The organism is Bradyrhizobium sp. AT1 (assembly GCF_001590795.1).
Lineage (GTDB): Bacteria > Pseudomonadota > Alphaproteobacteria > Rhizobiales > Xanthobacteraceae > Bradyrhizobium.
The window spans coordinates 5,337,647-5,381,653 of sequence record NZ_JXDL01000001.1 but is presented as its reverse complement, the minus strand read 5'-3'; the positions used below and the strand labels follow the sequence as shown (position 1 = coordinate 5,381,653).

At 65.0% G+C, this 44,007-nt stretch carries 38 protein-coding genes; 15 read left to right on the top strand and 23 right to left on the bottom strand.

Annotated elements, in window-relative coordinates:
• Window positions 1–31: 31 nt before the first annotated feature.
• Window positions 32–721 carry a DUF1345 domain-containing protein gene (locus SE92_RS24955; protein ID WP_063199280.1) on the top strand — a complete coding sequence of 230 codons (690 nt, stop codon included), beginning with the start codon at window positions 32–34 and terminating at the stop codon, window positions 719–721.
• 32 nt (window positions 722–753) lie between these two features.
• On the opposite strand, the gene SE92_RS24950 is transcribed toward SE92_RS24955, so the two are convergent.
• A complete protein-coding gene (locus SE92_RS24950) occupies window positions 754–2,589 on the bottom strand; it encodes a caspase family protein (RefSeq protein WP_063199277.1) in 1,836 nt (611 codons plus the stop codon).
• Window positions 2,590–2,772: 183 nt separating this feature from the next.
• Window positions 2,773–3,201, bottom strand: coding sequence for a GFA family protein (locus tag SE92_RS24945; RefSeq protein WP_063203745.1), 429 nt, complete (start codon window positions 3,199–3,201; stop codon window positions 2,773–2,775).
• A 95-nt stretch (window positions 3,202–3,296) separates the two neighbouring features.
• On the opposite strand from SE92_RS24945, the gene SE92_RS24940 reads away from it, so the two are divergent.
• The 3 genes from SE92_RS24940 to SE92_RS24930 all read left to right on the top strand — a co-directional run bounded on the left by SE92_RS24940 (window position 3,297) and on the right by SE92_RS24930 (window position 6,407).
• Window positions 3,297–3,671 carry a nuclear transport factor 2 family protein gene (locus tag SE92_RS24940; RefSeq protein ID WP_063199273.1) on the top strand — a complete coding sequence of 125 codons (375 nt, stop codon included), beginning with the start codon at window positions 3,297–3,299 and terminating at the stop codon, window positions 3,669–3,671.
• Between the two features lie 224 nt (window positions 3,672–3,895).
• Window positions 3,896–4,753 carry a class A beta-lactamase gene (gene bla / locus SE92_RS24935; protein WP_063199270.1) on the top strand — a complete coding sequence of 286 codons (858 nt, stop codon included), beginning with the start codon at window positions 3,896–3,898 and terminating at the stop codon, window positions 4,751–4,753.
• A 46-nt stretch (window positions 4,754–4,799) separates the two neighbouring features.
• Window positions 4,800–6,407, top strand: a complete 1,608-nt coding sequence (locus SE92_RS24930) for a Na+/H+ antiporter (protein WP_063199267.1) — start codon at window positions 4,800–4,802, stop codon at window positions 6,405–6,407.
• Between the two features lie 9 nt (window positions 6,408–6,416).
• Here the strand turns inward: SE92_RS24930 and SE92_RS24925 are convergent, their stop codons facing one another.
• The 4 genes from SE92_RS24925 to SE92_RS24910 form a co-directional block, all read right to left on the bottom strand.
• Window positions 6,417–7,205 (bottom strand): N-acetylmuramoyl-L-alanine amidase, encoded by a 789-nt coding sequence (locus SE92_RS24925; RefSeq protein ID WP_063199265.1) that lies wholly within the window; start codon window positions 7,203–7,205, stop codon window positions 6,417–6,419.
• Window positions 7,202–8,098 (bottom strand): TauD/TfdA dioxygenase family protein, encoded by an 897-nt coding sequence (locus tag SE92_RS24920; protein ID WP_063199262.1) that lies wholly within the window; start codon window positions 8,096–8,098, stop codon window positions 7,202–7,204. Before SE92_RS24920 ends, SE92_RS24925 begins: the two co-directional genes overlap by 4 nt.
• Before the next feature lie 153 nt (window positions 8,099–8,251).
• Window positions 8,252–9,535 (bottom strand): flavodoxin-dependent (E)-4-hydroxy-3-methylbut-2-enyl-diphosphate synthase, encoded by a 1,284-nt coding sequence (gene ispG / locus SE92_RS24915; protein ID WP_063199259.1) that lies wholly within the window; start codon window positions 9,533–9,535, stop codon window positions 8,252–8,254.
• 12 nt (window positions 9,536–9,547) lie between these two features.
• Entirely contained in the window at window positions 9,548–10,432 is an 885-nt protein-coding gene (locus SE92_RS24910) for a DMT family transporter (protein WP_245324826.1), read from the bottom strand.
• On the opposite strand from SE92_RS24910, the gene SE92_RS37210 reads away from it, so the two are divergent.
• Entirely contained in the window at window positions 10,314–10,553 is a 240-nt protein-coding gene (locus SE92_RS37210; RefSeq protein WP_245324852.1) for a hypothetical protein, read from the top strand. The genes SE92_RS24910 and SE92_RS37210 overlap by 119 nt on opposite strands.
• Here SE92_RS37210 and SE92_RS24905 read toward each other — a convergent pair.
• Window positions 10,538–11,032: a Fur family transcriptional regulator gene (locus tag SE92_RS24905; protein ID WP_063199255.1), complete on the bottom strand. Its 495-nt coding sequence runs from the start codon at window positions 11,030–11,032 to the stop codon at window positions 10,538–10,540. The genes SE92_RS37210 and SE92_RS24905 overlap by 16 nt on opposite strands.
• A gap of 157 nt (window positions 11,033–11,189) precedes the next feature.
• Between SE92_RS24905 and SE92_RS24900 the strand changes: the two genes are divergently transcribed.
• From SE92_RS24900 to SE92_RS24890, 3 genes are read left to right on the top strand one after another with little or no spacing between them, the layout of a single operon-like run.
• Window positions 11,190–11,672 carry a MarR family winged helix-turn-helix transcriptional regulator gene (locus tag SE92_RS24900; protein ID WP_063203744.1) on the top strand — a complete coding sequence of 161 codons (483 nt, stop codon included), beginning with the start codon at window positions 11,190–11,192 and terminating at the stop codon, window positions 11,670–11,672.
• A complete protein-coding gene (locus SE92_RS24895; protein WP_063199253.1) occupies window positions 11,665–12,828 on the top strand; it encodes an HlyD family secretion protein in 1,164 nt (387 codons plus the stop codon). Before SE92_RS24900 ends, SE92_RS24895 begins: the two co-directional genes overlap by 8 nt.
• Window positions 12,829–12,844: 16 nt before the next feature.
• A complete protein-coding gene (locus tag SE92_RS24890) occupies window positions 12,845–14,401 on the top strand; it encodes an MDR family MFS transporter (RefSeq protein WP_063199250.1) in 1,557 nt (518 codons plus the stop codon).
• Window positions 14,402–14,570: 169 nt separating this feature from the next.
• On the opposite strand, the gene SE92_RS24885 is transcribed toward SE92_RS24890, so the two are convergent.
• The 6 genes from SE92_RS24885 to pcaF form a co-directional block, all read right to left on the bottom strand.
• A complete protein-coding gene (locus SE92_RS24885) occupies window positions 14,571–15,635 on the bottom strand; it encodes a phosphotransferase (protein ID WP_063199247.1) in 1,065 nt (354 codons plus the stop codon).
• A 77-nt stretch (window positions 15,636–15,712) separates the two neighbouring features.
• On the bottom strand, window positions 15,713–17,401 hold the full coding sequence (locus SE92_RS24880) for a methyl-accepting chemotaxis protein (protein ID WP_063199245.1): 1,689 nt from the start codon (window positions 17,399–17,401) through the stop codon (window positions 15,713–15,715).
• 234 nt (window positions 17,402–17,635) lie between these two features.
• Entirely contained in the window at window positions 17,636–18,238 is a 603-nt protein-coding gene (pcaG, locus tag SE92_RS24875; protein ID WP_157095660.1) for a protocatechuate 3,4-dioxygenase subunit alpha, read from the bottom strand.
• Entirely contained in the window at window positions 18,239–18,940 is a 702-nt protein-coding gene (pcaH, locus tag SE92_RS24870) for a protocatechuate 3,4-dioxygenase subunit beta (RefSeq protein ID WP_063199241.1), read from the bottom strand.
• A gap of 106 nt (window positions 18,941–19,046) precedes the next feature.
• Window positions 19,047–19,940 carry a dioxygenase family protein gene (locus tag SE92_RS24865; RefSeq protein WP_063199238.1) on the bottom strand — a complete coding sequence of 298 codons (894 nt, stop codon included), beginning with the start codon at window positions 19,938–19,940 and terminating at the stop codon, window positions 19,047–19,049.
• 68 nt (window positions 19,941–20,008) lie between these two features.
• Complete coding sequence (pcaF, locus tag SE92_RS24860) at window positions 20,009–21,217, bottom strand: 3-oxoadipyl-CoA thiolase (RefSeq protein WP_063199236.1); 1,209 nt, start codon at window positions 21,215–21,217, stop codon at window positions 20,009–20,011.
• 216 nt (window positions 21,218–21,433) lie between these two features.
• On the opposite strand from pcaF, the gene mutS reads away from it, so the two are divergent.
• The gene (gene mutS, locus SE92_RS24855; protein WP_063199232.1) at window positions 21,434–24,172 is read left to right on the top strand and encodes a DNA mismatch repair protein MutS; all 2,739 of its coding nucleotides are present in this window, start codon (window positions 21,434–21,436) and stop codon (window positions 24,170–24,172) included.
• A 127-nt stretch (window positions 24,173–24,299) separates the two neighbouring features.
• Here mutS and SE92_RS24850 read toward each other — a convergent pair whose 3' ends face one another.
• The 6 genes from SE92_RS24850 to SE92_RS24825 form a co-directional block, all read right to left on the bottom strand.
• The gene (locus SE92_RS24850; protein WP_157095659.1) at window positions 24,300–25,976 is read right to left on the bottom strand and encodes a methyl-accepting chemotaxis protein; all 1,677 of its coding nucleotides are present in this window, start codon (window positions 25,974–25,976) and stop codon (window positions 24,300–24,302) included.
• 397 nt (window positions 25,977–26,373) lie between these two features.
• On the bottom strand, window positions 26,374–27,183 hold the full coding sequence (locus tag SE92_RS24845) for a hypothetical protein (RefSeq protein ID WP_063199227.1): 810 nt from the start codon (window positions 27,181–27,183) through the stop codon (window positions 26,374–26,376).
• Window positions 27,184–27,359: 176 nt separating this feature from the next.
• Window positions 27,360–27,869: an OsmC family protein gene (locus tag SE92_RS24840; RefSeq protein ID WP_063199224.1), complete on the bottom strand. Its 510-nt coding sequence runs from the start codon at window positions 27,867–27,869 to the stop codon at window positions 27,360–27,362.
• 54 nt (window positions 27,870–27,923) lie between these two features.
• On the bottom strand, window positions 27,924–28,709 hold the full coding sequence (locus SE92_RS24835; RefSeq protein ID WP_063199223.1) for an ABC transporter ATP-binding protein: 786 nt from the start codon (window positions 28,707–28,709) through the stop codon (window positions 27,924–27,926).
• Between the two features lie 5 nt (window positions 28,710–28,714).
• The gene (locus SE92_RS24830; protein WP_063199220.1) at window positions 28,715–29,560 is read right to left on the bottom strand and encodes an ABC transporter permease; all 846 of its coding nucleotides are present in this window, start codon (window positions 29,558–29,560) and stop codon (window positions 28,715–28,717) included.
• 185 nt (window positions 29,561–29,745) lie between these two features.
• On the bottom strand, window positions 29,746–30,717 hold the full coding sequence (locus tag SE92_RS24825) for an aliphatic sulfonate ABC transporter substrate-binding protein (protein WP_063199217.1): 972 nt from the start codon (window positions 30,715–30,717) through the stop codon (window positions 29,746–29,748).
• A gap of 188 nt (window positions 30,718–30,905) precedes the next feature.
• Here SE92_RS24825 and SE92_RS24820 point away from each other — a divergent pair, with 188 nt between their 5' ends.
• Window positions 30,906–33,698 carry a [protein-PII] uridylyltransferase gene (locus SE92_RS24820; RefSeq protein WP_063199215.1) on the top strand — a complete coding sequence of 931 codons (2,793 nt, stop codon included), beginning with the start codon at window positions 30,906–30,908 and terminating at the stop codon, window positions 33,696–33,698.
• Window positions 33,699–33,745: 47 nt separating this feature from the next.
• Here SE92_RS24820 and SE92_RS24815 read toward each other — a convergent pair whose 3' ends face one another.
• Window positions 33,746–34,276, bottom strand: a complete 531-nt coding sequence (locus SE92_RS24815) for a methylated-DNA--[protein]-cysteine S-methyltransferase (RefSeq protein ID WP_063199212.1) — start codon at window positions 34,274–34,276, stop codon at window positions 33,746–33,748.
• Window positions 34,277–34,316: 40 nt separating this feature from the next.
• Here SE92_RS24815 and SE92_RS24810 point away from each other — a divergent pair, with 40 nt between their 5' ends.
• The 3 genes from SE92_RS24810 to SE92_RS24800 all read left to right on the top strand — a co-directional run bounded on the left by SE92_RS24810 (window position 34,317) and on the right by SE92_RS24800 (window position 37,565).
• The gene (locus SE92_RS24810; protein ID WP_063199210.1) at window positions 34,317–34,742 is read left to right on the top strand and encodes a DUF1304 domain-containing protein; all 426 of its coding nucleotides are present in this window, start codon (window positions 34,317–34,319) and stop codon (window positions 34,740–34,742) included.
• Window positions 34,743–34,875: 133 nt separating this feature from the next.
• Window positions 34,876–36,099: an ABC transporter substrate-binding protein gene (locus tag SE92_RS24805; protein ID WP_063199207.1), complete on the top strand. Its 1,224-nt coding sequence runs from the start codon at window positions 34,876–34,878 to the stop codon at window positions 36,097–36,099.
• Window positions 36,100–36,344: 245 nt separating this feature from the next.
• Window positions 36,345–37,565, top strand: coding sequence for an ABC transporter substrate-binding protein (locus tag SE92_RS24800; protein WP_063199205.1), 1,221 nt, complete (start codon window positions 36,345–36,347; stop codon window positions 37,563–37,565).
• Window positions 37,566–37,692: 127 nt separating this feature from the next.
• Here the strand turns inward: SE92_RS24800 and SE92_RS24795 are convergent, their stop codons facing one another.
• The gene (locus tag SE92_RS24795) at window positions 37,693–38,118 is read right to left on the bottom strand and encodes a DUF1330 domain-containing protein (protein ID WP_063199202.1); all 426 of its coding nucleotides are present in this window, start codon (window positions 38,116–38,118) and stop codon (window positions 37,693–37,695) included.
• Between the two features lie 167 nt (window positions 38,119–38,285).
• Here SE92_RS24795 and SE92_RS24790 point away from each other — a divergent pair, with 167 nt between their 5' ends.
• On the top strand, window positions 38,286–40,493 hold the full coding sequence (locus SE92_RS24790; protein WP_063199199.1) for a transglycosylase domain-containing protein: 2,208 nt from the start codon (window positions 38,286–38,288) through the stop codon (window positions 40,491–40,493).
• A 277-nt stretch (window positions 40,494–40,770) separates the two neighbouring features.
• Entirely contained in the window at window positions 40,771–41,424 is a 654-nt protein-coding gene (locus SE92_RS24785) for a hypothetical protein (RefSeq protein WP_157095657.1), read from the top strand.
• A gap of 161 nt (window positions 41,425–41,585) precedes the next feature.
• Here the strand turns inward: SE92_RS24785 and SE92_RS24780 are convergent, their stop codons facing one another.
• Window positions 41,586–42,425 (bottom strand): M48 family metallopeptidase, encoded by an 840-nt coding sequence (locus tag SE92_RS24780; RefSeq protein ID WP_063199194.1) that lies wholly within the window; start codon window positions 42,423–42,425, stop codon window positions 41,586–41,588.
• A 217-nt stretch (window positions 42,426–42,642) separates the two neighbouring features.
• Window positions 42,643–43,971, bottom strand: coding sequence for a polyhydroxyalkanoate depolymerase (locus SE92_RS24775; RefSeq protein ID WP_063203743.1), 1,329 nt, complete (start codon window positions 43,969–43,971; stop codon window positions 42,643–42,645).
• Window positions 43,972–44,007 lie beyond the last annotated feature (36 nt).

The following is a 44,007-nucleotide window of genomic DNA, read 5'->3' as shown; positions in this document are numbered from 1 at the left end:
TCGCTGCAACAGGGAGAGAGCCATCACCGTCATGACCAATGGCAAAGAAGACCCCGCCCTCGCTCGCTTCCGCAAAATGTCGCGGCCGGTGCGGCTGATCTATGCGCGGCCGCGGACTTTCATCGCGCCCGCGACCGGCATCCTGGTCAGCCTGCTGCTGCCGGGCTCGTTCAGGCTGGTGACGCGTCTGCTGTTCGGCTGGGATGCGCTGATCGCGGTCTATCTCGTGCTGGTCTATGCGATGATGCTGTGCAACGACCACCAGCACATCCGCCGCGCCGCTGCGATGCAGGACGACGGCCGCTTCCTGATCCTGCTGGTGACGGCCACAGGGGCATTCGCCAGCATCGCCGCGATCGTTTCCGAGCTGGGCACGCCGCATCGCGGCGTGTGGGAGCTCACGATCGCGATCACCACGATCGCGCTGTCATGGGCCGCGGTCCACACGACATTCGCTCTGCATTACGCCCATGATTACTACCGCGGCGCCAAGCCGGGCGGCCTGCAATTCCCGAGCGGCGACAAGGAAGACCACGCCGACTATTGGGACTTCGTCTATTTCTCGTTCGTGATCGGCATGACCGCGCAGGTCTCCGACGTCGGCATCACCGACAAGACGATCCGCCGCACCGCGACGGCGCATGGGATCGTGTCGTTCATCTACAACACGGCTTTGCTGGCTTTGACCGTCAACATCGCAGCGAGCGCGATTTCGAATTGACTCGTCCGGCGTTCGCCGGACGAGTTCGATCGTCAGCGACAAACCTCGGCATTGGCGTCGTTGCCGGGGCCGCCACCGCCGCGATATTCGAGATGGCAGCCGCGATTGACGGGACGGCAACCGGTGCTGTTGCAGAACATCTGTCCGCCGCCCGCAGCACGGCTGGCGCCGGCCGCAGCGGCAATGCCGGCCGCTGCACCATAACCACCTGCCGCTCCAGCGGCGGCACCGCCGGCCTGACGACGCTGCCGTGCCGGACGCTCATCGCCGTCGTCGCGCTTGGCCGTCGCGGGCTTGGCCGGCTTGGCGGCGCGCTGCTTCTCGCACTCATTGTCGTCGTTGACCGCATAGCCCTCGCGGCAGACGATTTTGGTGCATTTGTCGCCGTCGGCCTTGAAGCCATGCTCGCAAACCAGCGGACAGACCCTTGCCGGCTTCGCCTTGACCGCATCCAGCGCGTCGGAGCTCGCCATCTTCACGTCGAGCTTGGTGCCCGCATAGCGGTTGAACTGCGACAGCGAGCGCTGCGAGGACGTATTCCAGTTGCCGTCGGCTGCGCCCGAGAAGCAGCCGACCCGGCCAAGCTCGGTCTGCACGGAGCGGCTGAGATCGGCCGGCGCGGTCGCCGGCGTCAGCGACGCAACGTTGGTGCCGGCGGGGCTCGCTGTGCTGGCCGGCGCCGCGCTCGGGGCCGCAGCGGCGAGATTGACGCGCTGCTGCTCGGCCGCAGCCGCCTGCTGCTGCGCCTGCTCCTTCGTCTTCTGCGCAGCGAGCTGCGCCTGCTCGGCCGCTTTCGCATCGGCCGCGGCTTTGGCCTGCGCATCCTTCTGCGCGCCGAGCGCGGCGAGACGGTCACGCTCGGCCTCGGCCTGCTTCGCCTTTTCGATTGCCGCCGCGTGAGCCTGCTCGGCCTTCAACTTGTCGATCTGCAGCTTGGCGAGATTGGCGTAGAAGCCGTCAGGGTGCTGGGCGAGGAAAGCTTCCCACGCCGGCTTGTTGCCGACCTGGAGCGCGAGCTCGTAGTCGCGGCGCATGTCGGCCTGCGGATTCACCGCGGGCGCGGTGGGCGCGGTGGGCGCAGCAGCCGCCACCTTGACTGGAACCAGTGGCACGTCCTCACCACCGAGCGAGCCGTAAACGAACGGCTCCTGCTTGTTGCCGGTCGATTTGAGCACCTCGTCGCGCACGAAACCGAAGGCGCGGCGGACATCGAGGCCCGGCGTCGTCAGATATTTCGACAGCGCGACCGTAAAGGGACTGTTGGCGCCGTCGCCGTCCTGCGCCGTGAAGCCGGCCTTCGCCGAATAGGCGATCAGCGTGTTGGGGCTGGTCGGCTCGACCTGGGCCAGGCCACGGCCAATGCCGCGCGAGGCCACCGTGCGCTTCATGGTCTTGCCGAACGGATTGTCACGGCAGGCATCCAGGATCACCAGACGAAGCTGCTTGGCCGGCTCGACCGCGACCAGGACGCGGTCGAGGGACAGCGCCTCGTCATAAACGTCGGTATCGCGCTCGAGCTTGGCGTCGACAGGGATCAGGTAATTCGAGCCCTCGACCTCGATGCCGTGACCGGCATAGTAGACCACGGCGATGTCGGCACTGCGGGTCGCGTCGGCGAATTCGCGCAGCACGCGCCGCGTGTCCTGAGCCGACAAATCGTGTCGGTAATCGACGATGTCGAAACCGGCCTCTTTCAGCGTCTTGGCCATCACCGCACCGTCGTTGACGGGGTTGGTGAGCGACGGCGCGTGCCGATAGGCCGAGTTGGCAAGCACCAGCGCGACGCGGTTGCCCGCGAACGCGGGCTCCATGCCGAACAGCAGCGCTGCAGCGAGGAGAAGCGGGCAGAGTCTGAGCAGATTGCGCATGACACAACTTCCGGAGTTCGGGGCGTTTCGTGCCCCTTTGGAACCGCTTTAGCAGGATCTCGCGGCGGCGCTTGTGATGGAGGTCACGAAGACCGCGCCGGCGACAGCCCGAGAGCCCCCCTTTGTTTGTCGCACCAGCCCGCTCGCGGTTCGCGGCCGAGCCGGCGTGCGGACCAAGTTGCTTTAGCCATCACCGATATGCCCCCGATATTGCGGCAGATTGTCCGTAATTTCGTGCCAGGGCGCCTTCGAGGCGACGAAAATGTGGGCGCTTGGCCGGATCGAGGGGGCATCGACCAGGGTTCCCATGGCGACATGGACCCATTGTCCGTCACGCACCCGGGAATAAAGCAGCGAGCCGCATCGCCCACAATGGGCGTCATGGGCGGTGTCGTCGCCGAAAATGAGCCGCTGGTCGTCACCCCGGACGATACGAAGCTTGTCCTGCGCGATGCCGGCGAACGGCTTGAAGGCGGAGCCGGTGGTGCGACGGCAGTTCGAGCAATGGCAGTTCATCGCATAGGAGAACGCGTCGACCACCTCGAAGCGCACGGTGCGGCAATAGCATTCGCCGATCAGGATACGAACGTTCGAATTTTCTGATCCGGTCATTCCAACACCCTCGCGCGATTGGCGCGAGACACCCATAGCGCATTTCGATGTGTACGACTAAGTTCCGCCCAAGCCATCATGCAAAAGGATGACCCATGAACCAGAACCGTTCGAGCGTCGAAGCCGTCGTACAATCCTATTTCGACGGGCTTTACGAGGGCGACGCCGAGAAGCTCGGCACCATCTTCCATCCCTCCGCGGATTTGCGCTGGGTCGAGAAGGGTGAGCTCCAGGTGTTGACCGTGCCGGACTGGCTCGACCGCGTCCGCAAGCGTCCCTCCGGCAAGGCTGAAGGCAAGCCGCGCGAGGACTTCATCGTCACCATCGACCGCTCGGACGACAAGACCGCCTTCATCAAGGTCCGGTGCCAATTGCCGCCGCGCTATTTCACGGATTATCTGGTGGCGATGAAGCTCGCCGACGGCTGGCAGATCGTGTCGAAATCGTATCGGTACGATCTGAGGGAGTGAGGGGAGCCACGACCTTCCCCTGCCCGACTCGAAAAGCGCTCTCTTCCATTCTTCCCTCAGTGAGAGCCAAATTCTCGCCACACGTCATTGCGAGGAGCTCTTGCGACGAAGCGATCCAGACTGCTTCTGCGGATGGATTTCTGGATTGCTTCGCTTCGCTCGCAATGACGCGGCTGATAGCGCGTTCATTTCAACCTCACCGCCACTCCCCCCGAGACCCTCTCATGCATCTGGACCGCCGCTCTGTCCTTGCCTCGCTCGCCTGGTTGGCCGCGTCTCCCGCATTCGCCGCCGAGGCACCTCCTGAGCTCGAATCCTACGAGCGCGAGAGCGGCGGGCGGATCGGGGTCTATGCGGAGAACCTTGCCAACGGCAAGAAGCTCGCCTGGCGCGCCGACGAGCGCTTCGTGATGTGCTCGACATTCAAGGCCTCGCTCGCAGCCTGCGTGCTGGCACGGGTCGATCATGGCGAGGAGCAGCTCGCGGCCATGATCCCTTACGGCAAGGCCGACCTGCTCGACTACGCGCCGGTCGCCAAGCAAAATCTTGCGGCCGGCGCGATGTCGGTCGCCGACATGTGCAAGGCAATCGTCGAGCTCAGCGACAACACCTGCGCCAATCTGTTGCTGGCGCGGATCGGCGGTCCGGCGGTCCTCACCGCGTTCTGGCGCTCGCTCGGCGACACCACTTCGCGGCTCGATCACAACGAGCCCGAGCTCAACCGTTCGCCGCCCGGCAATCCCCAAGACACCACGACACCGGCGGCGATGGCGGGCAATTTGCGGCGGCTCGTCGTGGGCGAAGCCCTGTCGCCGGCCTCGCGGACCCTGCTCACCGAGTGGATGGTGAACTGCAAAACCGGCGCGAACCGGCTGCGCGGTGGCCTGCCCACCAGCTGGACCATCGGCGACAAGACCGGCAACAACGGCAAGGATGCCTCCGGCGATATCGCGGTCGCCTGGCCCAAACCCGAGACGCCGATCCTGATCACGGCCTATACCCAGGGCGGCACGCCGAATGCGGCGCAGATCGAAGCCGCCTTTGCGCGGATCGGGCGCATGGTGGCCGAGCGGCTGGCGTAAGCCGCGCATTGACCCAGCCGTCGCTTCCGGGTCAAGACAGACCATCATGGAAGCGAAGTTTCAGACCTTTCTCATCCTGCTCGCCGTGCTGGCGGGCACCGCATTGGCCGCGCGCCGCTTCAACATCGCCCCCGCCATTCTGCTGATGCTGGCCGGCGTCGGCCTCGCCTTCGTCCCGGGCATGCCGCCGGTTGAATTGCCGCCGGAACTGGTGCTGCTGATGGTGCTGCCGCCGCTGATCTACTCGGCCAGCGTCGCCATGAGCTGGCGCGAGTTCAGGAACAATTTGCGCCCGATCGTGCTGCTCGCGGTCGGCGCTGTGATCTTCACCGCGGCGATGGTGGCGGCCGCTACGCATTACCTGATCGGCCTGCCCTGGACCATCGGCTTCCTGCTCGGGGCCATCGTCGCGCCGCCCGACGTGGTGGCGCCGCTCGCGATCGCGCGCCGGCTCAATTTGCCGCGGCGGCTCGTGGTCATCCTGGAGGGCGAAGGGCTCGCCAACGACGCCACCGCGCTGATCCTCTACCGCTTCGCGCTGGCCGCGATCATGGTCGGGCATTTCTCGCTGCCGCTCGCGGCCGGCGAATTCCTGCTCATCGTCGCCGGCGAGATCGCCTTCGGCATTTGGGTCGGCTGGCTCTCTTTGCGCTTCCGCAAATGGTCCGGGGATCCGCAGGTCGAGCTGACGCTGTCGCTGATCACGCCTTACGTGTCCTACTGGCTGCCCGAGCATGTCGGCGGCTCCGGCGTGATCGCGACCGTGGCCTGCGGCCTTTATGTGAGCTGGAACGGCCCGCTGCTGATCTCCTCGGCAACGCGGCTGCAAGGCATCTTCTTCTGGGATCTCGTGATTTACCTGATCGAGGGCGTGCTGTTCCTGCTCACCGGCTTCCAGATGCGCGCGCTCTACGAGAAATCGAAAGCTTTCCCGCTCGATGACATCCTGATCGCGACCGCTTTGGTCCTGATGATCGTCGTGATCGCGCGGTTTGCCTGGCTCTATCCTGCGACCTATCTGCCGCGGATGCTCAGCAAATCGCTGCGCCAGCGCGATCCGTCGCCACCCTGGCAATGGCCGTTCGTGCTCGCCTTCACCGGCGTGCGCGGCGCGGTGTCGCTGGCGGCCGCGCTGGCGCTGCCGTTCACGTTGCCGGGCGGCGAAGCGTTCCCATATCGCGACCTGGTCCTGTTCGTGGCCTTCGGCGTCATCTTCGTCACGCTGATCGGCGTCGGGCTCACGCTGCCGCCGGTGGTGCGCTGGCTCGGTGTCGCGCAGGCCGGTCGCGACGAGCACGTCGCCGAGCACGAGGCCGAGATCTCCGCGCGCCGCCAGGCGCTCGACGCGGCGCTGAAATCGCTCGACGCGCTGACCGAGGAAAAGGAGGTGTCCGACGAGGTGATGCGGCTGCTGCGTGCCCGCCACGAGATCCGCGTCAACCAGTTGCCGGATTCGCTCGATCCCACCCACCACGACGTCTCCGCCGCCGGCACCGCGCTGACCCGCGACCTGATCGCGGCCGAGCGCAAATTCATTCACAACCTCCTGCGCGACGGCCAGATCACCGACGAGACACGGCGGCGGATCGAACGCGACCTGGATCTGGAGGAGGCCAGCCTGGCGAACCGGGAGTATCGGGGCGTGCCGCTTTAGCGCCGTGAGCTACCGCCTCTCGCAAAACTCCCTCATCGCAGCCGCAACGGCGCCCGCGACCACCTCATGTCGCTCCGGCGAGTTCATCGCCATTTCCTCGTCGCGGTTGATGATGGAGCCGGCTTCGAGCAGCACGGCGGCACTGCTCGTCCGCGACAGCACGACGAGACCGTCATAGCGGTAGACGCCGACATCCTTGTCGAGCAACTGGCGCCGGTAACGGCCCATCACCGGCAGGGAATATTGGCTGGCATAGTGCAGGCCCTGCTCCTTCAACTGCCGACCGATCATCCGAGCCAGCATCAGGCTCGTGGCGAAGTGCGGATTCTGCTGCGACACGAACAGCGAGTGGCCCGAAAACCGATCGCTGAAATAGCTCTTCGCGCCATCGAATTCCCAGGTCTCGAGCAGTGTGTCCGGGACCGAATCATGATGGATCGACAGGAAGAGATCGGCCCGGCCGTCATTCGCGGCACTGACGCGCTTGAACAGGCTCGGCCGCGCCTTGCCGTCGGTGACGAGCAGACGGGTTGCGGCGAAGCCTTCGGACTTGAGCTTCGCCGTGACGAGCTTTGCGAGAACGAGATTGAAGCCGAACTCCGGATCGTTGCGCGCGCTGAGGGCGCCGTAGGAATCCGGGGTGTGCCCGACGTCGACGACGATCCGGAATCTCTTGGGCTCGCACGCCGTCGGCCCGGGCTGTCCTTTCGCCTTCGCAGGCTTACCCTGAACGGGGGCGCCCGCTGCAAGCAAGAGCGCGATGAGCCCGATCGCAATGGCGCGCCACGGCGTCCTCACACCGGCCGCTCCCCCTTCACCGTCACCCGCGTGCCCGAGCGCGTATGCGGCCAGTAGTCCCACATTGCGCGGTGCTGGGTGCAGCGGTTGTCCCAGAAGGCGATGGCGTTCTCGGTCCAGCGGAAGCGGCACTGGAACAGCGGGTTTTCGGCGTGCTGGTAGAGGTAAGCGAGCATCGCATCGCTCTCGTCGCGGGGGATACCGTTGATGTGGCGGGTGAAGCCGCGGTTGACATAGAGCGCCTTCTTGGCCGTGACCGGATGCGTGCGCACCACGGGATGATCGGCGTGCGGATAGCTTGGCCGGTCGGCGACGCCGTAATTGGCATAGAGGCCGCGATAGATCGGCTCGCCGTCATGCAGCGCGGTCAGGCCGTCGAGATAGGTCTTCATGCGATCCGACAGCGCCTCATAGGCCGCATACATGTTTGCGAACAGCGTGTCGCCGCCGCGCGGCGGGCACTGCTTGATGTAGAGGATCGAGCCCATCGGCGGCTCGAGATCGCAGGACACGTCCGAGTGCCAGCCCTCGCCGTTGGCGCGCGGCGAGTTCTTGTCGGCATAGATCTTCATCAGGGCTGGGTCTTCGTGCTCATGCGGCGCTGCCGGATGAAAATGCAATTCACCAAACTTGCGGCCGAAGGCGAGATGCTGCTGCGGTGTGATGTGCTGGTCGCGGAAGAAGATGACGAGGTTTTCGGCGAGCGCGCGGTGGATCTCGTCCATCTGCCGGTTGGAGCGCGCATCGCCATCCACGAGCGAGCCGATGTCGATGCCGGAGACTTCCGCGCCGATGATGGGGGTGAGCTTTTCGACCGCGATGGTCTCGTAGGGCGCGCCGTCCTCGGCCGTGTGGCGATAGCGCGGGCCCTGCTTGCCGGCGAGTGAGCTCATGGCGTGTCTCCCGATCGTTGTTGATTGGAGACATCGTAGCAATGTAGGGCGGGTTAGCGAAGCGTAACCCGCCACTTCGCGCCCGCAAAAAATAAGGCGGATTACGCTTGCGCTAATCCGCCCTACGAATTCAACGATGTGATGGCCGCAAGCTTACTCCGCCGCGGTCACCGGCACCTTGGCGCCCTGGCCGTAGCGCTGGTCGATATAGTCGATCACCAGCGCCTTGAAGTCGGCGGAGATCGTGGGGCCGCGCAGCGTGCGGAACTTCTTGCCGTCGACGAAGACAGGCGCGGCCGGGGCTTCGCCGGTGCCGGGCAAGGAGATGCCGATATTGGCGTGCTTGGATTCGCCGGGGCCGTTGACGATGCAGCCCATCACCGCGACGTTGAGCTCCTCGACCCCCGGATATTTCGTCTTCCACGCCGGCATCTCGTCTCGGATGAAATCCTGGATCGAGCGGGCCAATTCCTGGAATGTGGTCGAGGTGGTGCGGCCGCAGCCGGGGCATGCCGCAACCAGCGGCACGAAGGTGCGGAAGCCCATGGTCTGCAAGAGCTCCTGGCCGACCTGAACTTCACGGGTGCGGTCGCCGCCGGGCTCCGGCGTCAGCGAGATGCGGATGGTGTCGCCGATGCCCTGCTGCAAGAGGATGCCGAGCGCCGCCGAGGAGGCCACGATGCCCTTCGAGCCCATGCCGGCTTCGGTGAGGCCGAGATGGATCGCGTAATCGGAACGGCTGGCGAGGTCCTGATAGACCGCGATGAGATCCTGCACCGCCGAGACCTTTGCGGACAGAATGATGCGGTTCTTAGGCATGCCGAGTTCTTCGGCGCGTGCGGCCGAGAGCAGCGCGGACTGCACCATGGCCTCGCGCGTCACCGCACGCACGTCGCGCGGATTGGCGGAGGCGGCGTTCTCGTCCATCAGCTTGGTCAGGAGCTCCTGGTCGAGCGAGCCCCAATTGGCGCCGATGCGGACCGGCTTGCCGTTCTTGTTCGCGATCTCGATGATGTCGGCGAACTGGGTGTCGCGCTTGTCCTTGAAGCCGACATTGCCCGGATTGATGCGGTACTTGGCGAGCGCCTCGGCGCAGGCCGGATAGGCCGCGAGCAGCTTGTGGCCGATATAGTGGAAGTCGCCGATCAGCGGCGTGTTGATACCGCGCTTGGCGAGGCCGTCGCGAATGTGCGGAACGGCGGCAGCGGCTTCCTCGCGGTCCACGGTGATGCGGACCATTTCGGAGCCGGCGCGCGCAAGCGCTGCGACCTGGGCGATGGTACCGTCGATGTCGGCGGTGTCGGTGTTGGTCATCGACTGCACGACGATCGGCGCACCGCCGCCGACGGCGACGTCGCCGACCTTGACCTGGGTGGTACGATGGCGCGGTGCGGGTCCCGCGAGATCGGAATCGATTGATGTTTCGGGCTTGTTCATGGGGTCCAAATATCAGGTTTTGGTGACGTTCAGCAATGCATCAGCTGGCGCCGCAGCCATTTGGCTCGGACGGTTAACCAGAAAAAGCCCAGCAATTACAAGGACAGCGGCCGCCCCGAATGCCAGACTTAGGGTGTCGTGCATGATGAAATAGCTACCCACCACGCCAAACAAAGGGGTGATGAAGGTAAAAGCCGACAATTTGCTGGCCGAATAGGTCTTCACCAGAGCGAACCAAAGCGTGAACGTGGTTCCAACCACCCAGATCGCCTGGAACGCCATCAGGCCGAGCGACAGCGGCGCCGGCGTGTGGGTGATGGTCTCGCCGAACAGCCAGGCCGCCAGCCCCAGGATCGGGATCGAGGTGGCGACCTGGTAGCCCAGCGCCTTCTCGGGCGCGGCGAACCGCAACCGCGTGCCCTTGGCAACCAGCGTCGTCGCCGCCCACAGCGCGGCGCCGCAGACGATCATGAGGTCGCCGAGCAGCACATGTGAATCCACATTGGGCTGCGGCACGCCGATGGCGAGCGCGACGCCGGCAAAACTGATGGCAAGGCCCAGCCATTGCGAGGCGCCGAGCCGCTCGCCGAGCACCTGGTAGGAGCCGAGCGCCACGAAGAACGGCGCGGTGTAGAGGAACACCACCGCGCGCGAGGCCGAGGTGAGGCGCAGGCCCTGGAAGATCAGCACGAATTCGATACCGAACATCATCCCGGCCACCAGGCCGGGCTTCCATGTCCCGTCGCGCTCGAAGAATTTCACGCCGCGAAAGGTGCCGATGATGAACAGCACCGGCAGCGCGCCCATCGAGCGGATCATCGCCTGGAGCATCGGCGGAATGTCCGGCAGCACCAGCTTCACCGCGATCTGGTTGAACCCCCAAGTCAGGCACAGCATGAGCATCAGGGCAATGGCGCCGGCACTGAGGGGACGCGCGACGGATGGGTTGGCTTGTGATGAGGACATGTCTTCCCGAAAAACCGGCTTTGCGCCGTTGTTGTTTTATGCAGCTTTCTGACAATGGGTGCAGACGCCCGTGATCTCCACCACGGACAATTTGGGCGCAAAGCCCGAGCTGCGTGCCGCGGCATTGAGATCCCCGGCGAACGATGCCGACGGGATCTCGCCGACCAGGCCGCAGCGCTCGCAAATCAGGAACGCCACCGCCGAGGTCGCGTCATGGTCGTGGGCGGCGCAGGCCAGATAGGCGTTGCGGCTTTCGATGCGGTGCACGAGGCCGTTGGCCATCAGGAAATCGAGCGCGCGATAGACCGTGATCGGCGCCGGCCGCGACATGGATTTGGCGAGCTCGTCGATCACCTCATAGGCGCCGAGCGGGCGGTGGCTGGAGAGCAGCGCTCCCAGCACTTGGCGGCGAATGGGCGTGAATTTCTGCGCGCGCTGCTCGCAGACCTCCTCGGCATGCGCCAGGGCATCCGCGGTGCAGCGGCCGTGATCATGGTCGGGTGCGGGAAAGGCCGATTTCGCAGGGGTCATGCCGCCGAGCTTCTAGCATTTCGGCAGGGGAACCCAAAGCACGACCGACAGTGCGGCTGCCAGCCATGCTCTTCCGGCGGGACAGCTTCCCAGTAACTCGCCATGAAATAATCATAAGCTTGCTTATTATATGCCAAGCTTATTGGAGACCAAGCTCATGACCCGCGGGTCGGTCGATCAAAACTTCCTGTTTACGCTGGGCGAGCTCTATCGCCTGCTCCGCGTCTATGCCGACAAGGAGGCATCGCGCTTCGGCATCACCCGCGCCCAATGGGCGGTGCTGGCGAAGGTCGAGCGCAGCGAGGGCATGAAGCAGTCGGAACTCGCCGAACTGCTCGAGATGCAGCCGATCACGCTGACCCGGCTGATCGACAAGCTCTGCGACAGCGACTGGATCGAGCGCCGCAGCGATGCTTCGGACCGCCGCGTCAAGCGGCTTTATCTCAAGAAGGCCGGCCGGCAATTGCTGGGCCGGATGAGCGGGCTGAAGTCCGAGCTGACGGCCAACGCGCTCGAGGGCATCACGCCGGCCGACGCCCATCGCCTGCTGACCCAGCTCGAAACCATCAAGGAAAACGTGCGCACCGCGATCCAGACCAGCGGCGCGGAACAAGCGCGCAAGGAGCAGCGCTATGGCTGATCAAGTTCTCAAGTTCCAGCCCGAGCAGAAGACCGACAGCGGTAAGCCCACCAAGAAAGCAGGCACCAATCCGCGCCGCCGCCTCGTGGCGGGCCTGCGGCGTTACCGCCGCTTCCTCCTCCTGGTCGTGCTGCCCGTGATCGCCGTCGTCGGCGGCCTCACCTTCTATGTCAATGGCGGCCGTTATGTCGGCACCGACGATGCCTATGTCGGCGCGCAGAAGGTGCTGGTGACGCCCGACATCTCCGGCAAGATCCTGAAGGTGGTGGTGAAGGAAGGCCAGTCGGTCAAGCGGGGCGACGAGCTGTTCGAGATCGACCCCGTTCCGTTCCGCCTCGCGGTGGACGAAGCCAAGGCGCAGCTCGCGCAGGCGCGCACGACCTATGACAACCTCGTCGCCAACATCAAGATCTATGGCGACATGCTCGATCTGGCGCAGCAGGGCATCGATCTGAAAAAGCGCGACGTCGAGCGCAAGCAGGCCTTGGTGAAGAACAATTTTGGCTCGCAGCTCGATCTCGACAACGCCTCGAATGCACTGGTGACCGCCGGCGCGCAGGCGCAATACATCAAGCAGCAGCTCTCCAACGCCACGACGCAGTTGCTCGGCAACCCCGCGCTGCCGCTGGAGCAATTTCCGCCTTACGCACAGGCCAAAGCCAAGCTGGACGATGCCCAGCGCAACCTCGACCACGCCGTGGTGCGCGCGCCGATGGATGGCGTGGCGACGCAGGTCGAACAGATCCAGCTCGGTCGTTTCGTCACCGCGGGCACGCCGGTGTTCTCCATCATCGACGTCGCCCACCCCTGGGTCGACGCCAACCCGAAGGAGAGCGACCTCACCTATGTGACCGAAGGACAGGCCGTCACGCTCGAGGTCGACGCGTTCCCGAACCACGTCTTCAAGGGCAAGATCGGCTCGCTCTCGCCCGGCACCGGCGCGCAATTCGCGATCCTGCCGCCGCAGAACGCCACCGGCAATTTCGTCAAGGTGGTGCAGCGCGTGCCGATTCGCATCTATTTCGACGAGACCGACAAATACGTGCGGAAGCTGAAGGCCGGCATGAGCGTCTATGCCACCATCGACACCGGTCATCAGCGCTCGCTTGCCGGCCTGCTCGGCCTGTCGGCGACAGCGAACCAAGACAAAGACTAGGTCGAGGACTGATCCGATGTCCGGTCCCAATGCCAGCCTGATGGTCCCCGGCCTGCGCCGGAACATGGTGACGATCTGCGCCATGACCGCGACCATCATGCAGGCGCTGGACACCACCATTGCCAACGTTGCCCTGCCCTACATGCAAGGCACGCTGTCGGCCTCGCAGGACCAGATCAACTGGGTGCTGACCTCCTACATCGTCGCCGCGGCGATCATGACGGCCCCGGTCGGCTGGATCGCCAACCGCTTCGGCCGGAAGCGCATCTTCATCATCTGCTCGGCCGGCTTCACCATGGCGTCGGTGCTCTGCGGCCTCGCGCAGGACATCAACCAGATGGTGCTGTTCCGCCTGCTGCAGGGCGTGTTCGGCGCCGCCCTGGTGCCGCTGTCGCAATCGGTCATGCTGGACTATTACACGCTGCAGGAACGCGCCAAGGCGATGTCGATCTGGGGCATGGGCGTGATGATGGGCCCGATCATGGGCCCCTCGCTCGGCGCCTGGCTGACCGAGACCTATTCCTGGCACTGGGTGTTCTTCGTCAATTTGCCGTTCGGCGCCATCACCGTGCTCGGGCTGATCGTGTTCATGGACGAGACCGACAAGAACCTCAGCCTCAAATTCGACTTCTTCGGCTTCGCCGCGCTCGCGGTTGCGATCGGCTCGCTGCAGCTCGCGCTCGATCGCGGCGAGCAATTGGGCTGGCTGGAATCCAATGAGATCCTCGCAGAGTTCATCGTCTCGGCGGTCGCCTTCTACTTCTTCCTCGCGCACTCCTTCACGACCTCGACCCCGTTCATCCGCTTCGCGCTGTTTAAGGATCGCAACTTCGTCACCGGCTGCATGTTCATGGTCGTGATGGGGCTCGTGCTGTTCTCGACCATGGCGCTGGCCTCACCCTACATGCAGAACGTGATCGGCTATCCCATCATCACCGCCGGCCTGCTGCTGGCCAGCCGCGGCTTCGGCACCTTCTTCGCCATGATGCTGGTCGGCCGCATGATGCGCTACATCGAGGCCCGCACGCTGATCATCGCGGGCCTGACCCTGACCGCGGGCTCACTGTTCCAGATGACCGGCTGGACCGATTTGACCCAGGTGCCGGAGATCGTCACCGTCAGCGTCATCCAGGGTTTCGGCTTCGGCCTCGTCTTCGTTCCGCTCTCGACCGTGGCGTTCCTGACGCTGTCGAACGAGCTGCGCACCGACGGCACCGCGATGCTGACCCTGATGCGGAACGTCGCGAGCTCGGTCGGCATCTCCGTCGTGATCGCGCAGCTGACGCAGGGAACGCGGCGGACCTATGCGATCCTGTCCGAGAACATCAACCCGTTCAACCATGCACTGCAGATGCCCGACGTCAGGGGCCTGATCAACCTGTCCACCGACGCCGGCCGCGCCATGGCCGACAGAATGGTGAGCGTGCAGGCGCAGATCATCGCGTTCGCGCACGACTATCAGCTGGTGATGATCTTCATCCTTTGCACGATCCCACTCGCCTTCCTGATCGGCTCGACCAAGGCCACGCTGCGCAAGCAGGCGGCCGGGCCGGAACATGCGGTGATGGAGTAGGCGCAGTTTCACGCGATCTCGTGTCCCGGGCGCGGTGCAGCGCGGAGCGATGCGCCGCAGAACCGGGACCCATTCTGCTGTCGGATCTGGGCCCCGGCTCAGCAGCGCATCACACCGGACGATGCTTCGCATCGCCGGGAGTGCTGCGCTGCGTCCGGGGCACGAGAGATCACCCCAGCAATTCCTCGCAGCCCAGATCATCCACGGCCGCAAATATCCGCTCCAGATTATTCCACCAGATCACCGGCGGGAAGTTGATGCTCCATTGCCAGACCGGCCTCGTGATCTGCCACAGCACCGCCCAGCGATAGTCGCGGTCGAGCGCGCCGCGCGTGTAGCCGGTGATGCCGCTCTCGATCAGCGTGTCATGGTAGAGATTGACCAGCGGGCGTTCGAGCGATTGCCGGCGCTCCGGATACCAATGCATCGCCATCATGTAGGCGAGGTCGTGGGTTGGAACGTTGATGCTCCACAGGTCGAAATCGAAGATGCGCGCGGTATCGGCGACGCCCGCACGCGGCAGCAGGAAATTCCAGACATGGGCATCGCCGTGGGTGATGCTGAGGTGACGGCGTGACTGGTAACGCTGGGACAGCCGGTCCGACTGATCGATCAGGCGACGATAGAGGGTCCGTCGCTCCTCGCTGAGGCGGTCACCGAGAAAATCGGCGAAGCGGTCGTAATGCCCCGCGAACGTCTCCATCCGCTCCGCGCTGTCCTCGGGGCTCGCGAAGGTGCCGACGGTTTCGCCGAGGCTCGGATGGTCCCACCACGCCGCATGCCAACGCGCGAGCGTCGCCACGATCGCAATCGCCTGATCGCGCGATGGCGGCAGCGGCCAAGCCGTCGCGATCTCGTGACTGTCGGTGAGATCTTCGAGCAGCAGGTGCCAGACGAGGCTGTCCTCGTCGAAATGTCCGTCGAAGCAGCGGGGCACGAGTCCGGGCGCCATGGTCGGCGCCAGTTGCGTATAGTATTCCACCTCGCGCCGGCCGCCGTTCGCAAGCTTCTCGGCGAATGCGGCATTCGCGGTCTTCAGGATCAGCGATTGCGGGGCGCCGGTGGCTTCGCCGACATAGCGCAGGCCGAGCCGGATGATATGCGACACGACGGTGTCGCGCTGGTGCAGCACCTTCACCTCGCGCACCGCGCCGGCGTCCAGCACGCCGCCCCGGCGCAACGCGGCCGTCAGTCGGGCGGGCTCAACAACCGCCGGCAATTGTGGAGACGTCATGAACCACGATGCCCCTGTCCCGCGCCATACTGCACGATCACACTCCCGGGCACCAGCGGCCGGAACGCCGCCGGGGCTCAGGCCGCCGCGGTCGAGTCGCGCACGGTCCGCACGACCACCGACCGCAGCTGTTCGAGATTGGCCGCCATGCCGGTGATCGCCTGTCTGACCTCCGTGGCGCGCTCGTTCACCGACGCGGCATCACGGCTGACATTGCCGATCTTGGCCGAGACCTCCTTCGCCGCGGACGCCGATTCGGAAATCGACCGCGTGATCTCCCGCGTCGCGGCGTCCTGCTCTTCCATCGCGGCGGCAACCGAGGTCGCGACGCCGTCGATCTCGACGATGTGCCCTCCCATCGTCTCGACGGCATCGACCGCGGCCTGGGTCGAGGCCTGGATCTCGGTAATCAGCCGCGTGATCTCCTCGGTGGATTTGGCGGTCTGGTCCGACAGCGATTTCACCTCGGCCGCGACCACGGCGAAGCCGCGACCGGCCTCGCCGGCGCGCGCCGCCTCGATCGTGGCGTTGAGCGCCAGGAGGTTGGTCTGGCCGGCGATGCCGCCGATGAGGTCGGAGACCTCGGCGATCTTCTTCACCGATCCCGCCAGCGCCTGAATGGTCGAACGCGCCTGCTCGCGGCCGGCGACGGCGGATTTGGTGACCGTGCTGGTCCGCGCGACCTGGCTCGCGATCTCGCGGATCGAAGCGCTCAGCTGTTCGGCCGCGGCCGAGACGGTCTGCGAGCTGCCGAGCGCCTGGGTGGAGGCCGCCGCAACCGCCTGCGACTGCGCCGAGAGCGAACTTGCGATGTCCGACAGGCTGGCGGCGGCACGTTCAACGCCATGACTCGCCGCGGTCGCGGTGTCGACCGAGCGGCCGGTCTCGCGCTCGACAGTCTCGGCCATCTGGTTCAGGGCGCCGCGCTTGGCCAGCGCCGCCTCCTGCTCCTGCCGCAATTGCTCCTCGCGCAGCCGGGAATTCTCGACCGCCGCCTGCTTGAACACCTGGAGCGCGCCCGCCATCGAGCCGACCTCGTCATGGCGGTGCGCGAAAGGAATCTCGGCGGCGAGATCGCCGGTCGCGAGCTTCTGCATCGTGCCCGTCATGCGGACGATCGGGCGCACCACGCCGAGAGCGACGCCGAGCAGGCCCGCCGCGATGAAGGCGAGGACAGCCGCGGACACGCCGAGGAGGATATAGAGCATCGCGCTGTCGCGGTCCGCGGCCAGCGTTTCCATGGCGGCATTCTGCTTGTTGGCGCTCTCGACGATGCTGTCGATCACGGCGCGATGCGCGGTGTAGGCGTCCTTGAGCTGCGCATAGGCGCGCTCGGACCCAGCCGCGTCCTTGGCCTTGAGGGCCGGCAGGAGCTGGTCGGACGCCTTCCAGAATTTCTGCACCTCGGCGTCGGATTTCGACACCAGCGCGGTCTTCAGGTCGGCCGAGAGGCTGGAGGTGACCCAGAACGCCTTGCGCTCGTCGTAGTCCTTGCGGAGCTGGACCAGGCGTTCGCCGTGGGCCGCCAGTTGATCCGGCTCGCGCATGGCGAGGGTCGCCTCGAGATAGGCCTCGATGACGTATTCCGGCGGCGGCAGGATGTCCGCAATCAGGTCGTTGCCGAGCTTGATGTCCGAGTAGAGCGGACCGCCGACCTTGAGCTCTTTCAGGGCGTACAGGCTGGTCGAGACCACGGCGGCAAAGCCGATGGCGATAACGATCCCGAACGCAATGATCGCGGAGGACAACGACAAACGAATTTTCATGAAACAATCCAGGGCGCGCGCCGAAACCGCGTGGAGCCTAGATCAATGTGGTAAATACGGGATTGCCTCGCGGAAAAGTTGCAAAAAGAACGGCTCCGCAAAATTACGGAGATTGCAGGTTCGCGAATCGGTTTTAGGTCAGAGAAACTGACGCACAATGAGCCGGCGACGCGGGCGCGATTGCGCGGGATGAGAACTGGCGCCGGCGAGCTTGCCTCACCGGCACCCATCGCCTCAGACGTCGAAGAACACCGTCTCGTTGTCGCCCTGGAGGTGCAGGTCGAGCCGATAGACCGGCTTGCCGGCCTCCCGCACGGCGGTGATCGTGGCGCGCCGATCCGTGGGCACCAGCGCCAGCACGGGATCGGCGGCGTTGCCGGCCTCATCGCTGAAATAGATGCGGGTGTAGAGATGCCGCAGCATGCCGCGGCCGAACACCGCAAGCAGGATGTGCGGCGCCTGCGGCTTGCCGTCGGGATCGGGCACCGCGCCCGGCTTGATGGTGTCGAAGGCGTAATTGCCGTCCTTGTCGGTGCCGCAACGGGCAAAGCCGCGGAAGCTCGCATTCGGCAGCGCGCGCTTGTCCTGCGGGTCGGCAAAGCGGCCTTGCGCGTCCGCCTGCCAGATCTCCAGCATGCAATCGGGAACGGCAACGCCGTCACCGTCGAACACGCGGCCTTCGATACGGATGCGGTCGCCCGTGACATCGGGCGTGAGCGTCGAGCTGGTGAACGCGTCGTTCCAGTCGTACTCGCCGGTCGGCGTCAGGCCGTATTTGAAGAACGGGCCGACGGTCTGCGATGGCGTGATCCCATTGGGTTTCACAGAATCCTGCACTTAACTGTTCTCCATGGGGGTGGCGTTCTTGCCGCGCAGCACGATGTCGAACCGGTAGCACAGCGCCCATTCGGGCTGGGTATTCTCGAGGTCGAACGACGACACCATCCGGGCCCGCGCCTTCTCGTCCGGCACCGAGTTGAAGATCGGATCGAACGGGAACAGCGGATCGTTCGGGAAATACATCTGCGTCACGAGGCGCGTGACGAAGGAATGGCCGAACACCGACAGATGGATATGAGCGGGACGCCAGGCGTTGTGATGATTGCCCCAGGGATAGGCGCCCGGCTTGATGCTGACGAAGCGGTAGTAGCCGCTCGCATCGCTCACGGTGCGGCCGGCGCCCGTGAAATTCGGATCCAGCGGCGCGGGATGCTGGTCGCGGACGTGGACGTAGCGGCCGCAGGAATTGGCTTGCCAGATCTCGACCAATGAGTTCGGCACGCCCCTGCCGTCCTCGTCGCGCACATGGCCGTGCACGATGATGCGCTCGCCGAGCGGCTCGCCGCTATGCTGGCGGGTGAGGTCGTTGTCGCCGTCGCGCACGGTCTCGTGGCCGTAGACCGGGCCGGTCAACTCCGACAACGTATGCCGCATCGGGATCAGCGGCTTGTTCGGCGCGCGCTTGATCGAGCTTTTGTACTCGGGCGACAGCGGCAGCGGATGCGCCTTGTTGCTGTCGGTGGGATAGATGAACGTCATGGGCGAACTCCTCCCCGGCCATTGTGGTCCGGCCGGTCAACGCTTCCGCCAATCATTATAGGATATAACTAATTTGGGGAAGCGGGTTTGGCGGGCGTGCCGCGCGCTATTTGATCGGCGGGCGCGGCAGCACGGCCTCTCCGGCTTCGAGCCGGTAGGTGTGGTCGAGGGAATACCAGGGCGCGGTGACATCGCGCGCGGTCGGATGCGGCGTGTCGTGGCGCTGGAACTTGCCGATCAGCGCCTGCGTCACCCCGAACTGCACGTCGCTGTCGATATGCGGGTCGGAGGGATCGTAGACCTGCGAGATCAGCACCTTGAATCCGGGCTTGAAGATCAGGGCGTGCAGATGCGCCGGGCGGTAGGGATGCCGGCCCTGCGCCTCCAAGAGACGGCCGACCACGCCGTTGGTCGGAATGGGATAGCCGACCATCATCACCGAGCGGAAGGAAAAGCGCCCGTCCTGGTCGGTCGTGAACTTGCCACGCAAATTCATGTCGGCCTGGTCAGGGTCCTGATTCTCGTAGAGGCCGACCGGCGAGGCGTGCCAGACATCGACCTCCGCGCCGGCAACCGGACGGCCATCCTTGTCGACGACACGGGCGCTCACGAACAGCGGCGCGCCCGGCGTCTCGGATCGGACGATCGACCCGCCGTTCTCGACCCGCGGCGAGTTCAGCCGCCAGAACGGTCCGAGCAGCGACTGATCGGTTTCCGTGTTGCCCTGATCGCCATTGTTGAGCAGGCACACCAGCGGCGAGACACCGAGCGAGCCCGCCATCAGCACCACTTCATTGTGAGTGTCGGTGGTCAGCTTGCCGAGCTCGGCAATGATCGCCGTGGCGTCGCGAAACTCTTTCTCGGTCAGGCGGACATCGCGCACGAAGCCATGCAGGTGCTTGACCAGGGACACCATGATCTGGCGCAGCCGCGGGTCGGACGTCCGCTCCATCACCGCCAGGGCAGCCGCCGTGACGTCCTGCTCGCGCTCGATGATCATGGCACGCCTCCCAACCGCCCAGACTCTCCCCCTCTCCCCGCAAGCGGGGAGAGGGGGAGGACCGACTCTTAATTCAGCTTCTCGATCGCAACGGCGACACCCTGGCCGACGCCGACGCACATGGTGGCGAGCGCGAGCTTGCCGCCGCGCTTTTCCATGCCATGCACGGCGGTGAGCGCGAGACGTGCGCCGCTCATGCCGAGGGGGTGGCCGAGCGCGATGGCGCCGCCATGCGGATTGACGAAGTCGGCATCATCGGCCACGCCGAGCTGGCGCATGCAGGCGATGCCCTGCGAAGCGAAGGCCTCGTTGAGCTCGATCAGGTCGAAATCGCTGATCTTCTTGCCGAGGCGTTCCATCAGCTTGCGGGTCGCCGGCACAGGTCCGATGCCCATGATGCGCGGCGGCACGCCGGCCGAGGCGAGGCCGAGAATACGCGCGCGCGGCGTCAGACCATGCTTCTTCACCGCGGCCTCTGAGGCCAGGATCATCGCGGCCGCGCCGTCATTGACGCCGGAGGCATTGCCGGCGGTGACCGTGCCGGGATTGCGCACGATCGGCTTCAGCTTGGCGAGGCCCTCCAGCGTGGTCTCGGGCCGCGGATGCTCGTCCTTGTCGACGGTGATGGGACCGGCCTTGCCGCCGGGAATGGTGATCGGGATGATTTCTTCGGCGAAATAGCCGGCGGCGATCGCCTTGCCGGCGCGCTGCTGCGAGCGGATGGCGAAGGCGTCCTGGTCGGCGCGCGAGACCTGGAATTCCTCGGCGACGTTCTCGCCGGTCTCCGGCATGGCATCGACACCATATTGCGCCTTCAGCAGCGGATTGATGAAGCGCCAGCCGATCGTGGTGTCGAAAATCTCGGCCGAGCGCGAGAAGGCTTCCTGCGCCTTGCCCATCACGAAGGGCGCGCGCGTCATCGACTCGACGCCGCCGGCAATGGCGAGCTCGATCTCGCCGGAACGAATGGCGCGCCCCGCAGCGCCGACCGCATCGAGGCCGGAGGCGCAGAGGCGGTTCAGGGTCTGGCCGGGAACCGAATCCGGCAGACCCGCAAGCAACAGCGCCATGCGCGCGACGTTGCGGTTGTCCTCGCCGGCCTGGTTGGCGCAGCCGAAGAAGACTTCGTCGACCTGTGCCCAGTCGAGATTGGGATGCTTGGCCATCAGCGCCTTGATCGGGGCTGCGGCCAGATCGTCGGCACGCACCTTGGCGAGTGAGCCGCCGAAGCGGCCGATCGGGGTCCGCACGGCATCGCAGATAAAGACGTCACGCATCGCTGTTCTCCCTGAATGCCGCGGTTCGGCCCAAATTCTTCAATGTCGGCGGAGTTTTAGGAGGGCGCCCGCGGCAGGTCAATTGACGGTTTCGCGCGCGATTTGCAGGGGCCTGCCCTCCGCAGCGCATGCCGCACTGCGGACAACGTGGAAAACCCGTTCCTCCCAGCCAAAGCGATAGGAGCCGGAGACGAAATTTTGTAGGTTGCGCCGCCCATGACAATGCAACAGCCGATACAAGCACCGCCCCCCGACGACGTCCCCGCGCAGCCGTCGGAAGCCGCGGCGCGCGTGACGCCGATGATGGAACAGTATCTGGAGATCAAGGCAGCGCATCAGGGCCTCTTGCTGTTCTACCGGATGGGCGATTTCTACGAATTGTTCTTCGAGGATGCCGAGATCGCCTCCAGGACGCTCGGCATCGTCTTGACCAAGCGCGGCAAGCATCAGGGCGCCGACATCCCGATGTGCGGCGTGCCGGTCGAGCGTTCCGAGGACTATCTGCATCGTCTGATCTCCGCCGGCCACCGCGTCGCAGTGTGCGAGCAGACCGAAGATCCTGCGGCTGCGAAAGCGCGCGGCAACAAGAGCGTGGTGCGCCGCGGCGTGGTGCGGCTGGTGACGCCGGGCACGCTGACCGAGGATAATCTGCTCGATGCGCGCGCCAACAACTATTTGCTGGCGATCGCGCGCGCTCGCGCCTCCGGTGGCGGCGACCGCTTCGGCCTTGCCTGGATCGACATCTCGACCGCCGAATTCACCGTGATGGAATGCTCCGGCGGCGAGCTCGCCGCGACGCTGGCGCGCATCAATCCGAACGAGGCCATCGTCACCGATGCCCTCTATAGCGACAACGAGCTGGGACAGACCCTGCGCGAGCTGCCGGCGGTGACGCCGCTGACCCGTGACGTGTTCGACGGCGCCACCGCCGAGAAACGGCTGTGCGACTATTTCGCGGTCGCGACCATGGATGGCCTCGCGCAGCTCACGCGTCTCGAAGCAACCGCTGCGGCCGCCGCCGTCACCTATGTCGACCGCACCCAGGTCGGCAAGCATCCGCCGCTGTCGCCGCCCGCGCGCGAGGCGTCCGGCGCGACCATGGCGATCGATCCGGCCACGCGTGCCAATCTCGAGCTGACGCGGACGCTCGCGGGCGAGCGCCGCGGCTCGCTGCTCGACGCGATCGACTGTACCGTGACGTCGGCGGGCTCGCGTCTGCTGGCGCAGCGGTTGGCGGCGCCGCTGACGGATGCGCCCGCCATCGCGCGGCGGCTCGACGCCGTCAGCACCTTCGTTGCCGATTCCGCGGCGCGCGAGGACATCCGCAGCATCTTGCGCGGCGCGCCCGACATGTCGCGGGCGCTGGCCCGCCTCTCGGTCGGCCGCGGCGGTCCGCGCGACCTTGCGGGGCTGCGCGACGGCATCGTCGCCGCCGACCAGGTGCTGGCGCGACTTGGCGAGCTCGACCAGCCGCCGCAGGAGCTCGCGCTGGTGATGGCGGCGCTGCAAAAGCCCTCGCGCGAGCTGGCGGCGGAATTCACCCGCGCGCTCGACGAGCAGCTGCCGCTGATCAAGCGCGACGGCGGCTTCGTGCGGCAGGGCTATGAGCCCGCCCTCGACGAAGCACGCAATTTGCGCGACGCCTCGCGCCTGGTCGTAGCCTCGATGCAGGCCCGCTACGCGGACCAGACCGGCGTCAAGGGCCTCAAGATCCGGCACAACAACGTGCTCGGCTATTTCGTCGAGGTCACCGCGCAGCACGGCGACAAGCTGACGTCGGCGCCGCTGAACGCCACCTTCATCCATCGCCAGACCCTGGCGGGCCAGGTGCGCTTCACGACGTCCGAGCTCGGCGAGATCGAAGCCAAGATCGCAAATGCCGGCGACCGCGCGCTCGGCCTCGAGCTCGAGATTTTCGAGCGGCTGTCGGCGAAGGCGATGGCGATCAGCGACGATCTCCGCACCGCCGCTCACGCCTTCGCCCTGCTCGACGTTGCAACGTCACTCGCAAAGCTGGCGGTCGACGACAATTATGTGCGACCCGACGTGGACGACTCCCTCGGCTTCGCGATCGAAGCCGGCCGCCATCCCGTGGTCGAGCAGGCCTTGAGGCGCAATGGCGAGCCGTTCATTGCCAATGCCTGCGATCTGTCGCCTGCGCCTGGCCAAAAGTCCGGCCAGCTCTGGTTGCTCACCGGCCCCAACATGGCCGGTAAATCGACCTTCCTGCGCCAGAACGCGCTGATTGCGCTGCTCGCCCAGATCGGCAGCTTCGTGCCGGCGACGCGCGCGCGGATCGGCATCATCGACCGCCTGTTCTCGCGCGTCGGCGCCGCGGACGACCTCGCCCGCGGCCGCTCCACCTTCATGGTGGAGATGGTCGAGACCGCTGCGATCCTCAACCAGGCCGGCGAGCGCTCGCTGGTGATCCTCGACGAGATCGGCCGCGGCACCGCGACCTTCGACGGCCTTTCGATCGCCTGGGCCGCGATCGAGCATCTGCACGAGAGCAACCGCTGCAGGACGCTGTTCGCGACGCATTATCACGAGCTGACCGCGCTCTCGGCCAAGCTGCCGCGCATGTTCAACGCCACCGTGCGGGTGAAGGAGTGGCAGGGCAACGTCGTGTTCCTGCACGAGGTGCTGCCGGGCTCGGCCGACCGCTCCTACGGCATCCAGGTCGCAAAACTCGCCGGCCTGCCGCCGGCCGTGATCACGCGTGCGAAATCGGTGCTGTCGAAGCTCGAGGCGCAGGACCGCGGCCAGACCGCGCGCGCGCTGGTGGACGATTTGCCGCTGTTCGCGGTGCCCTCCCGCGCCGCGGCGGAAGCTGCCCCGCCGAGCGAAGCCGAGCTGCTGATGGAAGCGGTGAAGGCGCTGCACCCCGACGAGATGTCGCCGCGCGAGGCGCTGGATGCGCTGTATGCGTTGAAGGCCAAGCTGCCGAAGTCGTGACGGTGCAGCAGCTGCCGTATGGCGGACAAAACGGAGCGTGCCCACGCGTATCGGCTGGACGCGGAGAGATGGTGGGCACGGCGCGCAAAGAGCGCGCCTTTGCCTACCCTACCATTCCTGCGTGAAACTACGCTCTCGCCGCGATCGCGGCCGCTTCCGCCGCCGCGCGCTGCATGCTGGTCGACATCTCGTTCGTCACGGTGCTCTGCTCCTCGATGGCCGCAGCGGTCGAGGTCACGTATTCGCTGACATTGTTGATCGCCTGCTTGATCGAGCCGAGCGCGCTGACGACGTCGCCGGAGATGCCGTTGAGGCTGCCGATCTCCGCGCCGATCTTGTCGGTGGCCTGCTTGGCCTGGTTGGCGAGGCTCTTCACCTCCGAGGCGACCACGGCAAAGCCGCGGCCGGCCTCGCCGGCCCGGGCGGATTCGATCGTGGCGTTCAGCGCCAGGAGGTTGATCTGGCCGGTGATGCTGTTGATCATCTCGACGATGCCGCTCATCGACTGCGCCGCCTCGGTGAGGCGTTGCGCCTGCGCGTCGGCCGAGGAGACCTGCTCCACCGCGCTCATCGCGGTCTCGCGGGATTTGGTCATTGCCTCGGAGATCTCCCGCACCGAGGCGTTAAGCTCCTCCGAACCCGCGGCGACCGATTCCATCATGCCGCGCACGCGCTCGTTGCCCATGCGGACCAGCACCTGCTTGGTGACGTCGGTGGCATATTTGACGACCTTGAACGGCTTGCCGTTGAGATCCATGATCGGATTGTAGGAGGCCTGGATGTAGACCTCCTTGCCGCCCTTGCCGATCCGCTTGTATTCGGCCGCCTGGTACTGACCGCGGTTGAGCGCCGCCCAGAACTCACGATAAGCAGCCCCGTCCCGCTCGTTGGGGTCGACGAACATGCTGTGATGCTTGCCCTTGATCTCGGCCAGCGAATAGCCGAGCGCGCCGAGGAAGTTGGCGTTCGCGGTGATGATCGAGCCGTCCATATTGAATTCGATCACGGCCTGGGCCTTGTCGATCGCCGCGATCTGACCGGCGAGATCGGCGTTCTTCAGCTTCTCGGCGGTGATGTCGGTCGCGAACTTGACGACGCCGTAGGGCTTGCCGGTCTCGTCGAGCAGCGGATTGTAGGACGCGAGAATCCACACCTCCTTGCCGCCCTTGCCGATCCGCTTGAACTCGCCGGCCTGATAGTCGCCGCGGTTGAGCGCGGCCCAGAACTCGCGATAGGCCGTGCCGCTGCGGTCGGCCTCGGCGACGAACAGGCTGTGGTGCTTGCCCTCGATTTCCGACAACGAATAGCCGAGCGCCTTGCAGAAATTCTCGTTGGCGGTGACGATGGTGCCGTCGAGCCTGAACTCGATCACGGCCTGGGCGCGGCTGATGGCGGCGATCTTCGACGCATCCGTCATGGTCCGCATCTTCTTCGCCGTGATGTCGGTCGCGATCTTGGCGACCATCACCGTCTTCCCGTTGCCGTCGAGTACCGGATTGTAGGATGCTTCGATCCAGACCTCGTGGCCATCCTTCGCGATCCGCTTGAACTCGCGCGCCTGATACTCGCCACGGTTCAATGCAGCCCAGAACGCCTTGTACTCGGCGGTCTCGCGCTGGTCGGCCGGCACGAACATGGAGTGATGCTTGCCCTGGATCTCGCCAAGCTGATAGCCGAGGGCGTCGAGAAAGTTCTTGTTGGCCGTGATGATCGTGCCATCCAGATTGAATTCGATCATAGCCTGGGAACGGCCGATCGCATCGAGCCGCGCTTGTGCATCAATCTGGGACTTGCGACCGAACATCAAAGAATCTCCATCTCGAAATTGGGTGGATAGCTCGTAGGGGGAGTAACCGTTGCGGCGACACAGCCGTATTCAAATCTACAATTCCCGCGAGTCCCTGCGCTTTGATGCAGCTCGGACGAGTTCGCGCCGACAACTGCGGAAGCGGGTACGCTCAGCCATTCATAGGTGAAAAGCGCGAAGAAAGTTCTAATAGAAGTGTCGGAAATCGGCGGAAACGGGAACGAGCTCTGCCCGCGCCGCGATCAATCGGAGCGGCGGAACAATTTGAAATGACGCATCTCATTCAATGGCTTGCGAAGAGGTCGCGTTGATCTCGATCGTGAGATCGACCTGCAGGACACGACTTTGCGCGACGCCGCGTCGCGCTGATCCGTAGTCTCACGGCCTCCCGGTTCTACTGCGCTTGCCGCGTCTCGTGCATCGCACGCCGGCCGATTCCCCACAGCGTCAGATTCCAGACGATGCAAGTGCCGAGCGCGAGACACAGTCCGACGACGGAGCCGAACGCCACCACTGCAACGTGCAGGACGGCGATCGCCGTGCCGAATCCGAGCAGTCCCCAGGCGGAGTTGGCGAGCACGGCGGCGGTCGGTCGGCCGCCGATGCGCGGATGCAGGATCACCATGATGCTGGTGAACACCACAGGATACAGCGCGATGATGCCGCTGATGCGCGGACCGACCCAGCCCGAGGTCGAGACAACGATCGCGACCAGCGTCGCGACCAAGGCAGCCCGCATCGGCACGTCGTACCAGCGGCGCGTCACCAGCGGCATTTTCACGTGGCGATAGCGCGCCAGCAGCGGAATGCAGATACCGAAGGCGATCAGATTTGCGGCGAGCCCCGCGGTGAGCGGCCAGTCGAACTGACGGATGATCGAAGCCAGCACGATCCAGACCGCGACCGCGCTTCCGCCGCTCACCAGAAGGCTGTGCCGCTGCGCCAGCACGACATAAGTGAGGCACATGAAGATCGTCGCCGCGTTGATCGGAAGACTCGCGAGCGAGCCTTGCGCGATGAAGGCGGCGTCGTGGTCGAGTGCGAGGAAGACGTAGGAGGGGCCGGCCGAGATCGGCAAGGTCGCGACCAGCGCGCCGATCACCGGGCCCGACCGTTCGGTGATGATCGACGCCGTCACGACGAACGCCGCCGAGATCGCCATGCGCAGGAGGAGGATGAGGAGGAAGTGAAGGTCGAGGGACATTTTCGCTTCTTACCCTCCCCTGGAGGGGCAGGGTCGGCTCATATGGAGCGCAGCGAGATATGAGACGGGGTGGGGTGACAGTCTCTCGACGGACAAGGTGCCCGAGTGGAGAGATCACCCCACCCCGCTCGCGCTGCGCGCGATCGACCCTCCCCCTCCAGGGGAGGGTAAGGCAGTCACATCCGCTGCATCGACACCGAGACCTTCGGGCCGTTCTTGATGGTCTGATAGACCACGCAATAGCGCTCGGTGAGCTTGAGCAGGAGATCGAGCTTGTCCTGCGGCGCGTCAGTGTCGACCTCGAAGCGCAGACGGATCTCGGCGAAGCCCACCGGGGTCTCCTTGTCGACGCCGAGCGTGCCGCGGAAATCCAGATCGCCCTCGGCATAGACGTTGCCGGTCTTCAGGGGCACCTCGATCGCGGTCGCGACCGATTTCAGGGTGACACCGGCACAGGCGACCAGGGCTTCGAGCAGCATGTCGCCGGAGCAGAGCTCGAGGCCGGAGCCGCCGGTGGCGGGATGCAGGCCGGCCATCGCGATGGCGCGGCCAGTCTCGACCTTGCAGGCGATGCCTTCGCCATCGGTGGAGCCCTTGGCCTTCAGCGTGATCAGCGCGGTCTTGGGGTCGGTCTTGTAGCGCTCCTTGATCGGAGCCTGCATCTGGCGCAGCTCTGCAGCGTCCATGTTCGTTCTCTCCCGGATAATTGCTCCTCGATGTACCGGGTCAGCGCGAAATTGTCACCACCACATGGCCTGACCGGGACCCTGGGTTGCGTCACGGTCGGGCACGCTGCGATCGAGCGAACGGTCGAGTGACGTCAGCACACTTCGCTTGAAAGTCTCGAACAGCGGCGAATTGCGATCGCGCGGCCGGCCGAGATTGATCTCGATCTGGTCGAACAGCCGGCCCGGCCGCGGCCGCATCACCAGCACGCGGTCGGCCAGCACCACGGCCTCGTCGACGTCATGCGTGACGAGGATGAGCGTCGGCCGCGTATCGGCCCAGAGATCGAGCAGATGGTCCTGGAGATCCCTGCGGGTGAAAGCGTCGAGCGCGGAGAACGGCTCGTCGAGCAAGAGCACCTCGGGTTGCGGCACCAGCGCGCGGGCGATCGCGACGCGTTGCGCCTGCCCGCCGGAGAGTTCACGCGGCCAGGCCTGCGCCTTCTCGGCCAGCCCGACGCGCTCGAGCGCGCGCACCACCTTCTCGCGCCGCTCGGCCGCGGGCAGGTCGGCAAGGCCGAAGCCGATATTGTCGGCGACGCTGAGCCAGGGCAAAAGCCTGGGCTCCTGGAAGATGATGCCGATCTTGGCATGGGGCGAAGAGATCGCCTCATTGTCGAGCGTCACCGTGCCCGAGCTGGCGCGATCGAGACCCGCGATGGCGCGGAGCAATGTCGATTTGCCGCAGCCGGAGCCGCCGATGATGGCGACGATCTCGCCTTGCCTGATCTCGGCGGAGAAGCGGGCCAGCGCCTGCACGCCGTTGGGATAGGTCTTGCTGACCCGGTCGAGCGCCAGCATCGCCTTCAGGCTCCCTTCACGCGGACGAAGGCATCCTGCCAGCGCAGGAACGGCGCCGCCGCGACCTCGATCAGCCAGTCGGTGAGCTTGCCGAGGATGGCGAAGATCACGATCGCGGCCAGGATCTGCGCGGGCTTGCCGAGCTGCTGGCCGTCGAGCAGGAGATAGCCGAGACCTTCCGAGGCGCCGATCAGCTCGGCCGCGACCACGAACATCCAGCCCAGACCAAGTCCGACGCGCAAGGACACGACATAGGCCGGCAGCACCGCGGGCAAGAGGATGCGGCGGATCATCGCGAAGCCGGAGAGGCGGAAGGTACGGCCGACTTCGACGATCTTGCGGTCGACCGAGAGGATCGCACCCATCACGCCGAGATAGACCGGGAAGAACACCCCGACCGCGATCAGCGCGACCTTCGAGGTCTCGAAGATGCCGAGCCAGAGGATGAACAGCGGCACCCAGGCCAGCGACGGGATCGCGCGCAGCGCCTGCACGGTCGGATCGAGCAGCCGCCGCGCCAGCGACCAATAGCCGGAGACGGCCCCGAGCAGCGTGCCTGCGACGACACCGAAGGCGAAACCGAGCCCGACGCGCCACAGCGTTGCGATGATGTGGCGAACCAGTTCGCCGGAACGGGCGAGCTCGGCGATGGTGGCAAAGATGCGCGAGGGCGGCGGCACCAGCCGGCCGTTCGACCAGCCGAGCCAGACCACGAGTTCCCAACCGAGCGCGAGCGCCAACGGCAGCAATGCCCCAAGCAGCGGCCGCGCATAACGCGCGGCGCGCGAGGGCGCAGCAACGTTTTCGGCCGGCTCGGAGGCTTGTTGCAGGACTGGCGCGTCGGAGATCATGGTCGTAGGAAGCGCGTCTGGTTGGGGAATGCAAGGGAGTGCGGCAATCTCCGCCGGAGTCTGTTGCGGGCGCGCGCCTCTTCCCGCCTGCGTAGCCCGGATGGAGCGCAGCACAATCCGGGAATCTTGCCGCCAGCGAAAAAGACCCGGATTTCGCTGCGCTCCATCCGGGCTACAGGCCGACCTCAATTCGTCGGCAACGGCACCTGATCGTCGATCAACGCATCCAGCGTCGCCTTCACGTCGACCTTGGCATCGACGACGCCGGCCTGCTGCAGCGCGAGGCCCGCGGCGAGGATCGACTCGCGCTGCGGCGCGCCGATGCGGCTGTGGGTGAGCTCGGTGCGCTCCTTGAGCTGCTTGTCGACCACCGCTTCGGGGAGCTTCGTCACGGCGATGAAGGTCTTCTTCAGCTCGTCGTAATTCGCCAGCGAATATTTTCGCGCCTCTTCATACACCGCAAGCACGCGGCGGGCGGCGTCCGGATGGTCCTTCAGGAACTGCTCGCGCACATTGAGGATGCCCCAGGTGTTGGCGTCAGCCTTGCGATAGAACAGCTTGGCGCCTTCCTCGACCTCGGCCTGCGCCATCATCGGATCGAGACCGGCCCAGGCATCGACGTCGCCGCGGATCAGCGCGGTCTTGCCGTCGGCATGCTGGAGCAGCACCGGCGTGATGTCCTTCTCGGTGAGGCCGGCGCCAAGCAGCGCGCGCACCAGGAAAATGTGCGGATCGGTGCCGCGCGTCACCGCGACGCGCTTGCCCTTGAGGTCGGCAACGCCAGCGATCTTGGAATCCTTGCCTGTCACCAGCGCGGTCCATTCAGGGCGCGAATAGACGTAGATCGACTTGATCGGATTGCCGTTGATCTTCGCCACCAGCGCCGCCGAGCCCGCGGTCGAGCCGAAATCGATCGAGCCGGCATTGAGGAATTCGAGCGCCTTGTTGGAGCCGGCCGACTGCACCCAGGTCACGGTAATGCCGTCCTTGGCGAATTCCTTCTCGAGCAGTCCCTTCTGCTTCAGGACCATCGACACCGGATTGTAGGTCGCCCAGTCGATGCGGATCTCCTTGAGCGGATCCGCAGCCTTTGCCGCGGGGGTCACTGCGAGAGCCACGGCCCCCGCCAGCAGACGACGTCGTGAAATCTTGGTCATGCCCAGCCTCCTCCAAAACTTCATTGTTTTTCAATGAGTTATATCTAGAAATCAACGAGAAAATCCGTCCCTTGAAGGCCCGCCGGCCGAGAACAGATTTGCCCGAAGCCGCGGCTTTCCAGCATGGAACGACTATTGCCAGAGAATGGCGGGTGACAGCGCCTGTCACCTCTTATATCCGGTGAGACATGGACAGCGTTGCGACCGAGCACAGGCCCGAGGTGGATGATCGTTTCGACACGGTGCGGATCACCGCCGCGGTCGATGCGCTCGCCGAGAAGCACCAGGGACGCGAAGACGCGTTCCGCACCGCCATGGCGCAATTGCTCAAGGCCGAGCTGATCGCGTCGCGCGCCGCGGCCCAGGAGATCCTCTTGAAGGACCGTCATGGCCGTCACTGCGCCGAGCGGCTTTGCCATGTCCAGGACGAGATCATCCGCATCCTGTATTCGGCGGCGACCCGGCATCTCTATCGCTCGCCGATCCCGAGCGGCGCGGAGCGCATGGCGGTGGTTGCGACCGGCGGCTATGGCCGCGGCCTGATGGCGCCGGAATCGGACATCGATCTCCTGTTCATCCTGCCCTACAAGCAGACCGCCTGGGGCGAGCAGGTGGCAGAGGCCATCCTCTATTGCCTCTGGGACATGGGGCTGAAGGTCGGTCACGCCACGCGATCGGTGGACGAATCGATCCGGCAGGCGCGCGGCGACATGACCATCCGCACCGCGATCCTGGAGACGCGCTTCCTCACCGGCGACAAGCCGCTGTATGACGAGCTGGTCGCGCGCTTCGACAAGGAAGTGGTGCAGGGCACCGCCTCGGAATTCGTCACCGCAAAGCTCGCCGAGCGCGAGGAGCGCCATCGCCGCGGCGGCCAGTCGCGCTATCTGGTCGAACCCAACGTCAAGGACGGCAAGGGCGCGTTGCGCGACCTGCACACGCTGTTCTGGATCGCCAAATATGTCTACCGCGTCCGCGACACCAGCGAGCTGGTCGAGCGCGGCGTGTTCGACGCGCAGGAATACCGCACTTTCCGCCGCTGCGCCGATTTCCTCTGGTCGGTGCGCTGCAATCTGCATTTCTACTCCGGCCGCGCCGAAGAGCGTCTGTCCTTCGACCTCCAGCGCGAGATCGCGGTGCGGCTCGGCTACACCTCGCATCCCGGCATGCAGGACGTCGAGCGCTTCATGAAGCACTACTTCCTGGTCGCCAAGGAGGTCGGCAATCTCACCGCCATCCTCTGCGCCAAGCTCGAGGACCAGCAGGCCAAGCCCGCGCCGGTGCTGAGCCGGATGATGGCGCGGCTGCGCCCCACAGCGGCGAAGCGGCGCGTCCCCGACAGCGACGACTTCATCGTCGACAACAACCGCATCAACGTCGCGGCGCCGGACATCTTCAAGCACGATCCGGTCAATCTGATCCGGATCTTCCGCCTCGCGCAGAAGAACAACCTCGCCTTCCATCCGGATGCGATGCGCGACGTGACGCGCTCGCTCGGCCTGATCAACGCGCAAATGCGCGAAAATCCCGAGGCGAACCGGCTGTTCATGGAGATCCTGACCTCGGACAATGCCGAGATCGTGCTGCGGCGGATGAACGAGACCGGCGTGCTCGGCCATTTCATCCGTGCCTTCGGCAAGATCGTCTCGATGATGCAGTTCAATATGTATCATCATTATACGGTCGACGAGCATCTGATCCGCTGCGTCGGCTTCCTGCAGGACATCGAGCGCGGCGGCGTCGAGGAATTCACCCTCGCCAGCGACCTCATGCGCAAGATTCGCCCCGAGCACCGTGCGGTCATCTACATCACGACGCTGCTGCACGACATCGCCAAGGGCCGACCCGAGGATCATTCGATCGCCGGCGCCAAGGTGGCGCGACGGCTCTGCCCGCGGCTCGGCTTCAGCGCTGCCGACACCGAGCTCATCGCCTGGCTGATCGAGGAGCATCTGACGATGTCGACGGTCGCACAGTCGCGCGACCTGTCCGACCGCAAGACCATCGAGAATTTCGCTGCCGTGGTGCAATCAGTCGAGCAGATGAAGCTCCTGACCATCCTGACAACCGCCGACATCCGCGGCGTCGGTCCCGGGGTGTGGAACGGCTGGAAGGCGCAGCTCTTGCGCTCGCTCTATTATGAAACCGAGCCGGTGCTCACGGGCGGCTTCTCGGAAGTCGACCGGGGAAAACGCCTCACCGCCGCCTACGCCGAATTCCGCAACGCCTTCGCCGAATGGCCGGCGGAGGAGCTCGACGCCTATATCGGCCGGCATTATCCAGCCTATTGGCTCAAGGTCGAGCTGCCGCGAAAAATCCGTCACGCCCGCTTCGTCCGCTCCAGCGAGCAGGCCGGCCACAAGCTCGCGATCAATGTCGGCTTCGACGAGGTGCGCGGCGTCACCGAGCTGACGATCTTCGCCGCCGACCATCCCTGGCTGCTGTCGATCATCGCCGGCGCCTGCGCCTCCGCCGGCGCCAACATCGTCGATGCCCAGATCTACACGACCACCGACGGCCGCGCGCTCGACACGATCTCGATATCGCGGGAATACGACCGCGATGAGGACGAGGGCCGGCGCGCCACCCGCATCGGCGAGATGATCGAGGACGTGCTCGAAGGCAAGCTGCGCCTGCCCGAAGTGGTGGCGCGGCGCACCGTACGCAGCAAGGCGCGGCCGTTCGTGATCGAGCCTGAGGTGACCATCAACAACCAATGGTCGGACCGCTACACCGTGATCGAGGTCTCCGGCCTCGACCGCCCCGGCCTGCTCTACGAGCTGACCACCGCGATCTCGAAGCTCAACCTCAACATCGCCTCGGCCCATGTCGCGACCTTCGGCGAGCGCGCCCGCGACGTGTTCTACGTCACCGACCTGCTCGGCGCCCAGATCAACGCACCGACGCGCCAGGCCGCGATCAAGAGCGCGCTGACCCATGTGATGGCCACCGACAAGGCGGTTGCGGCACCGGCGGCGTAATCGTCATTCCGGGCGCAGCGCAGCGGCGACCCCGGAATGACAGAGGCCTAAACCTCCACGCCCTCGTGCCGCAGCAGCCAGCGTTTCCGCTCCAGCCCACCGCCGTACTTCACCAGCGAACCATCGGCGCCGATCAGGCGGTGGCACGGCAGCACTACGCTGATCGGGTTGGAGCCGTTGGCATGGCCGACGGCGCGAATGGCCTTCGGCGTCTCAATCTTCGCAGCGAGCGCGCCGTAGCTCATGGTGGTGCCCGCAGGAATCTGAGCGAGCGCGGTCCAGACCTTCTGCTGGAACGGCGTGCCGGCGATGCACCATGCGATACTCGCGAGCTGGCCGAGATCGCCTTCGAAATAGCCCGACAGTGCAGTCCGGATCTGTGTCGGTGCAGGCTGATCGCTCAGGTTCACTGTGCCGTAGTGCAGGCGGAGCAGCTCGCGCATGCGGTGCTCGTAATCTTCCCAGTCGAGCGCGCGTAGCGCGCCCTCGGCGTCGGTGACGAGCAAAGCAATCCCGATCGGCGTCGTCAGGCGATCGAGGCCGAAGTTGAGGGAAGTCCTTGTTGATCGGCTGGCCATTGCGGCACCATTACATCGAAACACACCCATCGCACTTGCCATGCCGTCCGTGCTACCGTCCACCCGAAAGCTGACGCTGGGGGAGCTCATCTTGATCCTGATCGCCAATGTCCTGGTGGCGCTGGTCGCCGCGCTGCATGTCCTCTTCCTGATCCTGGAGATGTTTCTCTGGGACAAGCCGCAGGGCATGAAGGTGTTTCGCAACACGCCTGAGAAGGCCGAGATTACGAAAGTGCTGGCGGCCAATCAGGGGCTCTATAACGGCTTTCTCGCCGCGGGCCTGATCTGGGGTCTCGTCCACGGCAACCCCGCCTTCGCGTTCCAGATCAAGGCGTTCTTCCTGCTTTGCGTGATCGTGGCCGGCGCCTATGGCGCCGCGACCGTCAGCAGCCGCATCCTGCTGGTGCAGGCGCTCCCGGCGGCGGTGGCGTTGGCTGCATTGTTCCTGGCTCAGCCTGTGGCCTGAGACGCTACGGCGCAGCGCCGCGATCCTTGCGCGGCGGCAAGCCTTCCTCCACAATCTTCGGCAGCGATGGCGACCGTTGCAATCAACGGGAAAAGACCATCGGCCGAAAATTCCGTCAGGAGGAACAACCCATATGAGCAATCGCAGAGCCTTCATAGCTGCCACAGCGGCGCTCGCCTTCGCGTTCTCCGCCAATCAAGCCTTCGCCCAGAAAAAATACGACACCGGGGCGAGCGACACCGAGATCAAGATCGGCCAGACCGTGCCGTTCTCCGGCCCCTATTCCGTCTACGCCAATATCGGCAAGACGCAGGCCGCTTACTTCAAGATGATCAACGATCAGGGCGGCATCAACGGCCGCAAGATCAACCTGATCCAGTACGACGACGCCTATTCGCCGCCGAAGACGGTCGAGCAGGTGCGCAAGCTCGTCGAAGGCGACGAGGTGCTGTTCACCTTCCAGCTGATCGGCACTGCAGCCAACGCCGCCGTGCAAAAATATCTCAACGGCAAGAAGGTGCCGCAGCTGCTGGCCTCGACCGGTGCGGCGCGTTTCAACGATCCCCAGAACTATCCCTGGACCATCGCCTACAATCCCAACTACGTGTCCGAGGGACGGATTTACGCCAAGTACATTCTCAAGGAGCATCCGAACGCCAAGATCGGCGTGCTCTACCAGAACGACGACATGGGCCGCGACTATCTCGCTGGCCTGAAGAGCGGTCTCGGCGACAAGGCCAACATGATCGTCGGCGAGGTCTCCTACGAGGTCACCGACCCGACCGTCGACTCCCAGGTGGTCAAGCTGAAGTCGATGGGTGTCGACGTGTTCTTCGATGCCTCCACGCCGAAATTCGCGGCACAGGCGATCAAGAAGCTCGCCGACCTCGGCTGGACGCCGGTGCACATCCTCGACATCAATGCGAGCCCGATCTCGGCAACGCTGAAGCCGGCCGGCCTCGACATCTCCAAGGGCATCATCTCGACCCAATACGGCAAGGAGCCGAGCGATCCGCAGTGGAAGGACGATCCGGGCGTGAAGGCCTTCTTCGCTTTCATGGACAAGTATTTCCCGGAAGGCGACAAGCTCAACACCGTCAACACCTATGCCTATTCGGTGGCGGAATTGCTGGTCCAGGTCCTCAAGCAATGCGGCGACGATCTGACGCGTGAGAACATCATGAAGCAGGTCGCCAACATCAAGGACTTCACCCCGAGCTTCGCGCTGCCCGGCATCAAGATCAACACTGGGCCGAACGACTTCCGCGTCAACAAGCAGATGCAGATGATGAAGTTCAACGGCGAACGCTGGGAGCTGTTCGGGCCGATCATCGAGGACACGGGACCGTCGGGCTAGGGATTATGTTGGGTGGGCTAGCGCAGCGTAACCCACCACGGTCTTTCCCCGCGGCAACATAAGAGGTGGGTTACGCCAAGCAGATGCGCTTCGCGCATCTGCTTGGCTGGCCCACCCTACAAAGGATGTGCGCCGCCCACCTTGCGTTGCAACACCCGTTCCTCCACACTCTCCCTCAGCGATGGCATCGGACGCGCAAACGCGCGCCGGGAGATCATCGGCGATAACAAATGAGGGAATTGCGAATGAGGAATGGAAAGCTGCATCTGGCCACGGCGCTTGCTCTGGCGCTGTCGATTTCAGCGGCCAATGCCCAGAAGAAATATGACCCCGGCGCCAGCGACACCGAGATCAAGGTCGGACAGACCATGCCGTTCTCGGGACCGGCGTCGGCCTATTCGTCGATCGGCAAGACGCAGGCCGCCTACTTCAAGATGATCAACGACCAGGGCGGCGTCAACGGCCGCAAGATCAACCTGATCCAATATGACGACGCCTACTCGCCACCGAAGGCCGTGGAGCAGATCCGCAAGCTGGTCGAGAGCGACGAGGTGCTGCTGACCTTCCAGATCATCGGCACGCCCGTGAACGCGGCCGTGCAGAAATATCTCAACGCCAAGAAGGTGCCGCAGCTGTTCGCGGCGACCGGGGCCTCGAGGTTCACCGACCCGAAGAACTTTCCGTGGACCATGGGCTTCAACCCCAACTATTTCGTCGAGGGCCGCATCTACGGCCAGTACATCCTGAAGGAGCATCCGAACGCCAAGATCGGCGTGCTCTACCAGAACGACGACCTCGGCAAGGACTATCTGAACGGCATCAAGGCGGGCCTCGGCGACAAGGCGGCCAAGATGATCGTGACTGAAGCCTCCTACGAGGTGTCCGATCCCACCGTCGATTCGCAGGTCCTCAAGATCAAGGATGCCGGCGCCGACCTGTTCTTCAGCGCAAGCACGCCGAAGCAGGCCGCGCAGGCGATCAAGAAGATCGCGGAGATGGGCTGGCATCCGGTCCAGATCGTCGACATCAACGCCACCTCGGTCGGCGCGGTGCTGAAGCCCGCAGGGCTCGACGCCGCCAAGGGCCTGATCAGCGTCAATTACGGCAAGGAACCGCTCGATCCGACCTGGAAGGACGACGCCGGCCTGAAGAGGTATTTCGACTTCATGGCGAAGTACTATCCCGACGGCGACAAGGATTCGAACTTCAACACCTACGGCTACAGCACGGCGCAGTTGCTGGTGCATGTGCTGAAGCAGTGCGGTGACGACCTGACCCGCGAGAACGTGATGAAGCAGGCTGCCTCGGTGAAGGACTTCGCCACCGACACCGCGCTGCCCGGCATCAAGGTCAACACCTCGCCGACCGACTACCGCGTCAACAAGCAGCTTCAGATGATGAAGTTCAACGGCGAGCGCTGGGAACTGTTCGGCCCGATCCTGGAGGATGCGGGTCCGGCGGGTTAGCGCGGTCTCGTAGGGTGGGTTAGCCGCAGGCGTAACCCACCGCTTCTGCCGCAGCGGAGACCAAAGTGGTGGGTTACGCCCGGCGGACTGCGCTTTGCGCAGCCGCCGCGCTAACCCACCCTACAAACTAAGTCGGGATCTCGCCAAAATTCTTGCCCACCGGCAGCACCGCGTGCCGGATCAGGCGCGAATCCTCCACCGCGGCCTGCCGGTGCTTCACGGCCTCGCGATAGACGGGATCGCGGATCATCTCGACGAAGGCGGCGACGCTCGGATACTCCGCGATGAAGCAATGGTCCCAGCGCTCGTCCTGCGGACCGATCAGCATCAGCTCGAACTTACCCTGCCAGACGATGCGGCCGCCGAGGCGTTCGAATACCGGGCCGCTCTCGCGGCCATAGGCGGCATAGGCTTCCGCGCCGCTCGCCTTGCGTCCGTCCGGATAGGCCGCTTCTTTCCGCAATCGCACCAGATTGAGCATGTGGATCGGGCCGGGGCGATCGTTGTCCCGGAATTGCGCGAAGATCTCCTTGGTCGGATCGATATGGCCCATGAGCGCTCCCTCTTTTTGTGCCGGCAATCCTAACGCCGCCACCTCATCAGCGGAACTGCGGGATGCGAATGACCCATCTCCTAATCGCGCGTTAACGCCGGGGTAACGGGGCCTTAAACTGCGACCGTTAGCGTCTCGGCGGGGCGGGCTGACCGGGCGTTTTGCGTATGGCGTGGGGAAAGAAAAAGGGTGGGCGGAAGGAGCCGCTGTTCGGCTTGCCCGCAGCGCTCTCCGATCTGCGCCTCACCGCGGCGGATCGCGTTCCCGGCGGCGACGACAAGCCGAAGAAATCAGCGAAATCATCAGCCAAGCGCAAAGCTGAGGATGCCGGCGACCAGCCGCCGCGCGAGCGCAAGGCGCCGGCCGGCCGCAGCGGCGCCAAGCGGCGCGCGAAGTCGCGTGGCGGGTTCGGCCTCGGCCGCCTGGTCTATTGGGGCGCGGTGCTGAGCCTGTGGGGCGTCATCGCCGTGATCGGCGTCGTGATCTATGTCGGCGCCCATCTGCCCCCGATCCAGTCGCTGGAAATCCCCAAGCGCCCCCCGACGATCCAGATCGTCGGCATCGACGGCAGCATGCTGGCGCAGCGCGGCGAAATGGCCGGCGCCAATGTCGCGCTGAACGACTTGCCGCCATATTTGCCGAAGGCGTTCATCGCCATCGAGGACCGCCGCTTCTATTCGCATTTCGGCATCGACCCCGTCGGCATCGCGCGTGCCCTCGTCACCAACGTGCTTCATCGCGGCGTATCGCAGGGCGGCTCGACGCTGACGCAGCAACTCGCCAAGAACCTGTTCCTGACCCAGGAGCGCACCATGCAGCGCAAGCTGCAGGAGGTGGAGCTCGCGATCTGGCTGGAGCGCAAGCATTCCAAGGACGAGATCCTGGAGCTTTATCTCAACCGCGTCTATTTCGGCTCCGGCGCCTACGGCGTTGAAGCTGCCGCGCAGAAATATTTCGGCAAGTCGGCCAAGAACGTCACGGTCGCCGAGGCCGCGATGCTCGCCGGCCTCGTCAAGTCGCCCTCGCGGCTTGCACCGAACCGCAACCCCGAAGGCGCCGAAGCGCGTGCGCAGATCGTGCTCGCGGCGATGGCGGATGCGAAATTCATCACCGATGCGCAGGCCAAGGCGTCGATCGGCCATCCCTCCTACAATGTGAAGCCGGCCGGCGCCGGCACGGTCAATTACGTTGCCGACTGGGTCGGCGAGGTGCTGGACGATCTGGTCGGCCAGATCGACGAGAGCATCAAGGTCGAGACCACGATCGATCCGAAGCTGCAGAGCGTGGCGGAAGCGGCCATCATCGACGAGCTCGCGGCGAAGAGCGTGAAATTCAATGTCAGCCAGGGCGCGCTGGTGGCGATGACGCCTGATGGTGCCGTGCGCGCCATGGTCGGCGGGCGGAACTATTCCGAGAGCCAGTACAACCGCGCGGTCACCGCCAAGCGCCAGCCGGGCTCCTCGTTCAAGCCGTTCGTGTATCTGACCGCGCTCGAACAAGGACTGACGCCCGACACGATGCGCCAGGACGCGCCGATCGAGGTCAAGGGCTGGCGGCCCGAGAACTACACCCACGAATATTTCGGCGCGGTGACGTTGACGCAGGCGCTGGCGATGTCGCTCAACACCGTCGCGATCCGCCTCGGCCTCGAGGTTGGACCGAAGAACGTGGTACGCACCGCGCACCGGCTCGGCATCTCCTCCAAGCTCGAGCCCAATGCCTCGATCGCGCTCGGCACGTCGGAAGTCTCCGTCGTCGAGCTGGTCGGCGCCTACGCGCCCTTCGCCAATGGCGGCTTCGCGGTGGCGCCGCATGTCGTGACACGGATCAGGACGCTGAGCGGCAAGCTGCTCTACATGCGCCAGCCCGACGAGCGTAACCAGGTCGTCGACCCCCGCTATGTCGGCATGATGAACACGATGATGCGGGAGACGCTTGTTTCTGGCACCGCCAAGAAGGCGGAGATCCCGGGCTGGCCGGCGGCCGGCAAGACCGGCACCAGCCAGGATTATCGCGACGCCTGGTTCATCGGCTACACCGCCAACCTCGTCACCGGCGTCTGGCTCGGCAATGACGACAACTCGCCGACCAAGAAGGCCACCGGCGGCGGCCTGCCGGTGGAAGTGTGGTCGCGCTTCATGAAGACGGCGCACGAGGGCGTGCCGGTGGCGGCATTGCCGAGCGCGCCAGGTGGCTGGGGCCTGTCGAACCTGGCGCAGGCGGCATCGCAGGTGTCGCCGCCGACGGCGGCTCCGGCTCCGGCGAACAACGGCGGTTATCGCCCGCCGCCCCCGACGCGCGCCAATGTGCGCCCCGAGGCAGCTGCCGGCCTGGATGGCTGGCTGATGGACCGGCTGTTTGGCGGAAACCGATAGGTGCTGCCTGAGGTCGAGGATGGCCTCAGAACAAAAATCGCGAAAACAACCCCATGCACAGTAGCCGGGGATAACGAAATCAACGGCTTGCGCGGGCAGCGCGGACGCCGGGAGTTCGCGTCTGGAAGTCAGCGGCCCGCTTCGGCAAGTACTGCCTAGCGCGGCAAGATCGACCGGGATGCACTGCCCTCGACAGCAAAAACACCAGTCTTTTCAAGCGCACGTCTCCGGTCCGGAATTTGCTCTCATAGGTTGAGCGAGTACCGAGGAGCGTTCCATGATTTCAGGTGTAGCCAACGCGGCGTTACCCCATCTGCGGCCCGCATCAACATCCGCTGCAAATGCAGCGTCCGGTCTCCAACCGGTGGCACCCGCCGCCACTGAAGCTGAGACCCGCGAATTTCGGGTCGACGTCTCCCAGGTCAAGCCGCTGTCAGGTGCCAAGGTCATATCTGCGGCGGATAATCCCGTCCTGCGCGACCTCATGGCAACGCACTGGCTGATCGCGCACCAGACGGAAGCACCTCAGTCGGTCGTCGCGGACAATGCGCCTGAGAATACCTACGCGCAGGTGAAAGTGGACGGCAAGGTGGTGGCCACGCTGTACAACGGCGGATCCTCGGTGATGACGAACGCGGCGGCCGCGAAGATCGGCAAGCTCGAAGATCCTCCGGGCTTGAGCGGACCTGATCTGGCGCAATGGCGTGCCGACAGTTACGCCGAGCTGCTCGGTGGCACGGCCGAGAAGGCCTCCACCGCGATCACGCTATCGCAATGGACACCGCGCGAGAGCGTGTCCACGACCTATAGCCGCGAACAACTCGACGCCGCCTTCCAGGCGATGCTCGCCGAGGGCCAGAAGGCCAGCGCGCAATCGCTCTACCTGGCGTCACGCACGCAGGCGGGGACGAACGCGGATTTCAGTGCGTGAGTATCGCTTGACGCTGCCGCACTCTCCGCTGTCATTCCCCGCAGGAGGCCGCAGCTTCTCGGCTCAATAACAACCGTCTCTGGAATACTGGGTCGTCCGGCCCTCGTGCGCAATTGCGCACTGGCCGGACGACGACAGTGAGTGTGGGGCGACAGCCCGCCCTAATCCTCGACCCCATAACGGTGCAGATCGTTGCCGTAGGTGTCGAGCCACTTCTTGGCGCGTTCCATCGACGGACAGACCTTGCCGCAGACGCGCCAGAACCGCGCCGAGTGGTTCATCTCGACGAGATGGGCGACTTCGTGCGCGGCGAGGTAGTCGAGCACGAAGGGCGGCGCGAGGATCAGGCGCCAGGAGAACGACAGCGAGCCGGCCGAGGTGCAGGAACCCCAGCGGCTGGACTGGTCGCGGATCGAGAGGCGCTTGACCCGGACACCGAGCTCGGCAGCGTAGGCCTCCGACGAACGCTGGAGATCCTTGCGCGCCTCGCGCTTGAGGAAGTCGCTGACGCGGCGATCGACATGCTCGAGCCCGCCTGCGACGCAGAGGATGCGTTCACCGCTGTCGCGCACCTCGGTCCACACCGTGCCGCGCGTGCTGGCGCGATGAACGATGCGATGCGGCGTGCCGCGCAGCGGTATCACCGTGCCCGGCTGGAACGGCGCGGCCTTCGGCAAGCGACCAAGACGCGCGGCGATCCACGCACCGTGACGCTGCGCGAAATCTTTGGCTTCAGCCAGCGTGCCGCGCGGCGGCATGGTGAGGATGGCTTCGCGATCGCTCGGATGAATTCTGAGCGTGTAACGGCGCGCGCGGCGGTGCCGGCGCAATCGGATGGCAAAATATTGCGATCCGTGGGTGATCAGGACGGTCTTCGGTTCGTGGGGCCGACGATAAAGGAGTGCGCGGGTGGCCATGTCTGTCAGTCCGGGGGGCAGGAGGGCGCCCGGATTCTGCCATAACCGCCGCCAGGGAAAGCGCTCGGCGCAAAAACAAATCATTTGCCCAATATACAGCGGTCTGGCGTCCGGGAGACCCTACAGACTGGGGTTGGAACCGGCTTTTTTCGCCCCCGCTGGACGCATGCGGCACCCCCAAGGGTTGAGGGTGGACTCACTCCTTTAAAGCTACCCGGATACCTCGAATCTCGCGGGAACCCGGCCCGTCCGGAACCTCCGTCGGGGCCTGGATTTTCGACGGGAAAGCCGAAAAAGCAGATTATTCGGCCGCGCGCGCCTGCAATGAGCTCGGATTCGCCGCCGAAACCATGAAGTCATGGATACGCGGCACGATTTCCGACCTGAAGCGCGAGCCGTTGAACACGCCGTAATGTCCGACGCCCTTCTGGACGTAATGAATGCGGCGATGATCGGGGATCGAGCTGCACAATGCGTGCGTTGCTCCGGTCTGGCCGAGACCGGAGATGTCGTCGTTCTCGCCTTCGACCGTCATCAACGCCACGCGCGTGACCTTGGAGGGATCGACGCGTGTTCCGCGATGGGTCATCTCGCCCTTCGGCAGCGAGTGCTTCACGAACACGGTGTCGACGGTCTGCAGGTAATACTCGGCGGAGAGGTCCATCACCGCGAGATATTCGTCATAGAATTCGCGATGCTTGTCGACGAGGTCGCCGTCGCCCTTCACCAGATGGGCGAAGAGCTGCTTGTGGGCGTCCATGTGCCTATCGAGATTCATGCTGATGAAGCCGTTGAGCTGCAGGAATCCCGGATAGACGTCGCGCATCATGCCCGGATGCGGGAACGGCACCTTGGTAATGACGTGGTTGCGGAACCAGTCGATGCCGCGCTCCTGGGCGAGGTTGTTCACCGCAGTCGGATTGCGGCGGGTGTCGATCGGGCCGCCCATCAATGTCATCGAGGTCGGCACGAACGGATCGCGCCGCGCTTCCATGATCGAGACGGCCGCGACGACGGGCACGGAGGGCTGACACACCGCGAGCACATGCGTGTTGCCACCGAGGACGTGCAGCATCTCGATGACGTAGTCGATATAGTCGTCGAGATCGAAACGGCCTTCGCTGAGCGGCACCATGCGGGCATCGGCCCAGTCGGTGATGTAGACCTCATGGGCGGGCAGGAAGGCCTCGACCGTGCCGCGGAGCAGCGTCGCATAATGACCGGACATCGGGGCCACGATCAGCACGCGCGGCTGTGGGCTGCGCAGCGGACGAGTGAATTTGCGATCGAAATAGAGCAGCCGGCAGAACGGCTTTTCCCAGACCGAGCGAACCTCGACGGGGACGCGGATGCCGTTGACCTCGGTGTCGTCGAGACCCCATTCGGGCTTGCCGTAACGGCGCGTGGTGCGCTCGAACAATTCGCAGGCCGCGGCCACCGACTTGCCGACTTCGGTACGCGCCCAGGGATTGAGCGGGTTCTGAAACAGCAGCTTGGTGGCGTCAGTGACCGCACGTGCCGGATTGAGAGAGGCGTGCGCCATCTCGTACATCCAGTACATCGGCGTCGTCAGAACCGGACTGCCTTCGGCCGCCAGGGGCGGCGCGCCGCCAAACTCACCAATCGGCATGTTAAAATCCTCTTCGCATCGCAGCATACTGCCGAA

Excerpts from the sequence above, each read along its gene's own strand:
- SE92_RS24820 (WP_063199215.1), top strand. The coding sequence starts at position 30,906 with ATGGACAGCGTTGCGACCGAGCACAGGCCCGAGGTGGATGATCGTTTC.
- pcaF (WP_063199236.1), bottom strand. The coding sequence starts at position 21,217 with ATGCGTGACGTCTTTATCTGCGATGCCGTGCGGACCCCGATCGGCCGC.
- SE92_RS24805 (WP_063199207.1), top strand. The coding sequence starts at position 34,876 with ATGAGCAATCGCAGAGCCTTCATAGCTGCCACAGCGGCGCTCGCCTTC.
- SE92_RS24920 (WP_063199262.1), bottom strand. The coding sequence starts at position 8,098 with ATGAGCTCACTCGCCGGCAAGCAGGGCCCGCGCTATCGCCACACGGCC.
- SE92_RS24950 (WP_063199277.1), bottom strand. The coding sequence starts at position 2,589 with ATGCGCAATCTGCTCAGACTCTGCCCGCTTCTCCTCGCTGCAGCGCTG.
- SE92_RS24780 (WP_063199194.1), bottom strand. The coding sequence starts at position 42,425 with ATGATTTGTTTTTGCGCCGAGCGCTTTCCCTGGCGGCGGTTATGGCAG.
- SE92_RS24900 (WP_063203744.1), top strand. The coding sequence starts at position 11,190 with ATGACCCGCGGGTCGGTCGATCAAAACTTCCTGTTTACGCTGGGCGAG.
- SE92_RS24800 (WP_063199205.1), top strand. The coding sequence starts at position 36,345 with ATGAGGAATGGAAAGCTGCATCTGGCCACGGCGCTTGCTCTGGCGCTG.
- SE92_RS24895 (WP_063199253.1), top strand. The coding sequence starts at position 11,665 with ATGGCTGATCAAGTTCTCAAGTTCCAGCCCGAGCAGAAGACCGACAGC.
- SE92_RS24825 (WP_063199217.1), bottom strand. The coding sequence starts at position 30,717 with ATGACCAAGATTTCACGACGTCGTCTGCTGGCGGGGGCCGTGGCTCTC.
- SE92_RS24865 (WP_063199238.1), bottom strand. The coding sequence starts at position 19,940 with ATGATCATCGAGCGCGAGCAGGACGTCACGGCGGCTGCCCTGGCGGTG.
- SE92_RS24885 (WP_063199247.1), bottom strand. The coding sequence starts at position 15,635 with ATGACGTCTCCACAATTGCCGGCGGTTGTTGAGCCCGCCCGACTGACG.
- SE92_RS24810 (WP_063199210.1), top strand. The coding sequence starts at position 34,317 with ATGCCGTCCGTGCTACCGTCCACCCGAAAGCTGACGCTGGGGGAGCTC.
- SE92_RS24785 (WP_157095657.1), top strand. The coding sequence starts at position 40,771 with ATGATTTCAGGTGTAGCCAACGCGGCGTTACCCCATCTGCGGCCCGCA.
- SE92_RS24790 (WP_063199199.1), top strand. The coding sequence starts at position 38,286 with ATGGCGTGGGGAAAGAAAAAGGGTGGGCGGAAGGAGCCGCTGTTCGGC.
- SE92_RS24930 (WP_063199267.1), top strand. The coding sequence starts at position 4,800 with ATGGAAGCGAAGTTTCAGACCTTTCTCATCCTGCTCGCCGTGCTGGCG.
- SE92_RS24840 (WP_063199224.1), bottom strand. The coding sequence starts at position 27,869 with ATGGACGCTGCAGAGCTGCGCCAGATGCAGGCTCCGATCAAGGAGCGC.
- SE92_RS37210 (WP_245324852.1), top strand. The coding sequence starts at position 10,314 with ATGATGAACAGCACCGGCAGCGCGCCCATCGAGCGGATCATCGCCTGG.
- pcaH (WP_063199241.1), bottom strand. The coding sequence starts at position 18,940 with ATGACGTTCATCTATCCCACCGACAGCAACAAGGCGCATCCGCTGCCG.
- ispG (WP_063199259.1), bottom strand. The coding sequence starts at position 9,535 with ATGAACAAGCCCGAAACATCAATCGATTCCGATCTCGCGGGACCCGCA.
- SE92_RS24775 (WP_063203743.1), bottom strand. The coding sequence starts at position 43,971 with ATGCCGATTGGTGAGTTTGGCGGCGCGCCGCCCCTGGCGGCCGAAGGC.
- SE92_RS24835 (WP_063199223.1), bottom strand. The coding sequence starts at position 28,709 with ATGCTGGCGCTCGACCGGGTCAGCAAGACCTATCCCAACGGCGTGCAG.
- SE92_RS24815 (WP_063199212.1), bottom strand. The coding sequence starts at position 34,276 with ATGGCCAGCCGATCAACAAGGACTTCCCTCAACTTCGGCCTCGATCGC.
- SE92_RS24910 (WP_245324826.1), bottom strand. The coding sequence starts at position 10,432 with ATGCTGTGCCTGACTTGGGGGTTCAACCAGATCGCGGTGAAGCTGGTG.
- bla (WP_063199270.1), top strand. The coding sequence starts at position 3,896 with ATGCATCTGGACCGCCGCTCTGTCCTTGCCTCGCTCGCCTGGTTGGCC.
- SE92_RS24845 (WP_063199227.1), bottom strand. The coding sequence starts at position 27,183 with ATGTCCCTCGACCTTCACTTCCTCCTCATCCTCCTCCTGCGCATGGCG.
- SE92_RS24940 (WP_063199273.1), top strand. The coding sequence starts at position 3,297 with ATGAACCAGAACCGTTCGAGCGTCGAAGCCGTCGTACAATCCTATTTC.
- SE92_RS24955 (WP_063199280.1), top strand. The coding sequence starts at position 32 with ATGACCAATGGCAAAGAAGACCCCGCCCTCGCTCGCTTCCGCAAAATG.
- SE92_RS24850 (WP_157095659.1), bottom strand. The coding sequence starts at position 25,976 with ATGTTCGGTCGCAAGTCCCAGATTGATGCACAAGCGCGGCTCGATGCG.
- SE92_RS24880 (WP_063199245.1), bottom strand. The coding sequence starts at position 17,401 with ATGAAAATTCGTTTGTCGTTGTCCTCCGCGATCATTGCGTTCGGGATC.
- SE92_RS24905 (WP_063199255.1), bottom strand. The coding sequence starts at position 11,032 with ATGACCCCTGCGAAATCGGCCTTTCCCGCACCCGACCATGATCACGGC.
- SE92_RS24795 (WP_063199202.1), bottom strand. The coding sequence starts at position 38,118 with ATGGGCCATATCGATCCGACCAAGGAGATCTTCGCGCAATTCCGGGAC.
- SE92_RS24945 (WP_063203745.1), bottom strand. The coding sequence starts at position 3,201 with ATGACCGGATCAGAAAATTCGAACGTTCGTATCCTGATCGGCGAATGC.
- SE92_RS24890 (WP_063199250.1), top strand. The coding sequence starts at position 12,845 with ATGTCCGGTCCCAATGCCAGCCTGATGGTCCCCGGCCTGCGCCGGAAC.
- mutS (WP_063199232.1), top strand. The coding sequence starts at position 21,434 with ATGACAATGCAACAGCCGATACAAGCACCGCCCCCCGACGACGTCCCC.
- SE92_RS24830 (WP_063199220.1), bottom strand. The coding sequence starts at position 29,560 with ATGATCTCCGACGCGCCAGTCCTGCAACAAGCCTCCGAGCCGGCCGAA.